This is a genomic window from Saliphagus sp. LR7, from assembly GCF_003344565.1.
Lineage (GTDB): Archaea > Halobacteriota > Halobacteria > Halobacteriales > Natrialbaceae > Saliphagus > Saliphagus infecundisoli.
Window position 1 is genome coordinate 1 of record NZ_QPND01000018.1, and the last position, 54,450, is coordinate 54,450.

Sequence of the window (54,450 nt, forward strand, 5' to 3'; positions counted from 1 at the left end):
CGACTCCACGACCGTCTCGCTCACCCACACCCTCGAGGACGACCTCGAACCCGCCACCTACGGCTACTCTATCTCGACGCTCCAGGAAATGGCCAGCGCCGAAATTACCGTCGAAGCCGTCGAGAGCATCGATCCGGCCCGGACGGACGGCTCGGGCTTCGCCGGGATCTCGAGCTGGTTCCGGAGGTAGCCCCGCTCTCGAGGCCCGTATTTCTCGTCTCGGCGCCGACTTCGTGGCGTTCCTGAGGGGGGCCAACCGCCGAGTGGACCCTCGTTCGTTGCGTTCGGACCCGGATCGACGCTCCCCAAACGGATATGACGCCGGCACCCCGATAGTCCGTGATGGCATCGCCCCCGGAGCGCGCTCGCCAGCCGGCCGACGCCGGTCGGTGGCGGGTCGTCAATCGTCTCCTGCAGGCCGGAATCGTCGCCGGGCTCGCGGCGGGGATCCGCCGGCGCGACCCGAGCGTGGTCGTCAACGCCCTCCTCTCGCTTGCCTTTGCCTCGCTTCCCGCCCACGTCGAACGCTGGACCGATGTCAGCTTTCGGCCGTGGCAACGGGGCTGGCTCTCGCTTGCGGGGCTGGTCCACACGCTCGGGATGCTCGGCCCGTACGACCACGTGTGGTGGTGGGACGACGTCGCACACACGCTCTCGGGCGGCGTCGTCGCCGGCGCCGCGGACGTCCTCTATCGCTCCGACGCCGACGGCAGGTACACGGATTGCACCCGGCCCGCGTTCATCGCGGGCGTGACCCTGGGGTTCGGCGTCGTCTGGGAGGGTCTCGAGTACCTCGTCCACGCACTGGGCGACCGGATCGGGGTCGAACCCATGCTCGTCACCTACGGGTGGCGCGACACGCTCGGGGATCTGGTCTTCGACCTCCTCGGGGCGGCGCTGGTCGTCCGGTTCGGCCGGGTGGCATTGTCGAACCTCGTCGGCGACGGCGACCGGTGATCGTCGCTATCGACTCGCTCGAGCGAGAGGTCGTCTTCCCCGGAAAGCCCTGACGGCGCACTGAGGGAGTCATACGAACCCACGTTCTCCGCTTCCTCGATTTGCTCACTCTACGTGCGAACGTACCTCCGATTAATCTACCAGTTGCAATAGATGTTCTGGCTGGCGTGCAAGATACACGGCGCAAATGTTGCACGAGTCTGAGAGACGATCTGAACCAGGTGGTGACGTACAGCGTCGCATATGACTGTCCCGTTGCCCTAGTCTATCCTGATCAAGACGGTGACTGTTCGGAGACCTACGATCTTCGGACCGGGCATACGCTGCATGCAAGTCAACTACCCCGCCCTGAACGCCTTTGGCGTTCTGCGGACGGGGCTTGCGTGGCTTCGGTCGGGAGTTGTGGTCCCGGACCGACTTGTGTGCCGGTGCGGTCGGTCGGCAGAGGCAATGTAATTGGACGTGACCTCGGCGACGTCGCGGCAAGTCGAGCGTGCTCGGAGCGGTCGCGTCGTCGGTCCGTCCTTCGGGGCCGGTTGACGGCGGCCCGTCCGGAGCGAGGAACCAACCCTTTCCCACACCGACGTGTTGGTTCGGCACCCATTGCTGGGCTGTCTGAAGCCCGCTTCGGACGACAGAGGACGACGAACCGGGCGATACTAACTGTTTCGCCCAGCTTCGCAACGCGATTCCTCCCCTCCCTACTCGCGGCTTCGCCGCTCGGTGAGGAAGGGGACTCCTCGCTACTGCCTGTTGAATTGGCTAATAGCCGGTTCAACTCAAGGTGTCAAAATCAACCGAAAGGGCTGTCCTAAATTGATTGCGAAGGAGTTCTTCAGCCCGATCAGAATCTGCTTTGGTACTGATTACTCGAGTGGACCGGTTTTCGATGCTGAACGACTCTTGGATTGGGGTGCCACCGACACAGAGTAAGCTTGCATACCCGTCCTGGGGCAGGAAGTCTGCGACATAACCCAAGAATCGGTAAAGTCCTGAGGTATCGATATGATCTGCGAGCTGGAATTTTGCATCAGCGAGCCAAACTGGTGTATCTCCTTCACTGATGAGGAAATCAGGCCTTCCGACGTGACGACCAGGTTTTCGAAACCTTTTGCCTACGTACTGACTGATTTCGGTGTTATTGATTCGACGGACGGAACGGTCGTAGTAGAGCGTGATCTCGGATGATTCGAACGTATACTTTTTTGCAATTGGCCGACGTGTGTCACTGTTACCCGCGTTGTCGACATTGTAGGGGCCAAATCCCTCAGTCAGAATCGATAGAAGCCGTTCGAGACACCAGAGTTCGTAGACCGTCTCAACAGGTTTGATTGCGGTATCGAAACGCGATCGCCAATCAAGCGTGGTAGCGAGTTCACGTTGGAACCCGACCCAAAGCTTCGCCAGTTGCCGAACAGGGCTGTACTGGCTCGCCATCATCGCGTCGAGTTCGGATGAACTCGGTCGGTTTTCCCCGCCTGACGTCTCGAGCACCTCGTTAGGAAGTCGATCTCGACGGATATGCCGATGATATCGGATCTGCCGGTCGAACTGTGAATCGCTCAAACCCAGATCTATTTTGAGGACGGTCAATCTGGAGCCGAGTGCCTTATGGAGTAAAGCCAGTAACCGCGTCACAGGCGTTACAACCGAGAGTCTTGCCTCTCGTGAAACCACTTGGCCCGTTCCGCGCGCTTGTTCTTTGACGGTGCGTTCGAAATCGGGGGTACCAGTAAGCGCATAGCCGACGTTTGTTTCGTCTGTCAATTTGACCGGAAGTCGCTGCTCGAAGATCCGCTCTGTGATCTGAATCAGCTGGCGACTATAGGTGAGCAAAATCGTGCGAGCATCCTGGACGGCCTGGGGCATGAGCGAAAGATATGCACTGGCTGTTCGGAATCCGTATGTCTCAACTACGCGTCTCGCCCCAGCCAGAAACTCGTTATACGTGTCCGAGTCGATAACTTCTCCCTTGGCACTGTCCTTCGCAGCAGGAAGCACCCGCACGTTTCCATTGAGTTCGCCAGCCCAGCCACCGGGCAAGAAGGTCGACCGATTCCGGATCGTGGGTCGACTTGAGCGACTGCCAAAGACCTGATCGACAACCTCACCAATCGCTTCGACATCTGAAACGAGAGCGTCCCAGTCTGCGTCGTTAGATGAGGTATCGATGTCTGATCGCTCGTGGGCTTCGTACGCTGCAAGTTCAACGGTCATATGATCAGACGATCCCCACCCCAGTGTCGCGCTGATCGAGAATCGCCTTGCTGCGACTCAGGCCGAGCGATTCGAGAAGTTCGATGAACCCCTGTAGCGCGTCTGCCTTGGAGTCAGTATCATCATCGACACTGGACCGTCCGATCGCTTCTTCCTCTCGTAGTTCGACGAAAAACGAATCGAGCTGCGGGAGAATAAACGCGATTACGGCTTCGTCCAACCAGTACCTCGAAGCTCGGTCGATACCACTCAGTTCGACTGCCGTGAGGAATTTCGCAATATCGATGAACTGCGAGTGGCCAATCGTGACCATGCTGTGCTCGTTCAGGTAGGCCGCCAGCGCAAACGCGATCTCGAGGACGTCCTGACCTGACGTGTAATTGTACGTCGCTGGGTCCATAACAGTCTGGAACGCATCTTCGACCCCGGCTGGGACTGCAAACGCGGGATCAATGGCCGCAGCATCACGCTGGTGTACCGTTGGGCGGGGGGTGTCCACGAGGACGTCAACAAAGGATAGATCGTCTATGACGGCGTCTTCGACCATATCATCGCGTATCTTTCCGGCGTTTGCGAGTTGATACTCGTCTATCGCAGGGTCACGAGTTGCTGCATCGGTCTCCGGAAGACTCGAATCGACTAGCGACGGAACCGGCACAAACCCAAATCGACGTCTGAATGCGTCACCAAGCGAGAAGAGTTTCGCTTGGTCCTCTGTATTCATAGTTCCAAAGAGCCGGTACGAGAGCGGGATCCAGACCTCTTCATCAGCATATCGAAGTGGCTGATCTGCTCGATAATCGATGTCCAGAAGGGTGAAGATGTCTCCGAAGGCCTGGTCAAGATTCGCTCGGTTGAGTTCGTCGAAAATCAGCCAGTGATGGGTGTTCGAATCCTCGAGCCGATCGCGACATGCTTCGACCGTTTCACTGATGATTCCTGCATTCGGTATCCAGTCGACCGTCAGATTCGTATCGGTTTCATCGGGACCTTCGTCACGCTTTCCGGGTGCATACCCGCCGACGATGTCATAATTGGTCAACTCCGAGTGGGCAGTGGCAAGATCGTACCCGACACCGAACCCGAGCTTCGAGAGTCTTTTCGCAACTCGCGTCTTTCCGGTCCCGGGCGGCCCGTAGAACACGGGATTCTTGCCACTGATTAGATGTGCAACAGCGACCTGGTAGATTTCATTTGAGCGTGTCATAGAAAGCCTCCCAAGGGAGGCCGCAGGGCTTGGAAACTGTGTCCAGCAGTACCAACGCCCTGCAAGACGCAGCATCGGTAGACGACTTCTTGAATGCGGCGGCTACCGAAACAGTGCCGCTGTTCGAACACCTTGAGTTCGAGTTTCTACTGGAGTACGACGTGTTCGCCCCCGCTCGCCGGGGGCGAACACGAGTTCATCAACCGCCAGATCTCTTTCGCGGCTTTCTACACTGCTACTACAAGAATATCTACGGTACACGCCTAGTTACACGCGAACTCCAGCACAGCCTCGTCTGGTACTACTGCGGACTCGACAAACCGCCATCCAGAGACACCATTGACCGCTTTCTCACCGACCTCGAACACGTTGTTGACAATGTCTTCGACAGGCTCGTCGAGCAGGCCGCCGCCCGCGGCCTGCTCGACTCCACGTACTCGATCGATTCGACCCATGTCGAAGCGATCCAATACAACGACGCTGCCTCGTGGAATTACGATCCAACAGCCGAAGAGCACTACTACGGCTTCGGCTGTACGCTTGTCTCAACTGGCGAAAAGATCCCGATAGCAGCGGAATTCACACAAACCAAACAAGCGGATCAAGAGACGGCGATGCGCGTCACGCGTGACGCGCTCGCCGTCGACACACCGATCTGGATGCTTGGAGACAGCGCGTACGATATCCTTGATTGGCACGACCACCTGCTGGCCGCAGGGGTCGTGCCAATTGCTCCGTACAACCCGCGAAACACCGACGATCCACTCGATATCGAGTACAGGGTCGAAAACCGCATCGCCGAACACAGTGAGGACGTTCAGCTGAACCACTCGATCTTGGACGAGACGTACAACCACCGGACAGGCGTCGAACGAACCAACGATGCAGTCAAGGGCTGCGGCCTCGGGCACGTTCGCGCCCGAGGCCGCGTCCACGCACGAACAGAAGTGTACGTTGCGCTCTGCCTCCGACTAGTCGTTGCAATCACCAACTACGAGCGAGGAAACGATCCGGGCTGCGAGAAGCTATGAGATGCATTCTATGACACGCTCTTCATTTTGAAGCGGCTCGTCATCTACGAACTGCTTGAGTCGTTCGACGTATCCAGGGGAAATCGATAGCGCTCGAGCCATCTGATATGCCCGTTTGGCTTCACTGGTATCGTTGGAAAGCGAAGCGACAGTCGCTGTCGATGGATTAACGCCATTGGTCGCAGTTATCCCCAGATCGGGATGGTTGACGTTGACAGGGGTGGGGAATTCCCTGTAGTCGACGAGAGCACCGAAGATGAGGCGACTCCCACTTCTGCTGACCTCGAATTCTTCGTCAACTTTTTTGCCGAACACACAGCCCAACTTCGCGCTAGCGACGATTTGATCGCCATCGCGAACGAGAACGTACCCGCAGACGTCAGCTTCCATGAGTACTTCCGCTTGCTCGGGCGTTGGATCGGGAAGCAACTCCGGAGTATCATTTTTCGCTACGTAGAGGAATTTAAGTCGCGAATCGGCTTCGACATCAAGTGGATCTGCTTGATATCCATCGAACTCGTGAACAATCGGTGGTGCATCCCGTTCACAAATAAGATCGGTGTCGACGATGAGGTGTGCTGGATCTGGAAGCTCGCTCTGCTCGACGTAATCCGAGGCCTCAACTTCGCGTACGAAAGCTTCCCCACCTCCGAAGTACTCCAAGTACGCCGGCTCGATCTCTAGCAAGCTATCGGACGTATTGTCGTCCGTATACCAGTAGCCACCATCTGTGTTCTTTCGATAGTACGCGAATTCAGGATCGCACTTCTGGATGATGTCGTTAAACGCTTGGATCCCCTTGGTGTTAGTCGGGTTCTCGTACGATATGACGTCGCTGGTAGAGAACCAAAGACTCGTGAACCCATCACTTCGCCAGAGCAACCTCGAAATTTCCTTGTGGACCTCAGTGACTGAGGGTTCCTCTGGTTTGGGCAACGCGAGGTCGATCTGGTTGCGGTATTGGATGTTACTCTTGCTTCGTGTTTGACCTGGGTCCACGTAGAGTACCCAATTTCCGGGATCCATCGCTCGAACAACGTCGTGTTCTGAACTAGCCCCCCATGCCCTGACGTTTCCCTCTTCGAGGAGTGTGTGAAGACGCTCGAGCTGTGGACTCGAGACACCAGCCTCCTCGATTATTGTCTGAATCTCGGCTCTTGTTTCGACGGAGATCGGTGTCGTAAACGTTGCTCCGAGATTCTTCCGATAGGGCGCGTCGAACCCACGCTGAACGAACACACTCGTAGAATCAGCCGACTCAGCGTCCATGTTGTTCTGATTCTGTTCTGGGGCAATCTCCGTCAAATCTCGGTCAGTCGCCATTCAATAACACCTCAACGATTGTGCAATAGTCCATTTCATTTCCTCACCGCTAGTTCGGAGATGTATGGCGTCGTTGGTGGATACAAGTACTTGGTATCGTTAGTTCGCTCGAGTCCGTCCAGCGACAATGAAATCGTAATGCATCCCACCCAGACATGGAGTTGCCCAGAAACCATTTTCCGGCCATTCGACACCTATGAGACACTGACTAGTCATAAATATATTCATTCATGAGCCAGTATATCAACGGTCTTAATCCGACATCGCGGGTATCACCACTGTGAATCCAAACATCATTTTCAAGTCTGGAACGGTGACGCCGAAGGGCGGATTTACCGCCTACCCTGATGGGTTCGAGGCCGAGTTCATGGACAAGCCCCACCCTCCACGAGCGAACCCGTCAGGGTGAGCGAAGTAGGGTGGGGTAGTTGACCGGACCGGTCATCCGCCGTCAGAACTCGCCGAGCGACGTCTGGTTTTCCTTCAGCGATCGGGCCTCGATCCCCAGCTCCGTCTCGACGTGCGTCGCGAACGCGTCTGCGAAGCCGTGGGTGGTGTATACCTGCCGTGGATTCAGCGTCTCGACGGTCGCGACGAGTTCCGAGAAATCGGCGTGATCCGAGAGCACGAACGTCTCGTCGTACCCGCCTCGATACAGAAACGACTCCTCGATCGCCCACCCGGAGAAGCCCGCGGTCACGGCCCCGGTGTCCTCGACGATCCGATCGACGAACGAGAGCTTGTTCGTCTGGGCGGGAAGGACGAGCGCGTCCTCGGGATTCAGGGCCGTCTCGCGGCGGTAGCGACGGGCGCCGAAGTCGGTCCCCCACGCCTCCGCGATCACCCCGTTCAGTCGCTCGATCGCCTCCGTGACGAACAGCCGCTCGCGCTCCGAGCGGGCGACGAGGCGTTCGATCTCCTGGGCGCGCCCGAGCGTGTAGCCGAAGAGTACGACGGGGCCGTCGTGGTCGTCGAGCCAGCCGACGATCTGCCTTTCGAGTTCGCGCTGGGCGTCGAAGACGTAGTCGGGCGTCCCGTAGGTCGTCTCCGTAACGAGGACGTCCACGTCGTAGTCGGCCGCGACGGCCTCGGCGTCGAACCCCGCCAGCCCGAACCGCTCCCGGGGCGAGAAATCCCCGGTGTAGAGGTAGGTCGTCCCCTCGTCCTCGATTATCGTCGCCGAGGAGCCGGGGACGTGGCCCGCGGACACCTGCTCGATCGCCGGGTGGCTCCCCCGGCCGAGTTTCCCCTCGTCCCGTCGGCGGGCGGCCGCGAGCCGCGCGGTGAGTTCCGAGCAGATCACCTCACTCGGAGCCTGCGAGTAGAGGTGATCGCCGTGGGCGTGGCTCAGGACGGCGACGTCGCCCGCGGGCTCGGTCGCGTCGGCGACGACCGTCTTCCCATCCGAGAGCTCGATTCGGATCCCGTCCCGCAGGCTGACCGCGCCGTCCCGGACCATCTACGCTCCCTCCGTCCGATGCTGGTCGTCGTAGAGTTCCCGGACGCGCTCGAAGCCGTCGGCGTCCTCGGGCCCGAGGTCCTCACGAAACCCCGAAAAGCGGGGAAATCTGAGCGCGTAGCCTGAATCGTACGTTTCGGAGGCCTGGATCTCCTCGTACTCGACCTCGATGACGACCTCCGGGCGGACGGTCACGGCTCGGCCCTCTGCGGACTCGACTAGGGGTTCGAGCTTGGCGGTGATCTCGCGGAGTTCGTCGTCGGTCAGCCCCGAGAACAGCCGCCCGACCTCGCGGAGTTCCCCGCGCTCGTCGTCGAAACACGCGAGCCGAAGCCGGCCGAGCCAGTCGCTCTTTCTCCCCTCGCTCCACTTCGCGCCGACGACGACGAGATCGAGGCGCTCCATCGTCGGCTTGACCTTCCGCATGTATCCCACTCGTGATCCGGGCCGGTAGGGCGCCTCGGGGTTCTTGACGACGACTCCCTCCTGGCCCGCCGCGAGCGCGTCCTCGTAGAACGTCTTCGCCGCCTCGAGAGAGTCGGGTCGGACGTTCTCGGCCCGCCGGACGGTTCCCTCCGGCTCGAGCACCTCGGTGAGGCGGTCGAGACGCTCGACGAGGGGTGATTCCAGAAGCGAGCCGTCGTCGTAGAGGAGGTCGAAGGCGTGGACCGTCACCGGATACCGCTCGGCGAGTTCCGCGATCTCCTCCTTTCGCTTGATGCGCTTCGAGAACTCCTGGAAGGGGATCGGCGTTCCGTTATCGTAGCCGACGACCTCCGCTTCGATGATCGCGCGGTCGGTGCCGACTTCCTTCTCGACGGCAGCGACGACGTCGGGAAACTGGGCGGTGACGTCCTCCAGACGGCGGGTGAACAGCCGGATCTCCCCCTCTCGGACGTGGATCTTCGTTCGCATTCCGTCGTACTTGTACTCGACCACGGGGCGTTCGGTACCGCCGAGGGCGTCCTCGAGGCCGTCGGCCTTCCTCGCGAGCATCGCCTTGATCGGGCGAAACAGCTCGATCTCGAGTTCGCCGAGTCCCTCCCGGCCCGCCTCGCGGGCCGTCTCGCTCACCGTCCGGAAGTCGTTCGTGACCTCGTAGGCGCGTTCGACCGCCCTGGCCGCGTCCTCTTCGCCCTCGAGAAAGGCCGCTGCGAGCGCGTCCCGGATCGTTCCTTCGCCCACCCCGAGACGCATCGCGCCGACGGTGGTCCGGACGATATAGCGGGCCTCGTCGGGGTCACTGTCGCCGAGCAGCCCCGCGATCTCGCCGACGCGGCGGTCCTGGCTCCCCGCGCCCTCGTGGTCGGCCAGCCCGCGGAGGGTTTCGTAGACCTCGCGAACGTCGAGGCTGTCGGAGACGAGCGTGGCTTGGACCCGGTTCTCGACAGCCAGCGCAGCCGCATCGCCGAGATCGCCCTCCTCGCGCCACCACTCCTCGATGCGCTCGTCGGGGAGACCGCTGGCCGTCGCGATCGCCTCGACGGTCAGCGACGAGGAGACGCCGAGTTCGTCGGGCTCCCAGGCGGCGAACAGCCGTCCTCGAGCGAGCAGGGAAAGCTCCGGGAGCAGGTCGCCCGCGTCGGCGAACGTCTCCGCCAGGATCTCGGTCTTCTCGAGGGTGGAGGCGGTCGCCTCGAGACGGTCGTACACCGCCGTCAACTCCCCGTATTGCACTGTCGTATAGAGGGCGGGGCGGACCAAAAGGCCGCGGGTTGCATCCACGCCATCGACGCCGCAGGGTGGTTTCGTGGCCGTGAACGGCCCGAGGACCTGTCGAACGCGGCGCTCGGGCCAAGGACTTTACCGGGTCTCCCCGTTCTCGGCCCATGGCCCTCGACGCCGACCTCGAAGTCGAGTCCGGCGATCCGGTCGCGCTTACCCTCACCGTCACGAACACCGGCGACGAGCCCCGCGAAGTGACCTTCCGGAGCGGGCTCGAGGCCGATTTCTCGATTTCCCGCGACGGGGAGGAGTGCTGGCGCTGGAGCGACGGCCGGCTGTTCACCCAGGCCCTCCGGACCGAGACGTTCGTGCCGGGGGAATCAAGCACGTACACGGAGAGCTGGGCCCCGTCGGAGCCGGGGACGTATACCGTGGTCGCGGCCCTGAACACGATGGAGGCAGACGTCGAGGAGCGCGCGGAGTTCGTCGTGTGAACTACCCTATCGCTCGCCTGACGGCTCGCGCTTGCAGGGAGGGCTTCCTGTTTCAACGACGCGCTTTGCAGATACTGACGTATCTAAGGCCGGCGGGCGACGGCCCTCGTGTGGACGCGTCCGTAGATCGTTCCGAGCAGCAGTCCGTACACCAGGTGGGCGACACCGGCCGAGAAGGCGACGAGGAGCCCGCCGACGAAACCGGGGACCGGGAGCAACGGCTCCGGCAGGTCGGTGGTCCCCATCAGGTTCACCGTGATCGGGAGCATGATCCCGCCCGTTACCAGTCCGATCGCGACCGCGTAGAGGACGCCGGTGATTGCCCACTCGCCGACGTTCGAGATCCGGTCGTGGATCCGCCAGCGCGAAACGAGCGCGGCGAACACCAGCCCGAGCAGGACGCTGTTGATCAGATGGCCGAGCCAGCCGCCAAGCACCGTCGGCCACCCGTAGAGGGTCCCGATCAGGGGCATCATGTTCGCGCCCAGATGGAGGACGATCCCCATACCGATCCCGCCGACGAGCCCGCCCGCCGCTCCCGCGCCCCACGTGGCCGACATCGACCCGTACACGCCCTCGCGGAGAGTGTCGGTTGCCATACGAACCACTATGGTACGTGGTACCAAATAGCTATCACGCCGTTCCTGCTCCGGTCGAGGTCCGGGTCGGGACCCGGTTCAGCTCGAGGGCTCCTCGTCGGGATCGGGGCGTTGGTACCAGATGAGCACGACACCGATTAGCATGCACGCGGTCCCGAGGGCGAAGTTGCGGTTGAGAACGTAGGAAGCGACGGGGTTTCCGCTCACGACGGCGACCGTCGCGGTGGTCACGACGATCCCACCGATGAGGGCCGCGAGAGCCCGACTGAGAGTCCAGTCCATTGCCCGTGCGCTTCCAACTACGTCGGCGTATTAAACGTTCCCGAACGCCAACGGGTCGCCGCGGCGTGGCGCCGATGGACAGATACTTTCCCGCCGTCGCCAACGGAGGGGTATGTGGCCGCTCGGACACGCCGCGGTCGGCTATCTGCTCTACTCGCTGTCGGCGCGCGCCCGGTTCGGCGGGCGTCCGGCGACGCTCCCGACGGTCGCCCTGCTCGTCGGAACCCAGGCTCCCGACCTCGTGGACAAGCCCCTGGCGTGGTACGCCGGGGTCCTCCCGACGGGCCGGAGCCTCGGACACTCGCTGCTCGTCGTCGTTCCGATCTGTCTCGCGGTCTACTGGCTGGCCAGGCGGCGGGGACGGGCGGAACTGGGGGTCGCCTTCGGGATCGGTGCGGTCTCGCACCCTCTCGTCGACTCCGTCCCGGCACTCTGGTCGGGGACGGAAGTGAACTACCTGCTGTACCCCGTCGTCCCCGTCACCGAGTACGAGGAGGGCGCGCCGACGCTCGCCGACCTGCTTGCGGGCTCGCTCGGCGAGCCGTGGTTCCTCCTCGAGTTCGCTCTCGCGGGGGCCGCCCTCCTCGCGTGGCATCGGGACGGACGCCCCGGGCTGGGGACGGTCGAGCGGGTCCTCCGGCGAGCCACTCGCTCGACGTAGGCGACCGTCATCTCCTCGTCCGTCGCCGTCCCCTCGTCGGCCGCCTCCCGACGGGGGCGACCGGTTCGACGAGCAAAAGAGGGAAGTAGTAGGGTGTCATACGTTCACACGGGGAAGGATGTACCAGCAGTGTCCGTTCTGTGACCGCGTGTTCGAGATCGGGGAGACCGACTACCGGCCGATGAAGGCCCACATCCGTGCCAGACACGCCGATTCGGATGAGGGGGGCGCCGGAGCGCCGACGGTGAAGAGCGCCTCTCGTGGGAGCGCCGCGGACTAAGGCGGCCGAACCGCGACCGGCCCGCCGGCGGGGAGGTAGCCGACGCCGCCGATCGGCCCCGGAGCCGCGGGACCCGCCACAACCGGGCGTCTCCACCGGGAAGGATACCGTTTTGACGGTGCCGGCAGTCGTCTCGGGGACGGATGTCAGCCGACGCCCCGGCCGACGGCTCGCTCGACGGGATCAGGGCCACGGAGACGAACGCGATCGCCGGGATGTTCCGTACGTACGGCCGCGACAACCTCCTCCTCTTCGGCGTCGGCGGGGTCGCGAGCGTGCTCTCGCGGGCGATGGAGCTCGTTCCGGCGTACGTTCTGGCGGTCGCGATCGACTCGCTGTTCTTCGACGAGCGTGCGTTCTCCCTCTGGGGGATCCCCGACGGCCTGGTGCCGGCCGATCCCGGCGAGCAGTTGCTCCTCGTCCTCTCCCTGCTCGCGGCCTCCTACGTCCTCGAGGCCGGGCTGGGCTGGGTCAACGACTGGTGTTGGAATGCCTTCGCCCAGCGGTTCCAACACGAGGTCCGGGTCGACACCTACGACGCGATGCAACGCCGTGGGATGGGGTTTTTCGACGACAAACAGACCGGCGAGGTGATGAGCGTGTTGAACAACGACGTCAACCAGCTCGAGGGCTTTCTCACCGATAGCTTCAACCAGGGGATCCGGATCGTCGTCCGCGTCGGCGGGATGGGCGCGGTGATGCTCGCGATCAACTGGCGGCTGGGGATCATCCCGACGCTCGTGATCCCGGTGCTTGCGTACGTGAGCTACCGGTTCGTGGCGCTGATCCACCCCAAGTACCAGGACGTCCGCTCGGCGGTCGGCCGGCTGAACTCCCGCCTGGAGAACAACGTCGGCGGGCTCACGGTCGTCAAGGCCTACAACCGCGAGGAGTTCGAGACCGACCGGGTCGCGGATGCCTCCCGGGAGTATCTCGATTCGAACTGGGACGCGATCACGACCCGGATCAAGTTCTTCCCGACGATCCGGCTCATCACGGCTGCGGGCTACGTCGCGACCTTCCTGGTCGGCGGCTGGTGGGTGATGTTCGGCTCGCCCCACCCCTTCTTCGCCGGCTCGCTCACCGCCGGCACCCTGGTCATGTTTCTCTCCTACACCCGGCGGTTCATCTATCCGATGCGAAACTTCGGCCAGATCCTCAACGACTACCAGTACGCCGAGGCCGCCGGCGAGCGCATCGTCGGGCTGCTCGACTCCGAGCCCGCGATCCGTGCCGACGAGGGATCGACCGTCCTCGAACCCGTCGAGGGCGACGTCGAGTACCGGAACGTCTCCTTTGCCTACGAGGCCGACCGCGCCGGCGACGACGACGGGCCGGTCGTCCGGGACGTCTCCTTCGAGGTCGGGGCCGGCGACTACGTCGGGCTCGTGGGGCCGACGGGCGCGGGGAAGTCGACGCTGATGAAGCTCCTGATGCGGCTGTACGACGTCGACGGCGGCTCGGTCCGCATCGACGGCCACGACGTCCGGGAGATCGACCCCCGGAGCCTCAGGCGCTCGATTGGCTACGTGAGCCAGGACCCCTACCTCTTCTACGGCACCGTCCGGGAGAACATCGCCTACGGCCTGGAGAACGTCGACGATCGGGAGGTCCGGGAGGCCGCCCGGGTCGCCGGTGCCCACGAGTTCGTCCGGCGCCTCCCCGAGGGCTACGAGACGATGGTCGGCGAGCGCGGCGTGAAGCTGTCGGGCGGCCAGCGCCAGCGAATATCGATCGCCCGCGCGATCCTCGAGGACCCCGAGATCCTGATTCTCGACGAGGCGACGAGCCACGTCGACAACGAGACCGAGGCCGTGATCCAGAACAGCCTAGAGGAGCTGATCGCCGAGCGGACGACGTTCGCGATCGCTCACCGACTCTCGACGGTCCGGGACGCCGACCGGATCCTCGTGCTGGACGACGGCGAACTCGTCGAGTCGGGCACCCACGAGGACTTACTCGAGCGCGACGGGCTCTATGCGACGCTGTGGAGCGTCCAGGTCGGCGACGTCGACGATCTTCCCCGGGAGTTTCTCGAACGAAGCGGTGCGCTCCCCGAGGAGGGCCGATAGCCGGAGTGGCGTGGGTCTCGCTCGACACCGACTCGAGTCGGCCGGAACGTGTTGTCGACCCGAACGTATTCACCATCCAAACAGTTATAGTGATATGGATAGGTTATCGACACGTCGGCCCTCCAGACGGCCGGCACGTGACGCCACTCACGTCACCCTTATCTCTCGCTTTCGTCGCCATCCTCGAAAGCGACGCCCGACGATCGATCCGGGCGCGTCGGTCGGCCACTGGCGGTCTCCGCCCCGCGGTCCTTTAAGTACCTCTCGCGACAAGGTGGAGATACGAGGGACGTTCTCCGGGGAGCCATACTTTCAACTACGAGCAGCGGGTACGGGGTCGTGATGAGCGACGAGGAGACCGACCTGGCCCGGCCGACTCCGGGCGAGGCACACGCGCCCCGCAGGGAGACCGACGACGCCCCGCTCAGCCGGCGGCCCGGTGACAGTACGGTCGCACGTGCGGACCTCCAGCGCGACGAGACTACGCGCCGCTGGGGACTGGTCACGCCAAGTGCGACCCGGATCGGCCGCGCGAGCTCGCCCCTCGAGGACGTAAGCGAGAACGTCCGGCGGCTCCACGACGAGCGCCACCCCGCGATGGAGGGCTACAGCGCGCGGGCCCATCGCCTGGAGAAGCTCCGACTCACCCACGCGCTGTGTGGCCGCCTCGAGCTCACCCCCTGGCAGCGCGACCGCGCGATCGGGATCATGGTCGACCTCGATCTCACCGCGTTCGGCAGCCAGCGGGCGATCCCCACGGTCGCGCTGGTGGTGATCCGCCACGTCGTCGACCTCGAGCGCGAGCGCCACCTCGGCCTCCACGACGACGACTGGATCGGCGAGCAGTCCCCCGACCGGCTCGCGGCGCTGTACGACCGGTTCGAGTCGATCACCGACGACGAGGAGTTCGTCTCGCTCTGTGCGGACCACGGCCTCGACGTGACGAGCCTGAACCGGCTCCGGCGGACCCTGCGCGAGCAACTCGACGATCAGGACCTCGGCGGCGCCGTCTACGGACGGAACCCCTACCGGGACCCCAGCCTGCCCGAACTCGGGGTCGGCTCCTCGGCCTGACTCTCTTTAAGTGTCTCTGGCGACAAGGTGAAGATACGAGAGGCGGTCCCGTCGGTTCTTTCCGTGTTTCGATCCGGCGAGCGCCCGCTCCGTTCTTCGACGGTCACTCCGGATCGGTCTCGAGGACGACCGAGAACCCCTCGCTCCCGAACTCCACGACGGCCCCCCTGAACGTCGCCCGGAACCGCTCGTGGTGGTGGCCGTGTTCGGGGTCGATCACCGTCACCCCCTCGACGAGTCCGAACTCCTCCAAGCGATCCAGCCGCCGGAACGCCGTGGGCTTCGATACAGACGTCGCCGCGGCCACCTCGGTCGCACTCCGGGGTTGCTCTGCGATCGCACACAGCACTTCGCGGGTGTACTCGTCTCCCACCAGATCCAGAAGCTGGGGGGCTTGCTCCCCCGCGTCCCGGTACCGTGATCGGTTTGCCTCGCGTGGCATGGACGGATATCCGGGCAGTAGTCTATTCAATTCTATCCGGATACTATTAAAAAAATAGATACTATTATAGTATCTGTACTCTCTATACTATTCGAAATGAGCGGCGATCCCGAACTTCGGTCGATCGATGAGGTCCACGTCGCCCCGGTCGGCTACGAGGCCGACCGGATCACCGAGCCGGCGATCGAGTACGGCGCCGACACGGTCCATCTCCTCGAGGGAGCCGAACGGGCGTCGTACCACGACCGGATCGCAGACACGCTCGAAGGAGGGGGGATCGCCGTCGAGACCCACGGCGTCGACCTCCGGGACGTCTACGACGTGCTCGGGCGGACGACGACGATCATCGACGCCTGCGGCGAGGACATCGTGCGGGTCAACGTCTCGAGCGGGCCGAAACTGGCCGCGATCGGCGCGGCGCTCGCGTGCATGGCGACCGACGCGAGCGGCTATCACGTCCATCCCGAGTCGGCGTCCCATCCGGTCGCGGAGACCCCGCGGACGGAGGGAATGGAGATGGCCGAACGACTCCCCTCTTATCCCCTCGAGACGCCGACGGCCGACCAGGTCCGGGTGCTCGACTACGTCGATTCGGCCGACGACGCCGTCTCGACGCCCAAGAAGAGCGACCTGATCGACTTCGCCGAGGAGGAGGAACTCGCCTTCCTGACGACCACGGACCCGGCGAACGACAAGGCCAAGTTCGCGCTGTTGAACAACCGGATCCTCGACCCGCTCGTCGGGAACGGTTACGTACGGATCGAGTCCGTCGGGCGATCGAAACAGGTGTCGCTGACCGAGACCGGACGGAACGCGCTCCGGGCCTTCCGTCACAAAGTGTAGCCGGTCGGCGAGCGCGCGGCAGGGATCGCCGGTTAGATCCCCAGGATGGCGCGTGCGAGCCCGAGGAAGATGAAGAAGCCGAGCACGTCGGTCGCCGTCGTGATGAAGATGGTCGCCGACGTCGCCGGGTCGATCCCGAACCGGTCGAGCACGAGCGGGATGACCGTCCCGAAAAAGCCCGCGATGACGAGGTTCAGGACCATCGAGACGCCGAGGACGACCCCCAGCAGCGGGCTCCGGTTGAACACCGTCGCGATGGCGGCGACGAGCGCGCCGGTGATCGCCCCGTTCGCGGCTCCGGCGATGATCTCGTTGACCACGGCTCGCCCGCCGGTCTGCAGGGAGACCTGTCCGTACGCGATCCCGCGTACGGTGACCGCCATCGACTGGGTGCCCGCGTTGCCGCCCATCCCGGCGACGACCGGCATGTACACTGCGAGCAGCGTGAACGCCGCGATCGTGTCCTCGAAGAGGCCGACGACGGCGGCGGCCAGAAACGCCGTCCCGAGGTTGACGATGAGCCACTTGTATCGCCGGCGAACCTTCGCTACGGGGCCGTCGAGGATGCTCTCCTCCTCGGTGACGCCCGTGAACTCGTAGAGGGTCCTGCTCGCCTCCTCGTCGACGAGGCGAAGCAGGTCCTCCGCGTAGATCGCCCCGAGGACGGTGTCCTCGCCGTCCGCGCGGTCGAGCACCGCGACCGTACTCTCGGGGTTCTCGCGGAAGCGCTCTAAGACCTCTTCCTCGTCGCTGTCGTAGCCCACGGACGGAGCCGCCCGGACGTAGTCGTCGATCGCGTCGCCGTCGCCGTTCGTCATCGCCAGTGCGGGTCCGGGCAACTCCCCGAGCAGCCGTCCGTTCTCGAGGACGAAGATGACCGGGAAACGGCCGGTGCGTTCCTCGTAGCGCCGGACGCGTTTCCTGACCTCGCCGAAGCCCCGGCGGACGTCGACGGTGACGTAATCGAGGGTCATGAGCCCGGCGGCGCTCTCGGGATCGAACTCGAGGAGGTACTCGATCGCTTCGCGGCGGTCCTCGTCCAGCCGCCGGAGGACCGCCTGTCGGGTCTCCTCGTGGGCGACCTCTAAGGCGTCGGTCGCCTCGTCGGGATCCAGCCGGCGGACGAACCCGTGTAGCTGGTCCTCGTCCATGTCCGCGACGACCGCCTCGCGCACGGCGTCGGGGAGCTGGACGAAGACCTCCCGCTGGCGCTCCCGGGAGAGGGCCCGGAACTCCGCCGCCGGCTCCGGCGAGGCGGCGATCGTCTGCTGGGTGTCGGCCAGGACCTCCGTCATGGCTGGAGTGGTCCCACAGAGCGACTAAGCCGTTGTGATCCACGAACTCCACCTTCCAACAGCGAGAGGGCCTGCCGTTTACACCCGGCTCGGTGACACCGATAGTTCCTATCTCACGATTTACATAACTGAACCCGATCCCCTGGCCAAACCAATAGAATATCCAATACGTTTACGTAATAAGCGAGCGTATGATAGGTATGTCGTCGAACATCGGTCGGGGGAGGGTCGGCTTCGTCGAGCGGCTGAAGACGGGGTGGACGCTGACGAAAGACAGCCTCGGGGTAGTCCGCGATCACCCCCGTCTGCTGGCGTTTCCGCTGCTCGCGGGCGTCGCCAGCCTCTGCTTTCTCGCACTTCTCTTGGTCCCGCTGCTGGCCGCGAACCTGTTCGGGAGCGGCGTCGAATACGCCGTCCTGTTCGTCCTCTATTTCGTCACCACCTTCGCGAGCACCTATTTCTCGGCCGCATTGGTCTACGCGGCCAACGAGGCCTTCCACGGCCGCGAGCCGGGGCTCCGGGAGAGTCTCGGGGCGATACGGGGCCGACTCGGTCCGATCCTCGCCTGGGCGGCGATCGCCGCGACGGTCAGTATCGTCATCAAGGCCCTGGAGGACGCCGACAACCCGGTCGCGGCGCTCCTGGGCTCGCTGTTCGCGGTCGGCTGGTCGATCCTGACCTTCTTCATCGTCCCGGTGATCGTCTTCGAGGACGTCTCCGTCACCACGATGTTCGAACGCAGCGGCGAGACGTTCAGGGATACCTGGGGGGAAATCCTCAGTGCCGGATTCGGGATCACGCTGATCGTCGGGCTGATCGGTCTCGTGCTCGTCGGGGTCGCGCTCGCGGTTTCCGTGCCGGTCGCGAGCGCGTTCGCCGGCCCGGGGCTGTTCCTCGGCGTCGTCCTGGTGGGCGGGGCGGTCGTCTTCACCGTTCTCCTGGGACAGGCGATCCGGGGGATCGCGAAGACGGCGCTGTACGTCTACGCGGTCGAGGGAGTCGTTCCCGACGAGTTCGAGAACTTCGACTTCGAGACGCTGGGCGGGCGGACCGAGCGATCCGCCTCGCCGGGAGCAGCCGGCCCGACGAAGACGGCCGCCGACGGACGCTGACGCCGCCGTCCGTGCGACTCGAGGGACGGTGATTTCCCGTCTCGGATCGAGGGGTCTCGTGGATCATCGTCGGCGACGACGCCGGACTCTTATAGGGCGGGCGATAAACGCTCGGACATGTCCGACTCCGACCGCGACGACCTGATCGACGCCTACTTCGACGCGATGGACGAAGCCGATCTCGAGCGCGTTCGACCCGTACTCGCCGACGACTTCGTCTACGAGTCGCTGGCTGGCGACCTCGAGGGCGCCGCCGGCCTCGAAACGTATCTCGAGGAGGTCCGGGGGCTCTCGAACACGAGCCACCAGGTCACGCTGCGGGCCCACGGCGAGGATGCTTCGGTCGCGGAGGGGGTCGTAACCGGCGACGGCGACGACGGGCGCGTCGAGGCCGGCTTCTGTGACGTCTTCGAGTTCGACGACGCAGACGAGCGGATCGTCCGGATCGGCGTCTATCTCAACGACTCCTGAGACGGCCGGCCGTACGACTTCCGGCCCCCGCGCCGTCGACCTCTCCGTCCTTTTTTTCTCGTCGAACTCAGGAATCGGAGCCGTCGCAGTCCGCACAGAGCGGTCGGAAACAGACGGGGCTGTGGACTTCCTTGGGGAGCGGGGTCTCCGCGCCGCACGAGAGACAGGGTGCCGTCTCCGGCGCGTCGTCGCCCGACCGGTCGGTTCGAGTCACGTCGTCCCTGCTTTCGGTCGCCACCGTCCTCAGTGTATCGCTGCTCCCGGCCGAAACCGCCACCGGGAGGCCCGGCCTGGACCCGCTGCCGTTGGCCATCGGATCGAGCGGGCGGCGAGCAACCCTTACTAGTTAGGAAAGGTGCTCAACTCTCGAACTGTCGTACCGGAACACGCACGGCAAACCATGACAGATAAGACACGACGGCGATTCCTTCAGATCGGCAGTGGCGCAGTGCTCCTCGGCGGCGTCGGGCACGTCGTAGCCGACGACCACAACGAGTCGGACGGCGGGAACGAAAGCGGGGAGATGAACGAGTCCGGCGGGATGAACGAGTCCGGCGGCGAGATGGAGGCCACGGCGATGGTCACCTTCGAGGACCAGACCACCGATGGAACCTGGGTCACCGTCGCGGAGGCGATGCTCCCGGAGGGCGGGTTCGTCACGATCCACGACAGTTCGCTGCTCGACGGCGAGGTCCTCGGGAGCGTCATCGGCGTGAGCGAGGCGATGGAGGCGGGCGAGATGAGCGACGTCGAGGTCCCGCTGTTCGGCGACATCCCGGGCACCGACTTCGACCGGGAGATGCTCGAAGAGGACGAGACGCTGATCGCGATGCCCCACATGGACTCGAACGACAGCGGTGCCTACGAGTTCGTCGAGAGCGAGGGCGAGGTCGACGGCCCCTACGTCAACGACGCCGGCGATCCGGTCGTCGCCGACGCGATGGTCACCGTCGAGGCCGACGACGAGGAAGAAGGGTCGGCCTCGGTCAGGGTCGCCCACCTCTCGCCGGACGCCCCGAACGTCGACGTCTACGTCGACGGCGAGCTCACGATCGAGGACCTGCCGTTCGGCGACGTCACCGACTACCTCGAGCTTCCCGCCGGGACCTACGGCATCGAGATCACGGCCGCGGGCGACGCCGAGACCGTCGTCTTCGACCAGGACCTCGAGGTCCCCGCTGGCGCCTTCACGATCGCCGCGATCGGCGAACTCGAGGGCGACAGCGCCTTCGAGGTCACCGTCATCGAGGACGACGTCTCCGAACTCGGCGAGGGCGAAGCACGCGTCAGCGCGTTCCACGCCTCGCCGGACGCCCCGAACGTCGACATCCGGGTCGCCGAGACGGGCGAGGCCCTCTTCGAGGACGTCCCCTACGGCGAGGGCGGCTCCGTCGCGGTCCCCGCGGGCGACTACCGGCTCTGTATCTACCCGGCCGGCGGCGACGAGGCGGTCATCGGGGCCGACGTCTCCCTCGAGGCGGGGACGGCGTATTCGGCGTTCGCGACCGGCTACGTCGGGAGCGAGCCCATGCTCGACCTCTCGGTCGCCGCGAGCGACACCTGGGACTGAGAGAACGTTCAGCTACGCCCGACCCGTTCGGTTTCGTTCGGCCGGGCTCGAGATGGGATTCTTTTGTGGCGAAATACCGACCCCCGATCCGAGCAAGTCGTAGCTACGCCTGGTCCCCGTAGGGATGCCGGATGACGGTCTCGCCGTCGGCGTCCCGCACGACGACGACGTCGCCGGCCGAGCGCCAGTGCTGGCGGTTCTGGCCCCAGTAGATCGTCTCGGCGGTGTCCTCCCCGTCGCCGGTCACGAGTCGGACGCTCGCGCCGGGCTCGAGGACGAACCCGTCGGGGAACTCGAGCGGTTCGAGCCCGTGGGTGTCGACGGCGCCGCCCTCGCGGTCGCGGACGGTCCAGCCTGACATGTCGAGGGGCGCGTCGCCGACGTTCGTGAGTTCGACGTACTCGTCGGCGGGCTGGTCGCCGGGGGCGGCCCTGTCGGTGACCTCGAGCGAGCCGGTCGCCTCGGGGGCGGAGTCGATGGCGCCGGGGTCGTCCGTCCCGTCTTCGTCGTCGGCGTCCTCGGTCTCATCGTCGTCCTCGCCGTCGGCGCCCTCGCCGAAGCCGACGGGTTCGTCGGTGCCGTTCTCGTCGCCGGCCGCAAGGTCGGTCCCGCCGTCGCTGTCGTTGCCGTCCTCGTCGCTACCGGTTCCGCCGTCGCTGCCGTTTTCGGCGTCCGTGTCGTTCGTCACTTCCCCGTCGAAGCCGATGGGTTCGCCGTCGGTTCCGTCGTCACTGGGGGTTCCGTTCCCGTCGGTGTCGGTCGTGTCGTTGGCGTCGTCCGCGGACGCGTTCCCGTCGGGGGTGCCGTTGCTCGCCGCGTCCTCGTCCGAGGACCCGTTCACGGCCGACCCGTTCGTGACTGTCTCGTTCGTCTCGGTCCCGTTCGCGGCCGGATCGTCGGAGTCGTTCCCGGCGTCGCCCCCATCCGACCCGCCCTCGGTCCCGTTGGCGGCGTCGTCGAGGGCACCCGCGTCGCCCGACGCCTCGGGGCCGTCGCCGCTCGGTCCCAGGTCGGTCCCCAGGAGGACGGCGCTGCCGATGACGCCCCCGGCGAGGAGGACGATGACGCCGAGCACCGCTACCGAGCGGTAGAACGCCATCGGGTCCTCCTCGTCCGCGCCGTCGGTCGCGGCCGTCGAGTCCGACGCGGCCGCCCCGGCCGCCGCGTCGGTCCCTCCGTCGCCCGTGTCCTCGGCGTCGGCTTCGGGCTCGTCGGGGCCCTCTCGGTCGGCGATGTTGCCGCCGGGATCGCCAGCGTCGCCCCCGAGGTCGTCGGCCGCCTCGAGGAACGCCTCGATCGGGGCGTCGGCGTCATCGGCGGCGACGGTCCCGCCGGCGAACTGCTGGCGCTGGAGTTCGGTGACGACCGCCTCGACGTCCTCGGTCGGCACGTCGGCCCGGTCGCCGACGCGGCGGAGGTACTCGGCTACGGTCTCTCCGGGCTCCTTCTCGACCCCCGAGCGAGCTTCGACCTCCGCAACCGAGATCTCCGTCATGGATGGTGGACTCTCTCGCTTGAGTGTGCGTTCGCTTCTGGGGTAAGTTAAACGTTGTATCTCGCCGCGGGACCTCCCCGCGGATCACATCAAGCCCAGCAGCGGCAGTCCGAGGCCGGCGCCCCAGCCGAGGAGGCCGACGGCGAACAGCGCGAGGCCCACCCCGTCGCTGCGCGCCGAGCCCGCCGCGATCGAACCCAGCGCGATCAGCAACCCGACCCGGTGGAGCAGGAGTTCGATCGGCAGCGCCGTGATCCCGATCCCGAGGAAGTCGAGGACGAATCCCGCTCCCAGGCCGACGACGGCGAACATGAACGCCGGCTGGGGCTCGAGGGGTCGACCCAGCCGGTTTGCGACCCGCTGGAGGCGCAGGAATCGGCTCGCCCGCTCTAGGGGCTGGGTGAGCACGATGGTCGTCACCGGCAGGCCAAGCGCCAGGATCGGGTAGAGTACGACGACGGCCGCTTGTGGCGTGATCCAGCCGAGCAGTGCCGCCTCGATGGCCAGCGCGGCGCTGCGGACGCCGACGACGAGGCCCGCGAGCGCGACGGCGAGGACGAACCCGCGGAGGTTCCGGTGGGTCCAGGAAAGCAGCGAGCGCCCGCCGCCCGCGAGGTCGCGGGCGGTCTCCCTGCTCACCAGCCCGAGGACGCCGAGGGCGCTTCCGGCCAGCAGCGAGCCGAACGTCCGCAGTTCGACGACCGAGAGCCAGCCGTCGTTCCACCCCCCGTGGATCGCGTGGTACTCCCGGCGGACCTCCTCGACGTAGGGTTCGTCGAGGAACACCCCCTCGAGGTCGTTTCGAGAGTTCTGGATGTCGGTGACGGTGTGGCGAAGCCGGAAGAAGTCGAAGTACTCCTGGTGGACCTGGATCGCCGTCCACTCGTCGTGGTCGGTCGTGTACGCGCGGATGTGTTGTCGGCTCCCGAGGTAGGTTCCGCTGTGGAGCTGGTAGCTCTCGGTGATCCAGCGGCTGCCGCCGCCCTGTTGGGTCGTGTCGACGTAGGTGTATCGCGTCGAGCCGTGGGCGTCGTTCCAGCGGATCGGCTCCTCGCCGTCGTCGGTCTCGTTGGTCTCCTCGTCGGGATCGAGCTCCTCCCACTCGAGGTCATCCTGGTCGGCGAGGGTTCGCCGGACGCGGTCGTCGGGCCCGTGGACGATCATGTTGATCGCGAGGGTCCGTTCGGCGAGCGACCGGTCCCGGCTCGTGTACGGCCAGATGTAGCTCCCGTTTTCGGCGGGCTGGACGAGCCGTTCCCGGTCGATCGTCTCGGGTTCGGTCGCCGGATCGACGACCCCGCCGGCGACCAGGTAGCTCGCGGCGAGGACGAGTGCGGCCGCGACCAGGAGATAGCGCCGGTTCATCCGCCCTCGTCGGTCGGCGTCGGCCGCTCCCGCCGTGTGGGGTCCGTGCTTGATCGTCGCCTCGCCATCGATGCCCTGTACGTTCCAGGACTGCCATAACAGTTTTCGATCCCTGAATGACGTGAATTTCGAGCGCAAGCCTCGCCCTTCAGGGCGGGGTCAAGCGGTAGGCAGGGCCGCAAAACCGCAAGAATTAGGCCCTCTGGCGTCGTACATGGTGGTAAGCCAATCGCGTAAAGTATCAACCGGGAGATCCGGGGTCCCTCCCGTAGTCGCGCCGTGTCCAAACGTCTCGGAGGAGGATGCGGTCGGGCGACCGGGCGGGTGTGGAGCCACAAGCGGGGGAGTCCGAAAGAGACTGGCGTCGCCATGCGTCCACCGCCCCGACGTGGTGCTCACGAACCCGGTACTCCCGTCAGGGAGGAAGTTACCGCCGGGGTAATGTCGGACCACCCAACGCTCCACGGTGGAATCCTCGCGTTTCAGCGCGGGGAGGATGTCAAAGGCGGTCCCCGGACCACGCCGGACGCGCGACCTCGTCCTCGAGCGTCTCGGATCCGGCGGTCGCCTCCCGACCGCGGGGAGGAGCCAGTTCGCCGTGAACGGTCGAAATAGTTATCCGAACTACGGGCAATGGGCGAACGCGCGGTCTTCCCCCACCATCTGACCGTGCCAGGCACGAGTTTTCCGGGCGCCGCTCGTCCGGAAAACGACCTGTTCGCCGTGTCGCGGGCTCCGTCGCTGAACCGTTTCAGTCGCGACTCTCGCTCCGTCGCCGACTCGAGGATACAACGCCTACGCGAGCCGTTCGCCCGCCAGCGGCGCCCCGACCGCCAGGCCGCCCGCGACAACGGCCCCGAGGAACGTAAGCGCGAGCGGCGGCTCGGTCGCGGTGAGCCCGCCGAAGAGGGCGGCCCCGGCACCGAGGACGAGGAAGCCGGCGACGACCTCCCGCCGGGTCGTCGGATGTGCCGGGGTGGTGTCGGCGACGGCCCGCCAGACGACCCACGCGCCGAGCGCGCCGCCGCTCGCGGCGACGCTGTCGAAGGTGAGGGTGACGACTACCCCTATCGCTCCGACGGCGGCCGCGACGAAGAGGGCCCGTCCGGGAGCGGTGCCGTCGTCGGACAGCCGGTAGAGCGCCCCGAGGACGACCACCCCGAGTGCCATCCCGGCGACGACGTCGGCGAGGTAGTGGACGCCGAGGACGAGCCGCGAGAGCGAGACCAGGAGGATCACGCCCGCGGCGACCACCGCCCGTTTCCGTCGCGTTCCCCACGGGAGGACGAGCGCCAGCCCGCCCCAGACCATGGTGGTCCCGAGGGCGTGTCCGCTCGGGAATCCGGGACTGTCGGCCGTCGTGATGCTCTCGACGACGGCGGCGAGTACCGACGGCAGCCCCACCAGCTCGGGCGGAGTCCCGGCACCCGGCGGCCGCGGGAGCTGGAAGATCGCCTTGAGGGCCCCGACGAGGGCGACGTACGTGAGCCCCAGCGCCAGGACGAACAGCCCCTTGCGGCGGTCGATTCCCCGCCAGGGGAGCGTGTCGCCGGCGACGTAGAGGCTCCCGCCGACCAGGAAGAGAAACCAGACGTCGCCCAGTTGGGTGAGCAGCCCGAACAGTACGATCACGGGCCACTCCGCGGCGCCGTGGAGGGCCTCCGCGATCCCTACTCCCCGTTCGTGTCCCGCGAGATTCATGTGTCGGGCCAGGATCCGGGGTCTGATGAGGCCTGCGTTTGTCCGCGGGGTCCCCGACCGTCGTCCGAATGGGTCAACACGCGGAGAAATCGCGTGAAACGGCCGGTTTCCACACGTATTTGTCCCTTGCTACCACACCAGTTCCCATGCAGGTCGATCCGCTTGCTGCCGGCGAACCGGCGCCCGACTTCGAACTGCCCGGCGTGACCGGCGAGGGGTACGCGACCCTCGACTTCGAGACGTACGCGCTCGAGGAGTTCGACGCGCCCGCGCTGGTCGTCGTCTTCACCTGCAACCACTGCCCGACGGCCAAAGCCTATCAGGATCGTCTGAAAGCGATTCAGGCCGACTACGGCGACGCCGATCTCGTGGCGATCAACTCGAACAACGCGATCGAGGAACACGCCGGCGGCAACGAGTTCTATCCGACGGACTCGTTCGAGCACATGAACGCGCGGGCCGCCAGCGAGGAGTTCGATTTCCCGTACCTCCGCGACGAGTCCCAGGAGGTGGCCAAGGCCTACGGCGCCCAGTGTACCCCCCACGCGTTCGTCTTCGACGGGGACCGCGAGCTGGTCTATCAGGGCGCGATCGACGACGACAGGGAGGGCGAGGACGTGACCGAGCAGTACGTCCGGGACGCGATCGATGCCATCCTCGCCGGCGAGGAGTATCCGACGGAGACCGTCTCCCCGATGGGCTGTTCGACGAAGTGGAAGGCCCAGTGAACCGCGACAGCGATCCGTATCAGCCAGTGGCGCCGGTCGACGTCGAGTCGTCGATCGACGGCGGTCGCGTGGATTGGCGGATCCACTCGTTGGCCTCGAACGATGCCTCGAGGGTCTCCCGAACCCAGGTGTCGGTCGTGTCGTCGGCGGCCCGCAGGACGACCCGTCTCGGCGAGATCTCGATCACCCAGTATACCGACTCGGAGGCGCTCGAGTAGAGCCCGTCGCCGACGTCGACGTCGGCGACCGTCGTGACGATGCGAGAGTCGGCCCCGGAAGCGGCCATACCTCTCCTATGGGGTGGGCTCTCATAAATCCCGCCGTGAGTTTCACGGGGCGTTACTACAAAGCGCGTCTTGGAAACAGGAAGCCCCGTCTTCAGCGAGTCCGTCGGACCGAGCAGGGCAGGGTAGTTCACAGTGCGCCTAGGGTGTCGTAGAACGGTTCACAAGAATGTCAACTACCCCGCCCTGAACGCCTTCGGCGTTCTGCGGACGGGGCTTGCGTGGCTTCGGTCGGGAGTTGTGGTCCCGGACCGACTTGTGTGCCGGTGCGGTCGGTCGGCAGAGGCAATGTAATTGGACGTGACCTCGGCGACGTCGCGGCAAGTCGAGCGTGCTCGGAGCGGTCGCGTCGTCGGTCCGTCCTTCGGGGCCGGTTGACGGCGGCCCGTCCGGAGCGAGGAACCAAACCTTTCCCGCACCGACGTGTTGGTTCGGCACCCATTGCTGGGCTGTCTGAAGCCCGCTTCGGACGACTGAGGACGCCGAACCGGGCGATACTAACTGTTTCGCCCACCTTCGCAACGCGATTCCTCCCCTCCCTACTCGCGGCTTCGCCGCTCGGTGAGAAAGGGGACTCCTCGCTACTGCCTGTTGAACTCCCCGTTATCATCGACGCCAACCTCGTTTTGCAATTCGGAATACGACACCGTTTTGACGGCATCAGAGCCGTCGTCGTATTCGTAAGCGGCACCCGCTTGCCAAAGTACGCGAATGACCTCTAACCGGATTTCGTTCCCCAGGATAGCGAAGGCCTCGTCCGGGGAAAGTCCGTCCAGATCAAGATCAGGAGTGAACCGGGTGTGGGACATGGTATCTATACACGTAGCATCCCATTAAACGTATCTCTATATCGTCCACCAGATCGCGAGAGTTACGCGACCTCGTCCCGAAAATCCGGGACTTGGAAGGTGTGACTGTGGAAATCCCGACAGAAGGTCTTTTTATCGGTGAAACGCTTTCGTGGTACACGGAACGAGAGAATTAACGGATCTGACTCGGTTCCGTCTGATATCGAATCGTGATCCGCGCGGAAGTCCTGTGCTGGATCTATCCTCTATATTCAGCACACCTGTCGAAATCCGCCACCAGAAGAGTAATTCAACTAATCGGTAGCGCGGAGTCCCCTTCCTCAAGGAGCGAGCGCGGTTCGTAGCGAGCGAGTAGGGAGGGGAGGAGCACGTTCGTATAGCTGAGCATTTCCGTTATCTCTAAATAGCCACAGATTTACATTGAACGCGTGGCAGACGACTACGTGCGTCGGACGGCAATCACCCGCCTCTCGGTAGATGGCGAGCAACGCGAGTTGCTCGAAGAGACCATCACCGAGTGGAAACGGGGGTGCCAACTCGCCACAGACCTCGCGTGGGGACGGTGCAACGCCAAGAGTGACGTCCAACCTCTCGCCTACGATTCTGTGCGCGAAGATACCGACCTCGGGAGTCAGCACGCGATTCTCGCCACCCACCAAGCCGCACAAGCCATCACCGGCTGTCTCGAACGCCGGTCGAAGGGGAAGACGGTCAGCAAACCGACGTTCACCGCACCGACGGTGAAGTACGATACACGGACGATGACGGTGTTCGATGACGATACCGTCTCTCTCTCCACGACGGAGAGCCGTGTTCGGTGTCCGCTTGACCTTCCTGACGCCGACGATGGCTACCAGCGTCAGTATCTCGACTCGGACGACTGGAGCGTTACGGAAAGTACGCTCACCGCCCGCGACGGCGAGTTCTTCTTGCACATCGGATTCCGCCGGTACAAGAACGAGACCGAACGAAACACCGCCGAGGACGGAACGGTCCTCGGGGTTGACCTCGGGATCGAAAACCTCGCTGTCACTAGCACCGCCTCCTTCGTCAGCGGACGGGAGCTCACCCACGACCTCCGCGAGTTCGAGAAAGTGCGTGCCGGGTTGCAACAGACCGGAACACGAAGCGCCCACCGGACGCTCGTGCAGTCGAGTGGTCGGGAACTTCGATACGTCCGTGACGTTCTCCACCGGGCGTCGAACGCGCTGATAGACGAAGCACTCCGTTACGACTGTGACGTGATCGCGTTCGAGAATTTGACTCACATCCGCGACCGCACGGGCGCGTCGTGGGGTCACAAGTGGGCGTTCCGAACGCTCTACGAGCAGGTCGAATACAAGGCCGAGGCCGTCGGTGTTTCGGTAAAGCAAGTCGGGTCGGCGTATACGTCGAAGCGGTGTGCGGAGTGTGGATTCACAGCGGACGAGAATCGCCCCTCGCGCACCGACTTCCGGTGTCAGAAGTGCGACTCGGAAGCGAACGCGGATTACAACGCAGCGAAGAACATCGGCATGCGGTACGTCCGTCGAGGCCAACAGTCGTCTCGGCGGACGGGCGACAGTCAACTCGCCCTCAAGTCTGGAACGGCGACGCCGAAGGGCGGATTTACCGCCTACCCTGATGGGTTCGAGGCCGAGTTCACGGACAAGCCCCACCCTCCACGAGCGAACCCGTCAGGGTGAGCGAAGTAGGGTGGGGTAGTTGACCAGAGTCAGTACGATATGAGTTGTATCTATGACGGCGAGCGCGACGTTAATTTGAATCGGTCGGCCTGAAATCCAATGGTGGGATTCCACGTCGTTCACGGCGTGGAGGAGGTCAAACTGTCGTGGGAACCGACGGAAACGAGCAGTTACCGGCGCGACACGTCTGACGTAGGCTTAAGTGAGTCGGGGATAGTGCTACGCGCAGCCACCTAACGGTGCGTGGAGGATCTAAAGGATGGGATTGCTTACAGGACTCAGGGACAGCCTCTCTCGCGTTACGGACCGCCTGTTCTCCGAGCAGGAGCCAAAGCGGATCGGTATCTACGGCCCGCCGAACGCCGGGAAGACGACGCTCGCCAACCGCATCGCCCGCGACTGGACCGGCGACGCCGTCGGCGCCGAGAGCCACATTCCGCACGAAACCCGCCGGGCCCGCCGGAAGGAGGACGTCGAGATCGAACGCGACGGGAAGACGGTGTCGATCGACATCGTCGACACCCCCGGCGTGACGACGAAGGTGGACTACGAGGAGTTCACCGACGAGATGGACAAAGACGACGCCGTCCGGCGCTCCCGGGAGGCCACTGAGGGCGTCGCGGAGGCGATGCACTGGCTCCGCGAGGACGTCGACGGCGTCATCTACGTGCTCGACAGCGCCGAGGACCCGATCACCCAAGTGAACACGATGCTGATCGGGATCATCGAATCCCGGGATCTGCCCGTCCTGATCTTCGCGAACAAGATCGACTTAGAAGAGTCGAGCGTCAAGCGCATCGAGGACGCGTTCCCCCAACACGAGACGGTGCCGCTGTCGGCCAAGGAGGGCGAGAACATGGACGAGGTCTACGAGCAGATCGCGGAGTACTTCGGGTGATCAGATGCCGGAAGCCACAACCGACGGCGGCGACGGGGTCCAGATCGACCTGATCAGCGGCCAGCGCATGGAGGGGAAGACGAGCATGGAGAAGGTGCGGATGATCCTCGACGGCGTCCACGAGGGCAACATCGTCATCCTAGAGGAGGGGTTGACCCCCGACGAGGAGAGCAAGCTGATCGAGGTAACGATGACCGAGATCAACCCCGAGGAGTTCAACGGGATCGAGATCGAGACCTACCCGCGGCCGAGTTCGGACAGCCCCTCGTTTTTCGGCCGGCTGATGGGCAAGGACGGTCCCGACGCCAAACTGACCGTGATCGGGCCGGCCGACCGGATCGAGACGCTCCACAAGGACGAGACGCTCATCAGCGCGCTCGTCTCCCGGGACTGAGATGCCCCACCAGTGTACGAACTGCGGCCGCCGGTTTCCCGACGGCTCCAAGGAGATGCTCTCGGGCTGTCCGGACTGTGGAGGCAACCGCTTCCAGTTCACCCCCGACGCCGACGGCGAGGAAGCCGACGCGGGAACCGAGGGCGACAGCGGGGCGACCGGCGAGGGGGCCGATACCGGAGCCGACGACCCCGCCGGCGACGAGGCGGTCGGCGAGAAGTCCGGAACCGTCTCGCGGGCGGCCGCGACCGTCCGCGACTGGATGTCCGAGTCGGGGGCGGGTAAGCCGGACCCGAACGACGGAGCGGACGGCGAGCCGGACCGACCGACCGAAACCGAGGCCGCCGAGACCGACGACGAGGACCCGTTCGCGGAGTGGCCCGAGACGGCGCGTCCGCCCGAGGACCGGAGCGAGGAGGCCGACGACGCCGAGAGCGCGAACGCCGACCGCGAGGTCGAGGCCGACTGGCCGGACCCGCCCGGCGAGGACAGCGCCCAGGCCGACGCCCGGCGGACCGTCGTCGGACCCGACGAGCTCCCCGAGGATGCAGAGTCGGCGACCCCGCCGGACGACCGCACGGAGGACCGGCCCGACCACGGCCGGGTCGTCAGCGAACCCGAGGACGACGACCAGCCCTCGGTGGACGAACTACGAAACGAGCTGAACGAGCAGTTCGAGAGCATCAAGATCGTCGAACCCGGCCAGTACGAGCTCAACCTGATGGAGCTCTACGACCGCGAGGAACACATCGTCTCGCTCCAGGAGGACGGCCGGTACGTGATCGACGTCCCCGACTCCTGGGTCGACGCCGACGAGTAGCGGGGCGTCCCCGCCCGCGAACCCCGCCCCACAGCACCACCCCCTTTTCTTCCCCTGTAGATCGTTCTCCAACGGCCGTTTCGACGGTTCTCGTGCGTGGATCGTTTGCATACGAAATGGTGGTGTGTCACGAGGAAGGAGCTCCCTCCGCGCGGTCGCCGCGGACCGTCGCCACGGGCGTCGAAGGATGGATTTATGCGAGCCCGAGGATAGGTCCCGGGCATGAGCACCGCGACAAAGATCGTCCTCGCGACGGTTCTCGCTTCTGCACTGCTGTCGATCCTGCTGGTCGTCCAGATGGTCTTCGGCTGATGTTCACGCCCCGGGAGCTCACCCCGGCCGTCGAGGCCGTCCGGACCGAACACGCCCCCGAGACCGTCGTCCTCGACTGCGATCGGGACTTCGAGACGCTGCCGGCGGCTCGGGCGGAGGAACTCGGGCTCTTCGCCGACGGACTCGAGCCCGCGAGCCATCCCGACGACTGGCTCCCCGAGGACGCCCCCGAACTCCTCATCCGGTACGCGGGCGAGGCGTTCACGGTCGGGCTGCCCGGCGACGGCAGCGTCGCCTGGACCCGCCAGACGACACCCCCTGTAGTGATCGTCAAAGCCCGGGTCGAGGGAACTCCCGAGCCGTTCCTGCACTTTCTGCTCGCGGAGGCCATAGTCGAGGTCGGCCTCGAAATCCCCGAGGCCTTCCTCGGGTTCTTCGGGGAGGAGTACCGCGCTCTGGATCGGGCGACGCCGCTCGATCCCGCGGGAACCTACCAGCTCGCCGCCGCGCTGTACGATGGCTGGCAGGGGTTGTTGACCCGGCCCGTCTTCGCCGAGTGGGAGACGGGCGACCACCCCGACCTCGGCGCGGCCTGGGCCGACGCGGGAAGCCGGCTCGAGGAACGGGTCACGGGACTCCCGAGTGCGGTCGCCCGCGGCGAGACCGAATTTCCAGAGGCGACTGAACTCGCCTGTGGGGCGATCAAACACGGCCTGGAGCTGCCGGCGCCGTTCGCGGCCCTCGACACCGCGGCCTACCGCGAACACGGCGCCTCCTACGCGGTACGGTGGGCGGAAAAGACGTTCGACGCTCTGGAGTAGCTACTCCTCGGTTCCGCTGCCGTCCTCGTCGACCCGCTCAAGGACGATCCGGTCACCGAACCCGCCCCGTCGCTCCCGCTTCTCGCGTCTGAGCTCCGCGAGGCGCTCGGGGTCGATCCCCTCGAACGCGCAGATCGCCTCGACGACGGCGAGCACGTCCGCGAGTTCCTCGGGGTCGCCGCTCTCTTCGAACTCCCTCGCCTCCTCAACTATCTTCTCGCGGAGCCGGCGGTCGTACTCGGCGTCGTCGGCTCGGTGGGTGATCGGGGTCTCGCCGTCGGCCTCGACGATCTCCGGGATCCGGTCGCGGACGAGCTTGTCGTAGCGGGTCACGCCTCTAGAACTCGACGGTCGTCGTTCCGTCCTCTGCGAGGTCGATGACGCCGTCGAAGCGGTCGCGAAACTGTGCGACGACGCTCCCGTCGTGGACCTCCTCCGAGAGGTGAAAGAGCCCGATGGCGTCGTGGGCCGCGAGTTCCTCCATGATCCGCTCGACGGCCTCCAGGGCGGCGTCATCGCCGGCGTAGTAGGCGAGTTCGGTCACCGAGTCGAAGCTCACCCGGAGCTTCCCGTCGTGGTCGTCGAGGAAGCCGGCGACCTGTTCGACGATGCCGTCTACGTCGTCGGGCGCGGCGACGTAGTGGACGTTCTCGCCCGACCGGCGCGAGTAGCCCCGCTCGATGCTGAGGGTGTCGAGGATGTCGGCTTTCGCCTCGTCCACGTCGTAGTGTTCGAGCTTCTGTTTGACCTCCCGGGCGGTGGTCCGGGTCGAGATCACCAGGAAGTGGTCGGTGTCGGCTTTCAAAAACTCGGTGTCGATGCGGTCGGTTTCGCCCGTGCTCGGATGGAGGAGGAGGATGCCGGTCCCCCCGGGGACCGTCTCCGGCGTGTCGTCGATCTCGAGGGCGTACTCCATACTGGGCATACCGACTGCCGGGACGGACTTAAGCGTGCGGATCCCCCGCCAGTCCGGGCGGCGAGGCGACGCCCCACGCGGCCGAGAGTCCGGATGGTCTCCCTCCCGATCCACATCCCGAGACCACTGACGGTCGCGTCCCTCCTCGAGACGAAGTGGTCGGGGGCTCTCCCCCGAGAAACGCGAAAGGCGACGGCCGACGGCGTCGTCCCGATGCCCACGGGATGGCTGGCCTCGACCCTCCACCCGACATTTTTAGGGCAGCCTAAAGAGCCTGTCGGTCGCGCGGAAGCGAACCGCACTTGCCCCCTCGCAACCGACACCCGGTCATGAGCGTTCGCGAGGAGTTCGACGAGTGGGCCGCAGACGGCCGGGATCGAGGAATGGAGGAGCGCCACTGGCACACCGCCAAGGGTGCGCTCGCGCGGATGCCGGTCGAGTCGGGCGAGACGGTCCTCGATCTGGGGTGTGGGAGCGGCTACGCCGGCCGCGCGCTCCGGGAAACCAAGGGGGCGGGACGGGTCTACGGTATAGACGGCGCCCCGGAGATGGCCCGAAACGCCGCCTCCTACACCACGGATCCGGGAGTCGGGTACGTCGTCGGTGACTTCGAGTCCCTCCCGTTCGCGACCGACTCGATCGACCACGTCTGGAGTATGGAGGCCTTCTACTACGCCGGGGACCCCCACCGAGCGCTGTCCGAGATTTCCCGTGTCCTCCGGCCCGGCGGCACGTTCTTCTGTGCGGTCAACTACTACGAGGAAAATCACCACTCCCACGGCTGGCAGGAGTCGATCGACGTCGAGATGAGCCGCTGGAGCCGCCGGGAGTATCGCGAGGCGTTCCGGGAGGCGGGACTGTACGTCGCCTCCCAGGACAACCTCCCCGACCGGGAGGTCGAGATCCCCGACGAAGGCGAGTTCCCGACCGACGACTTTGAGAGCCGGGAAGCGATGGTCGAACGCTACCGCGAACTCGGGACCCTGCTCACGGTCGGCGTCGCGCCCTGACGCCGGGACTATTCCGCGACGCGGCCGAGGAGATCACTCGAGGGCCCGTCGGAACACCCGTTCCGCGACTCGCTCGCCGAACAGCTCGTCCTCGCGCTCGGCGACCGCCTCGTAGCCGCGGGCACGGTAGAACGCGATCCCGACCTCGTTGTCGGCGAGCACCCGCAGCCGGACCGCGTCGTCGCCGGCTCGACGACGCTCGCGCTCGAAGGCGGAGAGGAGGGCGGTGCCGACCCCCTCGCCCCACAGGTCGGGATCGGCGTAAATCGCGCCGAGGACGGCCACATCCCCGTCTCCTTCGCCGTCCGGACCGCCGCTGGCGTAGCCGACGACGTCCCCGTCCTCGGCCACCAGGTACGTGACCTCGTCGCGATCGACGAACTCCCGGACCTGGTCGGGGTCGTACCATTCTTCGAGGGCGCGGTCGATCGTTTCGCCGTCGAGAATTCCGTTATAAGCGGCGTTCCAGCTCCGTTCGGCGACATGGCGGATCCCCGTGACGTCCTCCGGGGTCGCGGTGCGGATCGTGGGGTCCGTCATGACCGGCCGAACGCGGCCCAAGAACGTAGTTCCGACGGTCAGTCGTTGACGATCGCCGTCTCGAACTCCCCACCGACTCGGGCGACGCCGGCCGCACAGACCGCGTGCTCGAACGCGAGGTCGTAGGCTTCGCGGGCGGCCGCCTTCGCACTCTCGGCGTCAAACTCGAATGCCTGGGGGCGGTCGTGCTCGTAGGTCGCGACCAGCGTCGGCTCGGAAACCGCTTCGACGAGGAGCGCGTCCCTGCGGACGATCCCGACGTAGGCCTCGCCGCCGTTTCCGGCACTGCTCCCGCTGATCGTCGCCGCGATCCGCGGCGTGTCGTAGTCGTCTTTTTCGTAGTCGAGCGCGAGCAGGCTCGCCGCGAGCGCGTCGCGGGCGGGGTAGCCCCGCTCGAGTTTCTCGGCGATCGGATCGACGTGGGAGCCGTTGCCGAACGCGGCCGTCTCTCCGTCGGGAGTCTCGACGACCCGTAGGCAGTTGTAGCCGACGTAGGGGTTGTCGGTCTCGGGGGCGTCCTCGGTGGGCCCGACGGTCAGGGCCTCCCCCCGGTCGTCGATCCGGCGGTTCGGGAACGATCGCGAGGAGACGCGGTAGGCGCCGATCCCGGGACCAACGAGCAGGAAGCGTCCGATGTACATATGCGTGGGTGCGCGAGAGCGGGGAAAAGGCGTGTCGGTTCGCGAGCGACGCCGTCATCCGGCCATAGATTTATGTCAGAAGCCGTGATTATAGACGACATGGTGACGGAGGTGGACTGCCTCGAGGCGTTGGGGCGAGCGGCCGAGCGACTCGGCGAGTCGCCGACGAAAGCCGCTTACGAGGAATTAGAATTGACGCCGGCTTCGGCGACGATTATGAAAACGCTAGGCGGATGGAACGCGGCAAAGGAACGTGCTGGATTGGAAACCTTCGACCGAGGCGCGACCGGTGATCAGCCCATTCAAGCGAAACCGACCGAGGTTGAGCTCCCTTCCGGTGTCGAATGGGACGAACTCACAAGTCAACAGCGTTGGTACTACAAGAACCAGGAGGAACGGATCGAGCGCAAAGATCGTCGTCGAGCAGAGATACGCCGGTGGCTCTACCAATACAAAGACCAGAACTGCAAATGTACCCGATGCGATGAAGATAGGCCACTCTGCTTGGATTTTCACCATCCAAACGAGAAAGAACGGAGCGTCGCGACGATGGTCGTGAACGGACATTCGAAAGAGAGCATCCGAGAAGAAATCGAACGATGCGTAGTTCTCTGTGCGAACTGCCATCGTCTCAATCATCTCGACGCACCCGAAAACTCTGAAGCAAAACCGTAACCCGACAACCATAAGTAGGAATCTGCCCAACGATCTGATGCGGTTTCAGTCCCCTAGGGTAGTGGCCAATCCTGAAGCCTTCTGGGGGCTTCGACACAGGTTCGAATCCTGTGGGGACTACTTCTCGTACTTCGCCTCGAACCCAACCCTTTCGCAGTCCATCGGTTTCCACTCGAAACAAAGGGGTTCGAACCGGCCGAAATCGACCAGAAGTCCTATCTTTTCCAGGGTCCAACTCGGTTTCGATGAACAGGCGTACGTTTCTCGCGGTCGGCGGGGCCGCGGCGATGGGTGGCGTTGCGGGGTGTCTGGGTGGCAATGGGGGCGGCGACAACGGGACGCCGGCCAACGAGTTCGACTACGAGACCATAACGACCGACGGGACCGACGTGCCGCTGGCGCCGGTCACGGACGTCTACGAGTGGTACGAGAACGGGGAGGCCGAGTTCGTGGACGCGCGAGGTCGCGCCCAGTACGATGGAAAACGAATCGCAGGCGCGGTGTGGTCGCGTGCACCGGACGGCGTCGACGACGACCCGGTCGAGGAGTGGGCTACGGACACGCGGATCGTCACCTACTGTGGCTGTCCCCACCACCTCTCCTCTCAGCGCGCCGCGTCGCTGATCGACGCGGGGTACGAACACGCGTACGCGATCGACGAGGGGCTGGGTGGCTGGGAGAACAACGGCTATCCGCTCGAGGGAACGGACGTCGAGGCCGAACGCGTGACCTACGAGATCCGCGGAACGGCGAGCACGGAGTACGCCGGCGAGATGGTCACCATGAAGCAGGTCGGCGTCGATCGCCGCGAGGCGGCGCCGATCGGCGACGACGGCTCCTACGCCCTCCAGCTCCACTACGCCGGCTCGACCGAGGACCGGTTCCGGGTCGAGGCCCCGGAGTACACCGCCGAAGGGACGCTCGCGGAGCTGACCGGCGGGGTCGTCACCGCCTGAGCGACGGGTTCTCGCCGTAGGCGCCTGCCTCCTCGAGTTCTCGGCGTTCCCGGAGCACGTCCGGGGTCCGGCAGATCCCCGGCGCGCCGGTGGCCTGGGGCACCGTACAGTTATTACAGCTCTCACAGAGGACCCGCGCGTCGGGCTCGACGGCCTCGCCCGCTTTCGTCCTGTCCTTCCCCGTATCGCCGTCGGCGAGCAACCGTGCCCCCAGTCGCGGCTCGGCGTAAAAGGGTCGGGCCATCCCGACGGCGTCACAGGCCGGATCGCCCTCGGCGCCCAGCAGCCGATCGATTTCCCCGCGCCCGCGGATCCCGCCCTCCGCGAGGACGGGAATCGAAACCCGCTCGCGGACCCGCCTGCAAAAATCCTCGTTCCAGGCGGGTTCGAAGTCGTAGAGGACGGACTCCAGTCGGTTGCCCGCCGCGACGAGCCGGCGTCGAAGGGGCCCCCCGAACGCCGCGTCGTACCCCTCCCGGAGCGCCTCCGACTCCCACGCCCGCTCGGGGTACTCCCCGCGGACGATGCTCATGTCCCAGACGACGGAGGTTCGAACGGGGACGACGGCGTCGTAGCCGATTCGCTCAAGCCGGCGGGCGATCTCGATTCCGTCCTGAAGGGAGAGCTTCCGGCGGACGGCGGGCGTCGCCGGCGTCTCCGCGGGTACTTTCGTGACCAGCGGGAGGTCCCCGGCGCGCTCGCGGATCTCGCTATGGACGACCTCGAGGAATCGCAGCCGTGCCTCGGGCGAGCCGCCGAACTCGTCGTCGCGGCGGTTGTAAAAGGGCGAGAGGAACTGCTGGACAATCCCCATGTTCGCGCCAGCGAGGTGGATCCCGTCGTAGCCCGCGTCGGCGGCGTATCCTGCCGCCCGGCCGAAGTCCGCCGCGAGGTCGTACACCTCCCCCGTGTCTAATAGTGATTAAGGGAATGATTTACCGAGGGACGGGGTAGAGTCGGTAATGGGTCGGCTCGACGATATCTCGATCGAAGAACTTCACGAACTCAAGGAACAAACAGAGGACGGGAAGCCGCGAGAACGCGTTCTCGCGGCGATCGGACGCAAGCAAGGCGATCAACTGGATACGCTGGCTGACCGCCATGGCGTTGTCGAGAAGACGATCCGCAACTGGCTCGATCGGTTCGAGGAGGAACCGATCGAGCAAGCTCCCTACGATGCTCCTCGACCGGGAGGCCCAGCCAAGATCGAAGGTGAGGACCGAGAGCAGTTGTTCGAACAATTGCAGGAGCCACCAACTGAACTCGGCTACGACCACCAAGCGTGGTTTCCGAAGCTCCTGCTGCACCACGTCAAAGAGGTGTATGGCGTCGAGTACAGCAATGCCTACGCGTACGAACTGTTGAACGAGGCCGGGCTGTCCTTGCGGACAGCACGGCCTCAACACCACGAAGCCGACCCCGAAGACAAAGCCGAGTTCCAGGCGACAGTCGAAAAAAACGGCCCGAACTGAGCGAGGAAACCGTCGTTGTTGTCGATCAGTTCACCAAGCACGTCGGGACCGTCCAACGACCTGGCTGGTACCCGATTGGCTCGAACCCAACTATCGAGACTGCAACGTCCTGGAAGTCGGTGACAGTGCTGGGCGCTGTCACCGACGACGGTGACAGCTTCTTTTGCTGGACGGACGAGAACCTCAACAGATTTCACGGGATTCGACTGCTGGAGGCGTTGCAAGAGCAATTCGGTGAAGAGTTAGTGGTGTTTCTTGACCGGGCAGGCTACTTCTGGGCGCGGGATCTCTGGGAGCACGTCAGCGGAGAACGAGCGACCGAAACTGTCGGAGACAGTTCGGTCGCGTGCGTCCGCGGTGACGATCTCGAAGTCTGGTATTTCCCCTCGAAGCTTCCCGAACTGAACGCAGTTGAAGGCTGCTGGGATCAGTTGCAAGAGTGGTTCAAGTATCGACTCGTTCCTGATCTCCCGACGCTGAAAGACTACATCTCACGAGGAGTGAACGCGATCAGCGAACCAAACATTTGGCCGTATCTTATTGGTAAAGAATCGTCCTAATCACTATAAGACGTGGGGATCGTACTCGAGGAACCCGGCCCGGTCGAGCGCCCGGAGCTGCCAGGGCGGGTCCGAGACCGCCAGTTGCTCGAGGTCGGGGTGCTCGCGTCGAAAGTCTGCGTGCCAGGTCTCCATCGAGCGCAGCCCACCGTGTTCGAGCTGGAGGAAGAGCCGCCCGCCCACGTCGTGGATCGCCTCCGTGAGTCGCGACAGCCGGGCGACGAACTCGGGGTCGTGGACCCGCGTCATCCCCGGCGCGGCACAGCCGCCCTCCCCCCGAACGATCGTCGCGCCCTGAAAGAGCAGGCCGACGCCCGACTCCGCGGCCGGGAGCAGCTCCTCGATCAACCGGTCTACGGCGTCGGGGCCGTTGCCGGCACACTCGAGCAGCGGTGCGCGATAGAGGCGGTTGGGCACCTCACTGCCGCCGATCTCGAGGGGGTCCTCGAGCGTTGCCATGACCCGTATTCCGGCGACGGCTACAAGAGCGTGCCGTCCAGGAGACCACCACCGCCATCCGGAGCCCTTTCAGCCACCCCGCCGTTCAGACGACCATGGCTCCGGTCACGCGGCTCGTTCTCGACGTACTGAAACCCCACGACCCCGGTGTCGTTCCCTTCACGGCCCGCCTCGGCGACGTAGAGGGGATCGACGCGGCGACCGCGACGGTCGTCGAGGTAGACGAGCGCGTCAAGACCCTCAGGGTTACCCTCGCGGGCGAGGATCTCGACCTCGGGACGATCCGCGAGGAAGTCGAGGACCTGAGCGCGTCGGTCCACTCGATCGATCAGGTCTCCTGTGGCTCGCGAACCGTCGAGGACCCCCTGCTGGGCGAGTGAGGATGTCGGACCGACTCGCGAGGGTTCGGCGCGTCATAGAGAAGGGCGAGGTCCGGTCGATCTCCCGGCGGTACTTCATCTCGAACGGGTTCGACGGCACGCTCACGAGCATCGGCGTCGTCGTCGGCGCCTACCTCTCGGGGATCGACCAGGGACTGACCGTGGTCGCTATCGGTCTCGGGGCGGCCGTCGGCCTCGGCACCTCGGGCGTCTGGAGCGTCTGGGAGATCGAACGCGCGGAGGGCCTCGCCGAGCGCGAGCGGATCGAACGCGCGATGCTGACCGAACTCGGAGACACACGCCTCCAGCGCGAACACCGAACGGCCCGGGTCGTCCACGCCACCGCGAGCGCGGCCGGGCCAGTGCTCGCGGTCGTACTGACCCTCGTGCCGCTCGCACTCGAAGGTGTGCTTCTGACGATGGGACAGGCCGTCCTGGCGTCGCTTCTCGTCGGGATCACGATCCTCGCTGGGTTCGGCGTCTACCTCGCCTCGATCTCCGGCCAGCAGGTGTACTGGGCGGCAATCCGGATGGCGCTGGCGGGGGTCGTCGTCGCCGCGATCAACGTCTTCCTGCCGGGGTGAGACCGTCACTTCTCGACGACGAGCAACGCCACGCGCTCACGGACCAGGTCCTCGAAAACCGCGTCGGTTGCCGCCCGTTCGGCCGCCGTGATCTCGAAAAAGCGCTCGATGGTCGCCTCGTCGCCCCCCATCGCCTCCCGATCTCCGACGAACGCGTCGAGCCCCCCCAGGTCCGTGAGCGCCCCGGCCTCGTCGCCGCCGTCGATCAGAACCACGGCGTCACACTCGCCCTCTCCCACGCCCATCTCGAGGGCGCGGTCGATCTGCCTGCGTCCGGCGGCGTACAGCAGGATCTCGACCGCGCGGTCGCGGGCGATGGCCTCCTTGCGGGCGATCGCTCGGTCGGCGAGTTCGACCGCCCGCCGGAGGTGGGCCTCTCCGGCGACGTAGCGGGCGTCGAACGCCTGTATCGTCGCGCCGTGGGTGTCGCCGATCTCGCCGAGCCGGGCGACGAACCGATCGAGGTCGTCGATCGAGAGCCGACAGGGCAGTAGCTCCATCAGAAGTCACCGAGGTCCGCCTGGCTCTCGGGGAACTCCTCGTCGGCGCGGGCGTCGGAGTCGGGCGCCTCCCGGGCCTCGACGACCGGCTCGACGCCCTCCATCGAGGGGTCCTCGCGGCCCGCGTTCTCGAGGACGGTCTCTGCGGTCTTCGCCCCCTGGAGCGCCCCGAGAACGACGCCCTTGTCGGCGTTTCTGAGCGCCGCGGGGGTCTCGATCCCAGCGGCGTACAGCCGGCGGGCACGCTTGCGGCCGACCCCCCGAACCGAGACGAGTTCGAGCAGTTCCTCGCCGACTCCGTGTTCGACCCGGGCACGGGCCTCCCGGACGGCGACGGTCCACTCGCTTCCGATCTCGCTCGCGAGCGACTCCGCCGCGCCCAGGAGCCACTCCGCGGTGTCTACCTTCCCGCGGAGGTCGCCCGGGCCGATGCCGTACCGATCGGTGAGTTCTCCCTCGTCGTCCTCCTTTGCCCAGTCCTCGAGGAGCCTGCCGGTCTTCAGGGCCGCGAGCCAGTCCTCGAAGCGGTCGTCCTCGAACTCGCTCGGCGCCTCGCCCAGCAGTTCTGCCTCGCGCTCGTAGTAGATCTCGCCGAACAGTTCGTCCTCGCCCGAGCGGAGGTAAAGCTCGTACATATCCGGCGTTCGGGAGATGAGCTGGTAGAGCCCGAAGGCGGTCGGGCGCTCCTCTGTGTCCTCCAGGCCGTGGACGATCGTCGCGGCGCTCATCGGGTCGAGGTAGAGCCGCGAGACGGTGTGGCCCAGGCTCGTGGCCCGCAACTCCTCGTCGCTGTCGAGTTCGGAGGCGGGGGTGAACGCCCCGCCAGCGTCGCTCTCCACCTCCCCGTTCCCATCCTCGCCCTCGGGTCCGCGCTCGACGAAGTCGTTGGACTCGAGGTAGGCCAGGACGGTGTCGGTCACCGTCTCGAGGCGGCCCGGTTCGGCCGACTGGCTCGCATAGAGGGTCTCCTCCAGGAACGCGAGCAGGCCCTCGCGGGTCCGGGCGAAGCCCGAGGCGATCGTCGCGAGCACGTGGGTCCGAAGCGCGGGCTCGGCCGCGAGCTTCGAGCGCACGGGTTCGGGATCGGCCCAGACGTAGCGGTCGAACAGCTCGTCGCGCTCGTCGTGGCCCTTCGCGAGCAACACGGCCTCGCCGTAGGGGTCGAGGCCAGGACGGCCCGCCCGCCCCATCATCTGGTGGACCTCGAGGACGTCGAGGGGAGCCATCCCGCCCGCGGTCGGGTCGTACCGGCGCCAGTCCCGGACGATCACGCGCCGGGCGGGGGTGTTGACGCCGGCGGCGAGGGTCGGCGTCGCCGAGATAACCTTGAGCAAGCGCTCGCGGAAGGCGTCCTCGACGGCGCTTCGCTGGCTGCTCGAAAGGCCCGCGTGGTGGAAGGCCGCGCCGCGCTCGACGCAGTCGGCGAGATCCGCGCTGGTCTCCGTGTCGCTTCCCTCGCGGATTCCCTCGGCGAGGTCCTCTAGCTCCGCGCGCTCGTCGTCGTCGAGTTCCCGGTCGGTGACCGCTCCCAGCCGGTCGGCGGCGGACTCGGCGTTGCGCCGCGAATTGACGAAGACGAGCGAGGAACCGCCCTCGCTGACGATGTCGCCGACGAGCGCCGCCTCCTGGCTCTCGTTTCCGGAGACCGCCACCTCCCGACCGTCGCCGTCTGCGAACTCGATCGCCGACCCGTAGTGGACCCCCGTCCGGAGGTCGATCGGCCGCCAGTCGGTCTCGACGAGTTCGGCGTCGAGCCAGTCGGCCATCTCCCCTGCATTACCGACCGTCGCCGACAGCGCGACGACCTGGAGGGCCTCGTTCAGCCGGCGCAGTTTCGCGAGGGTCACCTCGAGAGTCGGCCCCCGACTCCCGTCGTTGATGAGGTGGACCTCGTCGCTGACGACGCAGGTCAGGTCCGTCAGCCAGGAGGCGCCGTTTCGCACGAGCGAATCGACCTTCTCGCTGGTCGCGACGATGACGTCCCTTTCGGTGAGCCAGTCGCTCGTCGACTCGTAGTTGCCCGTCGCGACCCCCACGTCGATCCCGAACGCGCCGTAGGCTTCGAACTCCTCGCGTTTCTCGCTGGCGAGTGCGCGAAGCGGAACGATGTACAGCGCCGTCCCCCCTCGTTCGATCGCCGACAGCATCCCCAGGGCGGCGATCATCGTCTTCCCGCTTGCGGTCGGGACGGCGGCGACGACGTTCTCGCCCTCCGTGATCCCCGCCTCGACGGCCTCGGCCTGTGGGGGATACAGCTCCTCGATCCCCTCCCCTCGGAAGTGCTCGACCGCGCCGTCGGGCAGCCCCGACAGCTCCTCGACGTTCATCGTCCGCGATAGGGCCGTGATCGGGTTTAAACTGTCGTCTGCGTCGCCAGGACTGGCCGCGGTTTCCGGCCCTGGATCGGGTCCGAAACAGCGGCCGACTTGCCCGCGGTTGTGTTACAGACAGGCTCTACGCGTATCGACCAGCAGAAGAAGGATTATGGATCAACGAGAAGAACGCTCGTGTATGTCTTCACCCGCGCAACAGGTGAGTGACCTTTGAGGAACACGAACCGCGCAGGCCGTCGGAACAGTGATTATTCTCAGCATAGGTGCATATACTCTGGTGTACGATACCGGGATGTTCGCTCTCATTAGCGGTATCATTTACATTACTGTTGGACTGTTGATGTTGTATGATCTGCTTGCCAAGTAACCGTCGGAGTGCGTAACCTTTGGCGTAAGAGTGCTGACGTAGTGGAATACGTTCGCATCTGGGTAGAACGTTGGGAGGGAGTTTATCGACCAACAGAGATGGCTCTCGTTACGTACAGGCAATAATCACTAGAACCAAACACAACATAAATATGATTCATCGCTTTCTACCGAGATGACGCAGTCGTAGCCGTCGCATATAGCGCATCTACAGACTTTTATTTATACTGGCATCAAGACCGGAGTGTGACCGAGCACCCGCGCACAATCACGTGGTCACGTAGCGCGTCGGCGTCAACGCTCGGTAGACTCTGTCTGTACCTTCAGGCCGGTTTTTTCGGCGGACTGACGCTACTGGTAGTTGCACTGGGAGCCACAGTGCTCGTTCTCTTTGGGGTAAACGGCGCGTACGGACGACTCGCGCTGTTCGTCTTGCTCTTGCTGATCGGTGGACCCTTCTCGCTGCTTTACTTGCTCCCGCTGGTCACCGACAATATGGCCCGCTCCTCGATACGAGCGTGGGCGGACCGCACGGGTTACGATCGGCTCCGCCCGCTCCCCGTGGCAGTGAGCGTCCTCGCTAGTACGGGCATGATCGTCGGCTCGGTTGCGGTGTCTCCGATGGCCTTGCTTGCGTTGTTCGTAGTGGTCCCGTTCGGGACGTCGATCGGCATGCAGTTGACGAACTCCCGTGGCGAGATCGATCACGAGAGGGGAACGGTTCGCGTAAACGAGCAGTCATTCGACCTCGAGGAACTCGCAGCCATCGACGTCCACCGCGTGCCGTGGACGGAAACCATTGTTCTCCGGCCGTCATACGCAACTAAAAGGCGAGGGGTGACGGCACCGGGGTACGTCTCGATGCCCCGAGACGTCTACGAAGAGGCCCGGCCGCTGCTTGAGGCCGCCGCGAGTGAGACGGAGCAGACGACTCAACAGAGCCGGACCGAACGCGTCGTCCTCGCCATCTTCGGCGTCGGCGCGCTCATCGGTGCAGTCGGCGCCGCGTTTCTCGGATTCGAGCAAGGGGGCGACGCGCGCGTAATCCTCTCCTATGTTGCCCTTGTGGCCGGCTGCTTCGGGATCGGATTCCTCACGCTGGCCGCTCGAGAACGATGACGCTGCCCGCCCAGACCGTTTTGTGGATCCCTCACCGACGAGCTATTCTCCGAATCTCTCCGATTCGACACTCCTAACGCGTATTGATCTGTTCTTCTCTGTCCTCCTGAAATGGTACGTTCGCACTCCAATCTAACCCGGGAGCCGTCGCGTGGATACTCGTCTCTCCGTGCTGTATCGGTCACCAGTCGGCAAAAGAGATCGGCCGGTCGTGAAGCGCAGCGATTCCGTCGGCGGGCGAGCCGTGCGTCGTGACGTGTGGGTGTTCCCGAACCTCACATCGCGCCGCCCATGCCGCCCATACCGCCCATGCCACCCATGCCGCCGGGTGCGCCGCCGGGACCGCCCTCGTCGTCGCCCTTGTCCGTCGAGAGGTCGCCCGCGGAGATGATGTCGTCGATCTTGAGCACGAGGTTCGCGGCCTCCGTGGCACTCGAGACGGCCTGATCCTTCGCGTGGGCGGGCTCGACGACGCCGGCGTCGAAGGTGTCGACGACGTCGCCGCTGAAGACGTTCAGGCCCGCACGGACCTGGCCATCCTCGTGGGCCGCACGCAGGTCGACGAGGGTGTCGATCGAGTCGAGACCGGCGTTCTCGGCGAGCACGCGCGGGACGAGTTCGAGGGCGTCGGCGAACGCCTCGACGGCGAGCTGTTCGCGTCCCGAGACGCTGTCGGCGTAGTCACGGAGCCGGGAGGCGAGTTCGACCTCGACGGCGCCGCCGCCGGCGAGCACGCGACCGTCGGAGACCGTCTGGGCGACGACCTCCAAGGCGTCGTTGACGCCGCGCTCGAGCTCGTCGGCGACGTGCTCGGTCGAGCCCCGAAGCAGGAGGGTGACGCCGTGGCCGCCCTCGCCCTCGACGTAGAACAGCTCGTCTTCCTCGTCGCGGGTGACCGAGCCCGAGCCGAGAACGTCCTCGCTCGCGCTCTCGAGATCGGAGACGATCGTCGCGCCCAGCACCTCCGAGAGGAACTCGAGGTCGGACTTCTTGGCGCGGCGAACCGCCAGAATACCCTCCTTGGCGAGGTAGTGCTGTGCGAGGTCGTCGATCCCCTTCTGGCAGAAGACGACGTCGGCGTCCAGGTCGACGATCCGCTGGACCTTCTCCTGTAGCTGTTCTTCCTCGCGGTCGAGGAACTGCTGGAGCTGGTCGGGGTCGGTGACCGAGACCTCGGTGTCGACGTCGGCCTCCTCGACCTCGATCGGGTCGTTGAGCAGGAGGACCGACGCGTCCTCGACGGAGGTCGGCATGTCGTCGTGGACCGGGTCCTTGTCGATGATGCCGCCCTCGAGGAGTTCGCTCTCGCCGGCCGACTGGCCGGTCTGGGTCTCGATGTTGAGGAATTCGAGGTCGACGACGTTCCCGCCGTCTTCTTTCTCGACGGTGACCGCCGAGACGGCGTCGACGATGAGTTCGGCGAGGTGTTCTTTGTGCTGTTCTGCCCCCTTGCCGGTCATCGAGGTCTCGGCGGTCTTGCGGATGAGCTCCTCGTCGTCGGCGTCGATCCCCTCGGCGATGTCTCCGATCTCCTCGCGGGCCTGCTCGCTGGCCATGTGAAAGCCCTTGATGATCGCCGTCGGGTGGATGTCCTGTTCGATGAGATCCTCGGCGTTCTTGAGGAGTTCCCCCGCGATCGAGACGGCCGTCGTCGTGCCGTCACCGGCCTCGTCCTCCTGGGTCTGGGCGACCTCGACGATCATCTCGGCGGTCGGGTTGTCGATGTCCATCTCCTCTAAGATGGTGACGCCGTCGTTCGTGATGGTGACCGAGCCCATCGAGTCGACGAGCATCTTGTCCATCCCCTTCGGACCGAGCGTGGAGCGAACGGACTCCGCGACCGCGCGTGCGGCGCTGATGTTGTAGTCCTGGGCGTCCTGGTCCTTGACGCGCTGGGAGTCCTCGCTCATCACGATCATCGGCTGTCCCTGTTGCATTCGCTGGCTCATGGTCAGCCGACTCATTGATTGTCCTTCTATATAAAAATACCTAATCCGGCCCACCGGAAACGGTCGGAGATGCGATCCTTCAGGGTCAGAAACCACCCGACTGCGGCCCCCCGTTCCCGGTTGTGTGTGGAGAGGTAACACGATTCATGGCGAGGAGCCGGCGCCGTGCTAGCGCCGTCTTTAAGTCAACCCCCTGTCGAGGAGGGGAACACCTATCCCGACGCCGCCGGAGGTCCCACGCATGTCTCCGTCGGATCTCCATGCGGCGGCCGAGACGGCCATCGGCCAGTGCATGAACGTCGAAGCGGGCGAATCGTGCGTGATCGTCACCGACGACGACCGCGAGCCGATCGGCGAGGCCCTCTATGAGGTCGCAAGCGAGGTCACCGACGACAGCGTGATCGCGCGCTACCCGCCCGGCGAAACCCACGGCGGCGAACCGCCCGAAACGGTGGCGGCGGCGATGGCCGACGCCGACGTCGTCCTCGCGCCGACGACCAAGAGCATCACCCACACGCGGGCGCGGACGAACGCCACCGACGCCGGCGCCCGGGTCGCGACCCTTCCGGGGGTCACCGAGTCCGTGTTCACCACGGGACTGGCCGCCGACTACGAGTCGATCGCGAGCCACTGCGAGGCCGTCCTCGAGCAGGTCGCGGGCGCAAGCGAGATCCGGGTCACGACCGAGCGGGGCACCGACATCACGTTCGACGTCACGGGTCGTTCGTTCCTCTCGGACACCGGCATCGTCCACGAGCCCGGCTCCTCCTCGAACCTCCCCGCCGGCGAGGTGTTCGTCAGTCCCGTCTCCGCCGACGGCCGCTACGTCGTCGACGGGACGATGCGCCCCTACGACCGCCTGGAGGGGAGAGAGCTGACCTTCGAGGTCGAGGACGGTCTCGTTACCTCGATCTCCGACGACGAGATCCGCGAGACGGTCGAGAACGCCGCCGAGGAGGTCGGCGACGCGGCTTACAACCTCGCCGAGCTGGGCATCGGTACCAACGTCGCGGTCACCGAGCTGGTCGGCAGCGTCCTCTTAGACGAGAAGGCGGCGGGCACGGTCCACATCGCGCTCGGCGACGACGCCGGGATCGGCGGCGACGTCGAGGCCCCGATCCACTTGGACGGCATTATCCGTGACCCCACGGTGTACGCCGACGGCGAGGAGATCGACCTCCCCCGACCAAACCCGTAGATCGTCCCGAACGGTCCGGGCGCGAGGCGGGAGCCGGCGAACGAGAGTCGATACCCCCTTGGTGGTCGCCCCCGACGCTCCCGGCATGACCACGGACGCAGCCGTCGATGCGGTCGTCCTCGACGTCGACGGCGTCGTCGTCGACGTCGCCGACTCCTACCGGCGGGCGATCGTCGAGAGCGTCGAGGCCCGCCACGGGCGAACGATTCGAAAAGGCGATATACAGGAGTTCAAAGATGCCGGCGGGTTCAACAACGACTGGGACCTCGCGAGCGCCGCCGCCCTCTACGTGCTCGCGACCGAGGAAGGCTATCGCGACTCGATCGACGACTATACGGACCGGATTTCCGGGGCGGGCGGCGGGCTCGAGGCCGCCGAATCGGTCGTCCGGGAGTCACTCGGCGCGCGGGCGTTCCGGCGGATCGAAGGCCGGTGGGACCGGGCCGCGCTGCGGGACGTCTTCCAGCAACTGTACCTCGGCGAGGAGCTCTACCGGGGTCTCGAGGGCGGCGAGCCCGATCCCGACCTCGCGGGGCAGGGGTTCATCCACGACGAGCCGGTGATCCTCGAACCCGAAACCCTGGAGGCCCTCGCGTCCTACGATGTCGGGGTCCTCACGGGCCGGCCGGCCGCCGAGGCCGAGATTGCGCTCGATCGGGCAGGGCTCTCCGTCCCCGAGGATCGACGGTTCACGATGGACGACTGGGACGAGGGGAAACCACACCCCCGGGCGCTGCTCGCTCTCGCCGAACGGTTCGGCGCCGACCGGACGGTGTTCGTCGGCGACACCTTAGACGACGTCCGGACCGCGGTCAACGCGACCGAGGCCGACTCCGGGAGGACCTACGAGGGGATCGGCGTCCTCACCGGCGGGCTGGCCGGCGAGGCGGGCCGAGAGGCCTTCGAGAGCGCGGGCGCGGCGGCCGTCCTCGAGTCGGTCAACGACCTCCCCGAGTTCCTCGAGGGCTACTGACGCGCGGAGGGGGGCTCGGTGGCCGCCGGCGGCTCCGACGACCGGGAGAGGTCGTAGGCGTTCCACAGGTCCCGGAAGAAGGGGCGGGGGTCGTCGGCGACGAGGTAGTCAAAGCGGGGGGAAGCAAGGATCGAGCCCGCGACCTCCCGGAGGGCGGCCGGGAACGACGGCCTCTCGACGAGTTCGAACTCGTCTCTGAGCACCGACCGGAGGTAGAGCAGTTCCCCCCGGAGCAGGTGGCCGCCGATCCCGACCTCGTAGTCGGGTTGGGAGACGGCCTCGCCGCGGGCGAGGCGCCAGTAGTCGGCGGGGAAGTCCGCACCCGCCCGGACGGTAAACGGCAGCGACGACCAGAAGCGGGGGTTGACCTCCATCAACCTGAACTCGCCGTCCTCGTCCCGGAGGAACTCGACCATCGCGAGCCCGTGCCACTCGAGGGCGTCGAGCAGCGTCCGGCCCGCCTCCTCCAGGGCGGGAATCCGGACGGACTCGCGGTAGGCGCTGGGGCCGCCGGCGTAGGTCCAGCCCCGGCGCTGGCGGTGCTGGAAGGTCGCGACCGCCTCCCCCTCGTCGTACAGCGCGAAGAAGCCGTACTCGTCGCCGGGGACGTACTCCTGGAGCAGGGGGACGTGGTGCATCTCCGCCGTGATCGCCGCGGCGTCGGGCGGGCGCCCCGAGGAGAGATACGACGTCGAACACGAGGAAAGACAGCTCGCGGGGTCGAGCCCGTCGATGTAGGCGCCGGCAAGGATCGAATACCGAGGTTTGACGATCCACTCGCGGTTCCAGTCGATTCCCTGTTGGATGCCCGCCACGGCGGCCCCGCCGTCGGGTCGCCCGCCGCCGTCGGTCGCGGCTCCCTCCTCGAGGAGTCGGGTTTCGGGGAAGGCGACGTCGTGGTCGGCCGCGACCTCGAACAGTCGCCGACGATCCTGGACGCGCGAAAGCGTCTCGAGGTCGGGCCAGGGGGTGGCGACATGGGGTGTGAACTCCTCGCGGTGGGCCGCGAGGACGTAGACGTCCTCCTCGCGGACGGGGACGATCGTGGCGACGTCGGGGCGGGTCGAAAGCTCCAGCAGGGCGTCCTTGTAGGCGAGCAGGTCCTCGTGGGGCGAGGGGACCACGACGGTCTCGTCGCAGTACGCAGAGTAAAACGACGGCGTCCCCTCGTCTTCGGAGACGGCGATCGTGTGGACGCCGCGGCCCCCCAGCGAGCGCAGACAGGCGACCGAGCTCGGCGCGGAGATCGCGGGAACGACGACGGCTCGGCGCTCGGTCCGGACGGTCGAACTCATCGCCGGACGTGCACCGCCCTCCGGTAATGTTAAGCCGTATCTAACGCGAGCCGGGCCAGCGACCAGCCGGCGATCGGCCTCCCTTCGACCGCCCCGGTCCCGAGATCTCTGGCGTAGAGGGTCCGAGTCGTCGGCCGGATCAGCGCGGACAGCGGCGGTCGCGTGTCGGGGAGAACCGGTTAGCACAGCGGCTCGTCGAGGACGTCGCCGAAGGCGGTGACGTACGGACGGTCGGCGTACTCCCGACGGACCGCGGCCAACAGCTCCCGGCGGGCGTCGAGGGCCCGCTCGTGGGGAACCGCATCGACGATCCGGACGTGATCGGGCGCCGGCGAGACGACCGTCGCGGCGATCGCCTCGCGCCCGCAGGCGGCGACGTCGGCGTGGGACCGCCGCTCGGGTTCGCGAGGCACCACCGGTAGAACCTCGCTCCTGAAGACGCAACCGCCCGGCGCTGGCGCCCCGGCTACTTTTGGCCGTCCCGGGCGTACGCGTGGGTCATGGCCAGAGACCCGCCGGCCCGCGCCGACCTCCCCGGCGAACCGACCTCGCCGTGGCTCGCGACGACGAGATCGCCGGGCTACGACCCCCTCGAGAGCGACGTCCGGGTCGAGGTCGCCGTCCTCGGCGGCGGCATCGCCGGGCTCTCGACGGCCCACGAACTCCGCGAGCGGGGCCACGCGGTCGCCGTCGTCGAACGCGACGAGCTCGCGGCCGGAATCACCGGGAAGACGACCGCGAAGCTGACGAGCCACCACGGCCTGAAGTACGACCGCCTGCGCCGCGAGTTCGGCCCCGACACCGCCCGGACGTACGCCGCGGTCAACGAGCGCGCGATCGACACGGTCGAGGAGCGCGTCGCCGACTGGGACGGCGACTTCGGCTTCCGGCGGCTCCCGAACTACGTCTACGGCGACGGCCGGGACGCGATCGAACGCGAGGTCGCGGCCGCGAGCGAGGCCGGCCTCGACGCGTCGTTCGTCACCAGCGTTCCCCCGTTCGACCGGGCGGCGTGTGGCGTCCGGGTCGACGACCAGGCCTGTTTCCATCCCCGGCAATACCTGCTCGAACTCGCCGACCGCCTCGCCGGACGAAGCGGCACGGAGCTGTTCGAACACACTCGAGTCACGGGGATCGAGCCGGGATCGCCGTGTCGGATCGAGACGACCGTCTCGCCGGAATCGCGGGCCGACGGCGACGGGCCGGGGGAGCCCCACACGGTCCTCGCCGACCGGGTCGTCGTCGCGACCGGCGCGCCGATCCTCGATCGGGCGGGCTACTTCGCGCGGCTCCACCCGAAGCGCTCCTACGTCCTGGGGATCCGCCTCGACGGCAGGTACCCGGAGGGGATGTACTACGACGCGGGCGAGCCCTACCGGTCGGTCCGGCCCCACCGCGACGGCGAGGGCGACCTCCTGCTGGTCGGCGGCGAGAACCACAAGACCGGTCAGGGCGGCTCGACGGCGGAGCGCTATCGCCGGCTCGCGGCATGGGCCCGCGAGCGCTTCCCCGTCGAATCGATCGACTACCGGTGGTCGACCCAGGACTACGTCCCCGCCGACGGCCTCCCGTTTATCGGTCGGCTTGGCATCGGCACGGGCGAGATCTCGGTGATTACCGGCTTCGGCGGCTGGGGGATGACGACCGGCGTCGCCGCCGGGGAGTTACTCGCCCGCGAGATCGACGGCGAGCAGGTTCGAGAGCTCGAGCCCTTCGACCCGCTCCGGGCGACACCGAAGGCGTCGCTCCCCACGGTTCTCACCGAGGGCGCCGACAGCGCGGGCCAGTTCGCGACCGACTGGGCGCGGGCGCTGCTCGCGGACGACGGCGAGCCGATCGAGCCCGGCGAGGGCCGGGTCGTCCGCCGGGGCTCGAAACCGATCGCCGTCTCCCGGAGCGAGGACGGCGAGCTCAGGGCGGTGTCGGCGGTCTGTACCCACATGGACTGTCTCGTCGACTGGAACGATGGCGAGAACAGCTGGGACTGTCCCTGTCACGGTTCGCGATTTTCCCCCGACGGGCGGGTGCTCGAGGGGCCGGCGAGCGATGACCTCCCCCCGCGGGAGCCCGACGGCTAACTCCAGCCGCCGAGTCCCGGATACTCCGCGATGACGCCGTCGACGCCCGCCCGCTCGAGGTCGTCGAACTGGAGCCAGCTCGTCGCGGTCCAGGCGTTTACCGCCCGCCCCTCCTCGTGGGCGACGGCGACGAGATCGGCCGTCGAGGGCGTTCCGACGACCGCGGCGATCGGCGGATGGATCGCCTCGCAGTCGTAGCGGCGAGCGACCTCCAGTCCCGCCTCGAGATCGGGACCGGGGAGGACGGCCGCCTCTCCGCCGCCGGCCGCCCGCAGCGCCGCGAGCGCGCCCTCACAGAACGACGAGAACAGGAGGTCGCCCTCGAACCCACGACAGTCGGCGAGAACGCGCTCGACGAACGGCGCCCACAGCCGGCGGCGCTCGCCGCGTTCGCCCGCCGACAGGGCCTCGCCCGGTCGCCGATCGGGGGTTCCGGGACTCTTCAGTTCGACGTTGACCCCCGCAGTCGAGGGGAGCGCCTCGAGGACCTCCACGAGCGTGGGGACGGTCCGGCCGCTCTCCAGAACCTCCGCGCCCCGGACCCTCTCGAGGGGCTGGTCGCAAACGAGCCCCTCGCGATCTGTCAGCGGACGGCCGTCGCGGGGCTCGTCGCCCTCGAGGCGGTCGTCGTGGAAGACGACTGGCGTCCCGCAGGCGGCAGGCCGGACGTCGAGTTCGACGGCATCGGCGCCGGCCTCGATCGCGCCCGCGAGGGCGGCGACGGTGTTCTCGGGCGCGCTCCCGGCGAACCCGCGGTGAGCGATGACGGCAGCCATGAGAGGGGGAACGCGTCCGGAGGGTTTGTGGTCACCGTTCGGGACCGGATCTTCGGGGCCGAGGGTTGATGGCGGTGGCCGCGGTAGCCTCCGTATGGACGACTCCGTCAGCGACGAGGGCGACGGCGCCGAGGACGTCGACCTCGACTCGATCGAGGCGGACCTGGATCGGGCCACTGACCTCGAGACGGCGGAGGCGATCGAGGTGCTCCGGGAGGCGAAGGGCGACCTCGAGACGGTCCGCGGGGATCCCGCGGTCGACACGGGGCGCCGCGAGGAACTCGAGAACCGCCTCGACCAGCGCATCCGCGAGATCGACGAACGCGACGCCTACGACGGCGGTCTGGGTGCCTCGATGAACCCCGAAGACGACGAAGCGCCGTAGCTCCTCGAAATGAGGCGAACGGAGGAACCGGCCGCGAGGAGTTAGGCGCCGGCCGACTCGAGGGCGTCCTCGATGTTCTCTCGCTGGGTGACGCCGACGAAGCGCTCGACGACGCCGTCGTCGTTCTCGATGATCAGCGTCGGCAGCGACCGGACCTGGTACTCGTTCGCGACGTCCTGTTTCTCGTCGACGTTTACCTTCTCGACTTCGAACCGGCCGTCCCAGTCTTCCTCTAGCTCCTCGAGGATCGGGTCCTGGGTCTTGCAGGGGCCACACCAGTCCGCGTAGAAGTCCTTGAGCGTAACGGTCATGCAGTGCATCGCTACTTCCCACGCGTCGCGCATAAGGGTTTCCCACCGGCGTGAGACCGTTGCGAAAGGTTTAGTGGAGCACGGCCGGTAGGGGTGGTATGGACAGAGGACAGAACAGTGGCGGACTGATGTCCAGTGCCGGACTCGTCCGCTACTTCGACAGCGAGGACTCGAACGCGATCCGGATCGACCCCAAATCGGTGATCGCCTTCGGCGTCCTGATCGGTCTGCTCGTCCAGCTTCTGACGTTCGTCTCCTGATCCGGCCGGCTTCCGCGCCGGTTTCGTCCCGTCGGAGTCGCCGGACCGACCGCGGCCGTCGCCCATATGTCGTTCCCCGACGAATCCTCCGTATGACCGACTCAGACGGACGGCTTCCGGAATCGACCCGTCCGGGCCGGAGCGTCCTGACCGTCGCCGACGAGGCCTCGACGATAGCGTTCTACCGCGACGTGATCGGCCTCGACGTTCTCGCCCGCGAGCCCGCGGTACTCGGCGCCGACGGGACGCCGCTGCTGGAGGTGCGCCACGACGCGGACGCTCGACCGCGCCCGCGGGAGGCCGCCGGCCTCTTTCACAACGCGTTCGTGCTCCCCGATCGGGCGGCACTCGGCGACGCGCTCGCCCGGATCCGCGACCGGGGCGCGC

General features: G+C 66.0%; 57 protein-coding genes and 4 pseudogenes (1 of these 61 only partly in view). 33 read left to right on the forward strand and 28 right to left on the reverse strand.

Translation table 11 applies throughout. The annotated features are described in order from the left end of the window. A pseudogene (locus tag DVH23_RS18220) lies at window positions 1-190 on the forward strand (hypothetical protein); the annotation flags it as partial. A 152-nt stretch (window positions 191-342) separates the two neighbouring features. Continuing rightward, window positions 343-957 (forward strand): hypothetical protein, encoded by a 615-nt coding sequence (locus tag DVH23_RS18225; protein ID WP_232833826.1) that lies wholly within the window; start codon window positions 343-345, stop codon window positions 955-957. Between the two features lie 774 nt (window positions 958-1,731). On the opposite strand, the gene DVH23_RS18230 is transcribed toward DVH23_RS18225, so the two are convergent. Together DVH23_RS18230 and DVH23_RS18235 are read right to left on the reverse strand one after the other, a co-directional pair. Next, window positions 1,732-3,174 (reverse strand): hypothetical protein, encoded by a 1,443-nt coding sequence (locus DVH23_RS18230; RefSeq protein WP_114578845.1) that lies wholly within the window; start codon window positions 3,172-3,174, stop codon window positions 1,732-1,734. A gap of 4 nt (window positions 3,175-3,178) precedes the next feature. Beyond that, window positions 3,179-4,381 (reverse strand): AAA family ATPase, encoded by a 1,203-nt coding sequence (locus DVH23_RS18235; RefSeq protein ID WP_157972489.1) that lies wholly within the window; start codon window positions 4,379-4,381, stop codon window positions 3,179-3,181. A 38-nt stretch (window positions 4,382-4,419) separates the two neighbouring features. On the opposite strand from DVH23_RS18235, the gene DVH23_RS18240 reads away from it, so the two are divergent. Next, entirely contained in the window at window positions 4,420-5,412 is a 993-nt protein-coding gene (locus DVH23_RS18240) for a transposase (RefSeq protein WP_114578847.1), read from the forward strand. Here the strand turns inward: DVH23_RS18240 and DVH23_RS18245 are convergent. Beyond that, window positions 5,407-6,735, reverse strand: a complete 1,329-nt coding sequence (locus DVH23_RS18245; protein WP_114578848.1) for a hypothetical protein — start codon at window positions 6,733-6,735, stop codon at window positions 5,407-5,409. The genes DVH23_RS18240 and DVH23_RS18245 overlap by 6 nt on opposite strands. A gap of 298 nt (window positions 6,736-7,033) precedes the next feature. On the opposite strand from DVH23_RS18245, the pseudogene DVH23_RS25300 reads away from it, so the two are divergent. Continuing rightward, window positions 7,034-7,144 (forward strand): annotated as a pseudogene (locus tag DVH23_RS25300) (transposase); the annotation flags it as partial. 42 nt (window positions 7,145-7,186) lie between these two features. Here DVH23_RS25300 and DVH23_RS18255 read toward each other — a convergent pair. Then, the gene (locus tag DVH23_RS18255) at window positions 7,187-8,194 is read right to left on the reverse strand and encodes an MBL fold metallo-hydrolase RNA specificity domain-containing protein (protein WP_114578849.1); all 1,008 of its coding nucleotides are present in this window, start codon (window positions 8,192-8,194) and stop codon (window positions 7,187-7,189) included. Continuing rightward, window positions 8,195-9,871 (reverse strand): ATP-dependent DNA ligase, encoded by a 1,677-nt coding sequence (locus tag DVH23_RS18260; RefSeq protein WP_114578850.1) that lies wholly within the window; start codon window positions 9,869-9,871, stop codon window positions 8,195-8,197. A 152-nt stretch (window positions 9,872-10,023) separates the two neighbouring features. Between DVH23_RS18260 and DVH23_RS18265 the strand changes: the two genes are divergently transcribed. Continuing rightward, the gene (locus DVH23_RS18265; RefSeq protein WP_114578851.1) at window positions 10,024-10,353 is read left to right on the forward strand and encodes a BsuPI-related putative proteinase inhibitor; all 330 of its coding nucleotides are present in this window, start codon (window positions 10,024-10,026) and stop codon (window positions 10,351-10,353) included. An 83-nt stretch (window positions 10,354-10,436) separates the two neighbouring features. Here the strand turns inward: DVH23_RS18265 and DVH23_RS18270 are convergent, their stop codons facing one another. Further along, window positions 10,437-10,952 carry a hypothetical protein gene (locus tag DVH23_RS18270; RefSeq protein ID WP_198667997.1) on the reverse strand — a complete coding sequence of 172 codons (516 nt, stop codon included), beginning with the start codon at window positions 10,950-10,952 and terminating at the stop codon, window positions 10,437-10,439. Between the two features lie 78 nt (window positions 10,953-11,030). After that, entirely contained in the window at window positions 11,031-11,234 is a 204-nt protein-coding gene (locus DVH23_RS18275; protein ID WP_114578852.1) for a hypothetical protein, read from the reverse strand. A 112-nt stretch (window positions 11,235-11,346) separates the two neighbouring features. Between DVH23_RS18275 and DVH23_RS18280 the strand changes: the two genes are divergently transcribed. The 4 genes from DVH23_RS18280 to DVH23_RS18290 all read left to right on the forward strand — a co-directional run bounded on the left by DVH23_RS18280 (window position 11,347) and on the right by DVH23_RS18290 (window position 15,321). Then, window positions 11,347-11,895 (forward strand): metal-dependent hydrolase, encoded by a 549-nt coding sequence (locus DVH23_RS18280; RefSeq protein WP_114578853.1) that lies wholly within the window; start codon window positions 11,347-11,349, stop codon window positions 11,893-11,895. A gap of 118 nt (window positions 11,896-12,013) precedes the next feature. Next, window positions 12,014-12,175, forward strand: coding sequence for a hypothetical protein (locus DVH23_RS23780; RefSeq protein ID WP_157972491.1), 162 nt, complete (start codon window positions 12,014-12,016; stop codon window positions 12,173-12,175). Window positions 12,176-12,318: 143 nt separating this feature from the next. Next, window positions 12,319-14,247 (forward strand): ABC transporter ATP-binding protein, encoded by a 1,929-nt coding sequence (locus tag DVH23_RS18285; RefSeq protein WP_114578854.1) that lies wholly within the window; start codon window positions 12,319-12,321, stop codon window positions 14,245-14,247. Window positions 14,248-14,589: 342 nt separating this feature from the next. Next, window positions 14,590-15,321: a DNA-directed RNA polymerase subunit epsilon gene (locus DVH23_RS18290; protein ID WP_198667998.1), complete on the forward strand. Its 732-nt coding sequence runs from the start codon at window positions 14,590-14,592 to the stop codon at window positions 15,319-15,321. Window positions 15,322-15,424: 103 nt separating this feature from the next. On the opposite strand, the gene DVH23_RS18295 is transcribed toward DVH23_RS18290, so the two are convergent. Further along, window positions 15,425-15,763, reverse strand: a complete 339-nt coding sequence (locus DVH23_RS18295) for a helix-turn-helix domain-containing protein (RefSeq protein WP_114578855.1) — start codon at window positions 15,761-15,763, stop codon at window positions 15,425-15,427. A gap of 96 nt (window positions 15,764-15,859) precedes the next feature. Here DVH23_RS18295 and DVH23_RS18300 point away from each other — a divergent pair, with 96 nt between their 5' ends. Beyond that, window positions 15,860-16,606: a DUF6293 family protein gene (locus DVH23_RS18300; protein ID WP_114578856.1), complete on the forward strand. Its 747-nt coding sequence runs from the start codon at window positions 15,860-15,862 to the stop codon at window positions 16,604-16,606. A gap of 32 nt (window positions 16,607-16,638) precedes the next feature. Here the strand turns inward: DVH23_RS18300 and DVH23_RS18305 are convergent, their stop codons facing one another. Continuing rightward, a complete protein-coding gene (locus DVH23_RS18305; protein WP_114578857.1) occupies window positions 16,639-17,901 on the reverse strand; it encodes a magnesium transporter in 1,263 nt (420 codons plus the stop codon). 200 nt (window positions 17,902-18,101) lie between these two features. Here DVH23_RS18305 and DVH23_RS18310 point away from each other — a divergent pair, with 200 nt between their 5' ends. Both DVH23_RS18310 and DVH23_RS18315 read left to right on the forward strand, forming a co-directional pair. Further along, the gene (locus tag DVH23_RS18310; protein ID WP_114578858.1) at window positions 18,102-19,013 is read left to right on the forward strand and encodes a DUF6159 family protein; all 912 of its coding nucleotides are present in this window, start codon (window positions 18,102-18,104) and stop codon (window positions 19,011-19,013) included. A gap of 117 nt (window positions 19,014-19,130) precedes the next feature. Then, window positions 19,131-19,484, forward strand: a complete 354-nt coding sequence (locus tag DVH23_RS18315) for a nuclear transport factor 2 family protein (RefSeq protein ID WP_114578859.1) — start codon at window positions 19,131-19,133, stop codon at window positions 19,482-19,484. A gap of 67 nt (window positions 19,485-19,551) precedes the next feature. Here the strand turns inward: DVH23_RS18315 and DVH23_RS23785 are convergent, their stop codons facing one another. Then, entirely contained in the window at window positions 19,552-19,722 is a 171-nt protein-coding gene (locus DVH23_RS23785) for a hypothetical protein (RefSeq protein WP_157972492.1), read from the reverse strand. 162 nt (window positions 19,723-19,884) lie between these two features. Here DVH23_RS23785 and DVH23_RS24380 point away from each other — a divergent pair, with 162 nt between their 5' ends. Further along, window positions 19,885-21,054 carry a DUF4397 domain-containing protein gene (locus tag DVH23_RS24380; RefSeq protein ID WP_198667999.1) on the forward strand — a complete coding sequence of 390 codons (1,170 nt, stop codon included), beginning with the start codon at window positions 19,885-19,887 and terminating at the stop codon, window positions 21,052-21,054. A gap of 103 nt (window positions 21,055-21,157) precedes the next feature. Here the strand turns inward: DVH23_RS24380 and DVH23_RS18325 are convergent, their stop codons facing one another. The 3 genes from DVH23_RS18325 to DVH23_RS18335 form a co-directional block, all read right to left on the reverse strand. Then, entirely contained in the window at window positions 21,158-22,549 is a 1,392-nt protein-coding gene (locus DVH23_RS18325; protein ID WP_114578860.1) for a lamin tail domain-containing protein, read from the reverse strand. Between the two features lie 84 nt (window positions 22,550-22,633). Then, a complete protein-coding gene (locus tag DVH23_RS18330) occupies window positions 22,634-23,914 on the reverse strand; it encodes a hypothetical protein (RefSeq protein ID WP_114578861.1) in 1,281 nt (426 codons plus the stop codon). A gap of 795 nt (window positions 23,915-24,709) precedes the next feature. Then, window positions 24,710-25,615: a phosphatase PAP2 family protein gene (locus DVH23_RS18335; protein WP_114578862.1), complete on the reverse strand. Its 906-nt coding sequence runs from the start codon at window positions 25,613-25,615 to the stop codon at window positions 24,710-24,712. Between the two features lie 146 nt (window positions 25,616-25,761). On the opposite strand from DVH23_RS18335, the gene DVH23_RS18340 reads away from it, so the two are divergent. Next, a complete protein-coding gene (locus tag DVH23_RS18340; RefSeq protein ID WP_114578863.1) occupies window positions 25,762-26,343 on the forward strand; it encodes a thioredoxin family protein in 582 nt (193 codons plus the stop codon). Between the two features lie 19 nt (window positions 26,344-26,362). Here DVH23_RS18340 and DVH23_RS18345 read toward each other — a convergent pair whose 3' ends face one another. Both DVH23_RS18345 and DVH23_RS18350 read right to left on the reverse strand, forming a co-directional pair. Further along, the gene (locus DVH23_RS18345; protein ID WP_114578864.1) at window positions 26,363-26,629 is read right to left on the reverse strand and encodes a hypothetical protein; all 267 of its coding nucleotides are present in this window, start codon (window positions 26,627-26,629) and stop codon (window positions 26,363-26,365) included. 579 nt (window positions 26,630-27,208) lie between these two features. Further along, the gene (locus DVH23_RS18350) at window positions 27,209-27,436 is read right to left on the reverse strand and encodes a hypothetical protein (RefSeq protein ID WP_198668000.1); all 228 of its coding nucleotides are present in this window, start codon (window positions 27,434-27,436) and stop codon (window positions 27,209-27,211) included. 428 nt (window positions 27,437-27,864) lie between these two features. Here DVH23_RS18350 and DVH23_RS18355 point away from each other — a divergent pair, with 428 nt between their 5' ends. The 5 genes from DVH23_RS18355 to DVH23_RS18375 all read left to right on the forward strand — a co-directional run bounded on the left by DVH23_RS18355 (window position 27,865) and on the right by DVH23_RS18375 (window position 32,327). After that, window positions 27,865-29,121 carry an RNA-guided endonuclease TnpB family protein gene (locus DVH23_RS18355; protein WP_114578865.1) on the forward strand — a complete coding sequence of 419 codons (1,257 nt, stop codon included), beginning with the start codon at window positions 27,865-27,867 and terminating at the stop codon, window positions 29,119-29,121. A 259-nt stretch (window positions 29,122-29,380) separates the two neighbouring features. Beyond that, window positions 29,381-30,019 (forward strand): Era-like GTP-binding protein, encoded by a 639-nt coding sequence (locus DVH23_RS18360; protein ID WP_114578866.1) that lies wholly within the window; start codon window positions 29,381-29,383, stop codon window positions 30,017-30,019. A 4-nt stretch (window positions 30,020-30,023) separates the two neighbouring features. Next, entirely contained in the window at window positions 30,024-30,413 is a 390-nt protein-coding gene (locus DVH23_RS18365) for a DUF2073 domain-containing protein (protein WP_114578867.1), read from the forward strand. Between the two features lies 1 nt (window position 30,414). Next, window positions 30,415-31,233: a Zn-ribbon containing protein gene (locus DVH23_RS18370; RefSeq protein WP_114578868.1), complete on the forward strand. Its 819-nt coding sequence runs from the start codon at window positions 30,415-30,417 to the stop codon at window positions 31,231-31,233. A 311-nt stretch (window positions 31,234-31,544) separates the two neighbouring features. Beyond that, entirely contained in the window at window positions 31,545-32,327 is a 783-nt protein-coding gene (locus DVH23_RS18375; RefSeq protein WP_114578869.1) for a hypothetical protein, read from the forward strand. Here the strand turns inward: DVH23_RS18375 and DVH23_RS18380 are convergent, their stop codons facing one another. Continuing rightward, the gene (locus DVH23_RS18380) at window positions 32,328-32,660 is read right to left on the reverse strand and encodes a nucleoside triphosphate pyrophosphohydrolase (RefSeq protein WP_114578870.1); all 333 of its coding nucleotides are present in this window, start codon (window positions 32,658-32,660) and stop codon (window positions 32,328-32,330) included. A 4-nt stretch (window positions 32,661-32,664) separates the two neighbouring features. After that, window positions 32,665-33,243, reverse strand: a complete 579-nt coding sequence (locus DVH23_RS18385) for a hypothetical protein (protein ID WP_114578871.1) — start codon at window positions 33,241-33,243, stop codon at window positions 32,665-32,667. Between the two features lie 329 nt (window positions 33,244-33,572). On the opposite strand from DVH23_RS18385, the gene DVH23_RS18390 reads away from it, so the two are divergent. Beyond that, window positions 33,573-34,253, forward strand: a complete 681-nt coding sequence (locus tag DVH23_RS18390) for a class I SAM-dependent methyltransferase (RefSeq protein WP_114578872.1) — start codon at window positions 33,573-33,575, stop codon at window positions 34,251-34,253. 33 nt (window positions 34,254-34,286) lie between these two features. Here DVH23_RS18390 and DVH23_RS18395 read toward each other — a convergent pair whose 3' ends face one another. Then, entirely contained in the window at window positions 34,287-34,793 is a 507-nt protein-coding gene (locus tag DVH23_RS18395; RefSeq protein WP_114578873.1) for a GNAT family N-acetyltransferase, read from the reverse strand. 38 nt (window positions 34,794-34,831) lie between these two features. Further along, window positions 34,832-35,434 (reverse strand): IMP cyclohydrolase, encoded by a 603-nt coding sequence (locus tag DVH23_RS18400; protein WP_114578874.1) that lies wholly within the window; start codon window positions 35,432-35,434, stop codon window positions 34,832-34,834. A gap of 99 nt (window positions 35,435-35,533) precedes the next feature. On the opposite strand from DVH23_RS18400, the gene DVH23_RS18405 reads away from it, so the two are divergent. Continuing rightward, a complete protein-coding gene (locus tag DVH23_RS18405; protein ID WP_114578875.1) occupies window positions 35,534-36,109 on the forward strand; it encodes a homing endonuclease associated repeat-containing protein in 576 nt (191 codons plus the stop codon). Window positions 36,110-36,354: 245 nt separating this feature from the next. After that, window positions 36,355-37,065: a rhodanese-like domain-containing protein gene (locus tag DVH23_RS18415; RefSeq protein ID WP_114578876.1), complete on the forward strand. Its 711-nt coding sequence runs from the start codon at window positions 36,355-36,357 to the stop codon at window positions 37,063-37,065. Here DVH23_RS18415 and DVH23_RS18420 read toward each other — a convergent pair. After that, a pseudogene (locus DVH23_RS18420) lies at window positions 37,055-37,984 on the reverse strand (NADH:flavin oxidoreductase); the annotation flags it as partial. The gene DVH23_RS18415 and the pseudogene DVH23_RS18420 sit on opposite strands and share 11 nt — an antisense overlap. 43 nt (window positions 37,985-38,027) lie before the next feature. Between DVH23_RS18420 and DVH23_RS18425 the strand changes: the two are divergent. Together DVH23_RS18425 and DVH23_RS18430 are read left to right on the forward strand one after the other, a co-directional pair. Continuing rightward, window positions 38,028-38,537: a winged helix-turn-helix domain-containing protein gene (locus DVH23_RS18425; RefSeq protein ID WP_114578877.1), complete on the forward strand. Its 510-nt coding sequence runs from the start codon at window positions 38,028-38,030 to the stop codon at window positions 38,535-38,537. Next, complete coding sequence (locus tag DVH23_RS18430) at window positions 38,534-39,097, forward strand: transposase (protein WP_114578915.1); 564 nt, start codon at window positions 38,534-38,536, stop codon at window positions 39,095-39,097. The genes DVH23_RS18425 and DVH23_RS18430 overlap by 4 nt, the downstream gene beginning before the upstream one ends. Before the next feature lie 6 nt (window positions 39,098-39,103). On the opposite strand, the pseudogene DVH23_RS18435 reads toward DVH23_RS18430, so the two are convergent. Then, a pseudogene (locus DVH23_RS18435) lies at window positions 39,104-39,556 on the reverse strand (NADH:flavin oxidoreductase); the annotation flags it as partial. A gap of 95 nt (window positions 39,557-39,651) precedes the next feature. Here DVH23_RS18435 and DVH23_RS18440 point away from each other — a divergent pair. Then, a complete protein-coding gene (locus tag DVH23_RS18440) occupies window positions 39,652-39,936 on the forward strand; it encodes a DUF211 domain-containing protein (protein ID WP_114578878.1) in 285 nt (94 codons plus the stop codon). A 2-nt stretch (window positions 39,937-39,938) separates the two neighbouring features. Next, entirely contained in the window at window positions 39,939-40,520 is a 582-nt protein-coding gene (locus DVH23_RS18445) for a VIT1/CCC1 transporter family protein (protein ID WP_114578879.1), read from the forward strand. Between the two features lie 5 nt (window positions 40,521-40,525). On the opposite strand, the gene cgi121 is transcribed toward DVH23_RS18445, so the two are convergent. Further along, on the reverse strand, window positions 40,526-41,020 hold the full coding sequence (cgi121, locus tag DVH23_RS18450; RefSeq protein ID WP_114578880.1) for a KEOPS complex subunit Cgi121: 495 nt from the start codon (window positions 41,018-41,020) through the stop codon (window positions 40,526-40,528). After that, window positions 41,020-43,347, reverse strand: coding sequence for an ATP-dependent DNA helicase (locus DVH23_RS18455; RefSeq protein WP_114578881.1), 2,328 nt, complete (start codon window positions 43,345-43,347; stop codon window positions 41,020-41,022). Before DVH23_RS18455 ends, cgi121 begins: the two co-directional genes overlap by 1 nt. Before the next feature lie 750 nt (window positions 43,348-44,097). On the opposite strand from DVH23_RS18455, the gene DVH23_RS18460 reads away from it, so the two are divergent. Then, window positions 44,098-44,838 (forward strand): hypothetical protein, encoded by a 741-nt coding sequence (locus DVH23_RS18460; RefSeq protein WP_157972493.1) that lies wholly within the window; start codon window positions 44,098-44,100, stop codon window positions 44,836-44,838. 275 nt (window positions 44,839-45,113) lie between these two features. Here the strand turns inward: DVH23_RS18460 and thsB are convergent, their stop codons facing one another. Beyond that, the gene (gene thsB / locus DVH23_RS18465) at window positions 45,114-46,775 is read right to left on the reverse strand and encodes a thermosome subunit beta (RefSeq protein WP_114578916.1); all 1,662 of its coding nucleotides are present in this window, start codon (window positions 46,773-46,775) and stop codon (window positions 45,114-45,116) included. A gap of 253 nt (window positions 46,776-47,028) precedes the next feature. Here thsB and DVH23_RS18470 point away from each other — a divergent pair, with 253 nt between their 5' ends. Together DVH23_RS18470 and DVH23_RS18475 are read left to right on the forward strand one after the other, a co-directional pair. After that, entirely contained in the window at window positions 47,029-47,985 is a 957-nt protein-coding gene (locus tag DVH23_RS18470; RefSeq protein ID WP_114578883.1) for an aminopeptidase, read from the forward strand. Between the two features lie 85 nt (window positions 47,986-48,070). Then, window positions 48,071-48,958: a TIGR01548 family HAD-type hydrolase gene (locus DVH23_RS18475; protein ID WP_114578884.1), complete on the forward strand. Its 888-nt coding sequence runs from the start codon at window positions 48,071-48,073 to the stop codon at window positions 48,956-48,958. On the opposite strand, the gene DVH23_RS18480 is transcribed toward DVH23_RS18475, so the two are convergent. Both DVH23_RS18480 and DVH23_RS18485 read right to left on the reverse strand, forming a co-directional pair. Then, window positions 48,952-50,253, reverse strand: coding sequence for an ATP-grasp domain-containing protein (locus DVH23_RS18480; RefSeq protein ID WP_114578885.1), 1,302 nt, complete (start codon window positions 50,251-50,253; stop codon window positions 48,952-48,954). The genes DVH23_RS18475 and DVH23_RS18480 overlap by 7 nt on opposite strands. Before the next feature lie 179 nt (window positions 50,254-50,432). Continuing rightward, window positions 50,433-50,666 carry a hypothetical protein gene (locus tag DVH23_RS18485; protein WP_114578886.1) on the reverse strand — a complete coding sequence of 78 codons (234 nt, stop codon included), beginning with the start codon at window positions 50,664-50,666 and terminating at the stop codon, window positions 50,433-50,435. 87 nt (window positions 50,667-50,753) lie between these two features. Between DVH23_RS18485 and DVH23_RS18490 the strand changes: the two genes are divergently transcribed. Next, window positions 50,754-52,331, forward strand: a complete 1,578-nt coding sequence (locus DVH23_RS18490) for an FAD-dependent oxidoreductase (RefSeq protein WP_114578887.1) — start codon at window positions 50,754-50,756, stop codon at window positions 52,329-52,331. Here DVH23_RS18490 and DVH23_RS18495 read toward each other — a convergent pair. Then, window positions 52,328-53,107: a glycerophosphodiester phosphodiesterase gene (locus DVH23_RS18495; protein ID WP_114578888.1), complete on the reverse strand. Its 780-nt coding sequence runs from the start codon at window positions 53,105-53,107 to the stop codon at window positions 52,328-52,330. The genes DVH23_RS18490 and DVH23_RS18495 overlap by 4 nt on opposite strands. Window positions 53,108-53,201: 94 nt before the next feature. On the opposite strand from DVH23_RS18495, the gene DVH23_RS18500 reads away from it, so the two are divergent. Then, the gene (locus DVH23_RS18500; RefSeq protein ID WP_114578889.1) at window positions 53,202-53,492 is read left to right on the forward strand and encodes a hypothetical protein; all 291 of its coding nucleotides are present in this window, start codon (window positions 53,202-53,204) and stop codon (window positions 53,490-53,492) included. Window positions 53,493-53,533: 41 nt separating this feature from the next. Here DVH23_RS18500 and DVH23_RS18505 read toward each other — a convergent pair whose 3' ends face one another. Continuing rightward, a complete protein-coding gene (locus DVH23_RS18505) occupies window positions 53,534-53,836 on the reverse strand; it encodes a co-chaperone YbbN (protein ID WP_114578890.1) in 303 nt (100 codons plus the stop codon). Window positions 53,837-53,901: 65 nt separating this feature from the next. Between DVH23_RS18505 and DVH23_RS18510 the strand changes: the two genes are divergently transcribed. Beyond that, the gene (locus DVH23_RS18510) at window positions 53,902-54,063 is read left to right on the forward strand and encodes a preprotein translocase subunit Sec61beta (protein WP_114578891.1); all 162 of its coding nucleotides are present in this window, start codon (window positions 53,902-53,904) and stop codon (window positions 54,061-54,063) included. A gap of 92 nt (window positions 54,064-54,155) precedes the next feature. Beyond that, window positions 54,156-54,450, forward strand: the 5' portion of a protein-coding gene (locus tag DVH23_RS18515; protein ID WP_114578892.1) for a VOC family protein. It continues 575 nt past the right edge of the window; only the first 295 of its 870 coding nucleotides appear in the window; the start codon lies at window positions 54,156-54,158; its stop codon lies beyond the right edge, outside the window.

Bases quoted from the DNA above. Each gene is read 5' to 3' on its own strand.
- DVH23_RS18225 (WP_232833826.1), top strand. From the start codon at position 343: ATGGCATCGCCCCCGGAGCGCGCTCGCCAGCCGGCCGACGCCGGTCGG.
- DVH23_RS18230 (WP_114578845.1), bottom strand. From the start codon at position 3,174: ATGACCGTTGAACTTGCAGCGTACGAAGCCCACGAGCGATCAGACATC.
- DVH23_RS18235 (WP_157972489.1), bottom strand. From the start codon at position 4,381: ATGACACGCTCAAATGAAATCTACCAGGTCGCTGTTGCACATCTAATC.
- DVH23_RS18245 (WP_114578848.1), bottom strand. From the start codon at position 6,735: ATGGCGACTGACCGAGATTTGACGGAGATTGCCCCAGAACAGAATCAG.
- DVH23_RS18255 (WP_114578849.1), bottom strand. From the start codon at position 8,194: ATGGTCCGGGACGGCGCGGTCAGCCTGCGGGACGGGATCCGAATCGAG.
- DVH23_RS18265 (WP_114578851.1), top strand. From the start codon at position 10,024: ATGGCCCTCGACGCCGACCTCGAAGTCGAGTCCGGCGATCCGGTCGCG.
- DVH23_RS18270 (WP_198667997.1), bottom strand. From the start codon at position 10,952: ATGGCAACCGACACTCTCCGCGAGGGCGTGTACGGGTCGATGTCGGCC.
- DVH23_RS18275 (WP_114578852.1), bottom strand. From the start codon at position 11,234: ATGGACTGGACTCTCAGTCGGGCTCTCGCGGCCCTCATCGGTGGGATC.
- DVH23_RS18280 (WP_114578853.1), top strand. From the start codon at position 11,347: ATGTGGCCGCTCGGACACGCCGCGGTCGGCTATCTGCTCTACTCGCTG.
- DVH23_RS23780 (WP_157972491.1), top strand. From the start codon at position 12,014: ATGTACCAGCAGTGTCCGTTCTGTGACCGCGTGTTCGAGATCGGGGAG.
- DVH23_RS18285 (WP_114578854.1), top strand. From the start codon at position 12,319: ATGTCAGCCGACGCCCCGGCCGACGGCTCGCTCGACGGGATCAGGGCC.
- DVH23_RS18290 (WP_198667998.1), top strand. From the start codon at position 14,590: ATGAGCGACGAGGAGACCGACCTGGCCCGGCCGACTCCGGGCGAGGCA.
- DVH23_RS18295 (WP_114578855.1), bottom strand. From the start codon at position 15,763: ATGCCACGCGAGGCAAACCGATCACGGTACCGGGACGCGGGGGAGCAA.
- DVH23_RS18300 (WP_114578856.1), top strand. From the start codon at position 15,860: ATGAGCGGCGATCCCGAACTTCGGTCGATCGATGAGGTCCACGTCGCC.
- DVH23_RS18305 (WP_114578857.1), bottom strand. From the start codon at position 17,901: ATGACGGAGGTCCTGGCCGACACCCAGCAGACGATCGCCGCCTCGCCG.
- DVH23_RS18310 (WP_114578858.1), top strand. From the start codon at position 18,102: ATGTCGTCGAACATCGGTCGGGGGAGGGTCGGCTTCGTCGAGCGGCTG.
- DVH23_RS18315 (WP_114578859.1), top strand. From the start codon at position 19,131: ATGTCCGACTCCGACCGCGACGACCTGATCGACGCCTACTTCGACGCG.
- DVH23_RS24380 (WP_198667999.1), top strand. From the start codon at position 19,885: ATGACAGATAAGACACGACGGCGATTCCTTCAGATCGGCAGTGGCGCA.
- DVH23_RS18325 (WP_114578860.1), bottom strand. From the start codon at position 22,549: ATGACGGAGATCTCGGTTGCGGAGGTCGAAGCTCGCTCGGGGGTCGAG.
- DVH23_RS18330 (WP_114578861.1), bottom strand. From the start codon at position 23,914: ATGAACCGGCGCTATCTCCTGGTCGCGGCCGCACTCGTCCTCGCCGCG.
- DVH23_RS18335 (WP_114578862.1), bottom strand. From the start codon at position 25,615: ATGAATCTCGCGGGACACGAACGGGGAGTAGGGATCGCGGAGGCCCTC.
- DVH23_RS18340 (WP_114578863.1), top strand. From the start codon at position 25,762: ATGCAGGTCGATCCGCTTGCTGCCGGCGAACCGGCGCCCGACTTCGAA.
- DVH23_RS18345 (WP_114578864.1), bottom strand. From the start codon at position 26,629: ATGGCCGCTTCCGGGGCCGACTCTCGCATCGTCACGACGGTCGCCGAC.
- DVH23_RS18350 (WP_198668000.1), bottom strand. From the start codon at position 27,436: ATGTCCCACACCCGGTTCACTCCTGATCTTGATCTGGACGGACTTTCC.
- DVH23_RS18360 (WP_114578866.1), top strand. From the start codon at position 29,381: ATGGGATTGCTTACAGGACTCAGGGACAGCCTCTCTCGCGTTACGGAC.
- DVH23_RS18365 (WP_114578867.1), top strand. From the start codon at position 30,024: ATGCCGGAAGCCACAACCGACGGCGGCGACGGGGTCCAGATCGACCTG.
- DVH23_RS18370 (WP_114578868.1), top strand. From the start codon at position 30,415: ATGCCCCACCAGTGTACGAACTGCGGCCGCCGGTTTCCCGACGGCTCC.
- DVH23_RS18375 (WP_114578869.1), top strand. From the start codon at position 31,545: ATGTTCACGCCCCGGGAGCTCACCCCGGCCGTCGAGGCCGTCCGGACC.
- DVH23_RS18385 (WP_114578871.1), bottom strand. From the start codon at position 33,243: ATGGAGTACGCCCTCGAGATCGACGACACGCCGGAGACGGTCCCCGGG.
- DVH23_RS18390 (WP_114578872.1), top strand. From the start codon at position 33,573: ATGAGCGTTCGCGAGGAGTTCGACGAGTGGGCCGCAGACGGCCGGGAT.
- DVH23_RS18395 (WP_114578873.1), bottom strand. From the start codon at position 34,793: ATGACGGACCCCACGATCCGCACCGCGACCCCGGAGGACGTCACGGGG.
- DVH23_RS18400 (WP_114578874.1), bottom strand. From the start codon at position 35,434: ATGTACATCGGACGCTTCCTGCTCGTTGGTCCCGGGATCGGCGCCTAC.
- DVH23_RS18405 (WP_114578875.1), top strand. From the start codon at position 35,534: ATGGTGACGGAGGTGGACTGCCTCGAGGCGTTGGGGCGAGCGGCCGAG.
- DVH23_RS18415 (WP_114578876.1), top strand. From the start codon at position 36,355: ATGAACAGGCGTACGTTTCTCGCGGTCGGCGGGGCCGCGGCGATGGGT.
- DVH23_RS18425 (WP_114578877.1), top strand. From the start codon at position 38,028: ATGGGTCGGCTCGACGATATCTCGATCGAAGAACTTCACGAACTCAAG.
- DVH23_RS18440 (WP_114578878.1), top strand. From the start codon at position 39,652: ATGGCTCCGGTCACGCGGCTCGTTCTCGACGTACTGAAACCCCACGAC.
- DVH23_RS18445 (WP_114578879.1), top strand. From the start codon at position 39,939: ATGTCGGACCGACTCGCGAGGGTTCGGCGCGTCATAGAGAAGGGCGAG.
- cgi121 (WP_114578880.1), bottom strand. From the start codon at position 41,020: ATGGAGCTACTGCCCTGTCGGCTCTCGATCGACGACCTCGATCGGTTC.
- DVH23_RS18455 (WP_114578881.1), bottom strand. From the start codon at position 43,347: ATGAACGTCGAGGAGCTGTCGGGGCTGCCCGACGGCGCGGTCGAGCAC.
- thsB (WP_114578916.1), bottom strand. From the start codon at position 46,775: ATGCAACAGGGACAGCCGATGATCGTGATGAGCGAGGACTCCCAGCGC.
- DVH23_RS18470 (WP_114578883.1), top strand. From the start codon at position 47,029: ATGTCTCCGTCGGATCTCCATGCGGCGGCCGAGACGGCCATCGGCCAG.
- DVH23_RS18475 (WP_114578884.1), top strand. From the start codon at position 48,071: ATGACCACGGACGCAGCCGTCGATGCGGTCGTCCTCGACGTCGACGGC.
- DVH23_RS18480 (WP_114578885.1), bottom strand. From the start codon at position 50,253: ATGAGTTCGACCGTCCGGACCGAGCGCCGAGCCGTCGTCGTTCCCGCG.
- DVH23_RS18490 (WP_114578887.1), top strand. From the start codon at position 50,754: ATGGCCAGAGACCCGCCGGCCCGCGCCGACCTCCCCGGCGAACCGACC.
- DVH23_RS18495 (WP_114578888.1), bottom strand. From the start codon at position 53,107: ATGGCTGCCGTCATCGCTCACCGCGGGTTCGCCGGGAGCGCGCCCGAG.
- DVH23_RS18500 (WP_114578889.1), top strand. From the start codon at position 53,202: ATGGACGACTCCGTCAGCGACGAGGGCGACGGCGCCGAGGACGTCGAC.
- DVH23_RS18505 (WP_114578890.1), bottom strand. From the start codon at position 53,836: ATGCGCGACGCGTGGGAAGTAGCGATGCACTGCATGACCGTTACGCTC.
- DVH23_RS18510 (WP_114578891.1), top strand. From the start codon at position 53,902: ATGGACAGAGGACAGAACAGTGGCGGACTGATGTCCAGTGCCGGACTC.